This is a genomic window from Variovorax sp. SPNA7, assembly GCF_033807855.1.
GTDB classification, from domain to species: Bacteria; Pseudomonadota; Gammaproteobacteria; order Burkholderiales; family Burkholderiaceae_C; genus Variovorax; species Variovorax beijingensis.
Genome location: NZ_CP138513.1, coordinates 5532160 through 5587764, shown reverse-complemented (window position 1 = coordinate 5587764; position 55605 = coordinate 5532160). Strand labels below are relative to the sequence as shown.

Sequence of the window (55605 nt, the reverse complement as noted above, 5' to 3'; positions counted from 1 at the left end):
GCATCGGCGTCTGCGTGCCCGGCGCGGTGGATGACTGCACCGGCATGGTCCGCTTTGCGCCCAACCTCGGCTGGCGCAACGTGAGCCTGCTGCCCGCGCTGGAAGAAGCCTTTGCCGGGGCCGGGTTGCCGGGCGTCACCGTGCAGCTGCAGAACGACGCCGATGCCGCTGCGCTCGGCGAGTACGAGTTCTCCGGCGGCGAGAGCGCGGACCCGCTGATCTTCGTGAGCTGCGACGTGGGCGTGGGCGCCGGCGTGGTGCTGAACGACCGCCTCTTCACGGGCGCGCAAGGCATGGCGGGCGAGATCGGCCACACCATCCTGCAGCTCGACGGGCCGCTGTGCTCGTGCGGACGCCGCGGCTGCGCCGAGGCCTTCTTCGGCTCGCGCGCGCTCGAGCGCGAAGCGCCCGGCATGGCGCATGCGGCGGCGTTCTTCGGCGTGCTGCTGCAGAACCTGTGGGTCACCTTCGATCCGCGCGCCATCGTGCTCGGCGGCAAGTCCTGCACCGGCCATCTCGGGCTGGCGCAGGCGGCCTTCGAATGGGTTGGGCGCCATGCCGATGCGGCCGGCATGCCCGCACCCGACCTGCGCATCGCGCGCTATCGTGCGCTTGCACCCGCCGTGGGCGCCGCCGCGCTGGCGCTGCACGAATACCTCCGGCCGCTGCAGCCCGATGCGCGCACGCGCCGGGCCCGCGCCGCGCGCAACGACGAAGACCGAATACCTTCTGTTTAAAAAGACTGGCGGCAAGCGGCCGCGATTGCGGTGATGCACGGCGACATGCGCAAACCGCCTACGCGCATCGCCGCGGCCTTGGCCTAGGTTCGAGAAAAAACCTGGAGCCCATGCCATGCCCGATGCCGCTGCGCGCGTTCGTGCGCCTTCTTCCGCGCTGCTCAACATCACCGCTGTCGTCATCGGCCTTGCGGGCCTGGGGCTGGCGGCGGCAGGCGCATGGCTCGTCGTGCTCGGCGGCTCGTGGTACTACCTCGTGGCGGGGCTCGGGCTGATCGCCTGCGCGGCGCTGCTGCCGCGCGGCAGCGGCGCGGGCCTCTGGGTCTATGCGGCCGTGGTGGCGTTCACGCTGGTGTGGGCCTTGTGGGAAGTGGGCTTCGACTGGTGGCCGCTGGCGGCGCGCGGCGACGTGTTCTTCGTGCTTGGCGTGTTCCTGCTCACGCCCTGGGTGGCGCGTGCGCTCGGGCGCCGCAGCGCCGCGGGCGTGGCACCCGCGCGCGGCTTCCTCGGCGTGGTGCTGCTGGCCTTCCTGGCCGCCGCGGTGTTCTCGTGGACGCGCGATGCAACGCGCATCGAAGGCACCATGCCGGCGCCGACGGCAGCCGCCGCGACATCGTCGAATGCCGCACCGGCCCCGCCGAAGGACGACTGGACGGCCTACGGCGGCAACGGCATGGGCCAGCGCTATTCGGCGCTCGACCAGATCACGCCGGCCAATGTGGGCGAGCTGCAGGAGGCGTGGCACTTTCGCACCGGCGACGTGCGCGGCCAGAGCGGCGACCCCGAGGAGACGACCTTCGAGGTCACGCCGCTGAAGATCGGCGAGCGGCTCTTTCTTTGCACGCCGCACCAGTCGGTGGTGGCGCTGAACGCGACCACCGGCGAGCAGCTCTGGCGCTACACGCCCGAGATCCACCGTCCGCTGGCCCTGCAGCACCTGACCTGCCGCGGCCTGTCCTACGACCCGGGCAGCGCGGTGCGGCCCGCACCGGCGGCGGCTGCTTCGCCTGCGCCTTCCCCTTCATCGCCACCCACCGCGGGCGGCGATTGCGACGCCAAGCTCTTCATGCCCACGGCCGACGGCCGCGTCATCGCGCTCGACCCCGGGAGCGGCAAGCCCTGCATGCGCTTCGGCGGCGGCACCGGCCAGATCGACCTGTGGAAGAACATGCCCAACGTGAAGCCCGGCGCCTACTACTCGACCTCGCCCGTGGTGGTGACGCGCTCGCTCATCATCGTGGGCGGCACGGTGCTGGACAACGTCTCGACCAAGGAGACCTCGGGCGTGATCCGGGCCTTCGACATCGACACCGGCGCATTGGTGTGGAACTGGGACTCTGGCAACCCGGACGACACCGCACCCCTCGCGGCCGACCGCATGTACACGGCCAACTCGCCGAACAGCTGGTCGATCTCCAGCGTGGACGAGGCGCTCGGGCTGGTCTACGTGCCCACCGGCAACCAGCCGCCCGACCAGTGGGGCGGCAAGCGCACCGAAGGGGCCGAGCGCTATTCGTCCTCGGTGGTGGCGCTCGACCTGGCCACCGGCCGCGTGCGCTGGAGCTTCCAGACCGTGCACCACGACCTCTGGGATTACGACGTGCCCTCGCAGCCCAGCCTGGTCGACCTGCGCATCGGCAGCGAGACGGTGCCCGCGCTCGTGCAGCCGACCAAGCAGGGCGAGCTGTTCGTGCTCGACCGCCGCGACGGCAAGCCCGTGACCAAGGTCCATGAACGGCCCGCGCCGCAGGGACCGGCCGCGGGCGACCACACCTCGCTCACGCAGCCGGTGTCGGAGCTGTCCTTCGATCCGCCCGCGCTCACGCCGGCCGACATGTGGGGCGGCACCGTGTTCGACCAGCTGGCCTGCCGCATCGCCTTTCACCGGCTGCGCTACGAAGGCCGCTACACGCCGCCGTCGACCGAGGGCTCGCTGATCTACCCCGGCAACTTCGGCGTCTTCAACTGGGGCGGCGTGGCGGTCGACCCGGTGCGGCAGATGGCGTTCACCACGCCGGCCTCGCTGGCCTTCGTGTCCAGGCTCATTCCACGCGCCGACGACACCTCGCTCTACGTGCAGGGCAAGAACCGGCCCAACGACAGCTTGCCCGCGCTCAACGAGAACTTCGGCGCGCCGTTCGCGGTGCAGTTGCGCGCCTTCACCTCGGTGTTCGGCCTGCCGTGCCAGGCGCCGCCCTGGGGCCATGTGGCCGGGGCCGACCTGCGCACCGGCCGCGTGGTGTGGAAGCACAAGAACGGCACCGTGCGCGACAGCTCGCCGCTGCCGCTGCCCTTTGCGATGGGCGTGCCCAGCCTCGGCGGACCGATGATGACGGCCGGCGGCGTGGCCTTTCTCTCGGGCACGCTCGACTACTACCTGCGCGCCTACGACGTGGCCAATGGCAAGGAGCTCTGGCGCAGCCGCCTGCCTGCGGGCGGGCAGGCCACGCCGATGAGCTACCGCGGCAGCGACGGGCGCCAGTACGTGGTGGTGGCCGCGGGAGGCCACGGCTCGCTGGGTACGCGCACCGGCGACCATGTGATCGCCTACGCACTGCCGAAGCGCTGAAGGCTCAGCGCAGCCCGGCCGCTGCGCCCTTGTCCTCTTCGCGCCAGCCGCGCAGCCGCCGGTACAGCGTGCCGCGCGATACGCCCAGCTGCCGCGCCGCCTGCGACACGTTGCCGTCCTGCGCCGCCAGCGTGTCCTCGATCAGCTTGCGGCTGTGCTCGCGCAGGGTCTCGCCCGGCAGCGGTTCCGCCGGCACGTGGTGGGAGGCCATCGCTTCCGTGTGCTCATGCGCCACCAACGGCTCGGCTGCCGCCGCGGGCTCGGCGGACAACATCGCGCCGGCTTCGGCGGGCACCGCCACCGCATGCCTGAAGTCCACGCCATCGGCAGCCTTCAGGCGCGCCTGCACCCACACGCCCAGACCGCTCGCCAGGCGCAGCGGCTGCGCGGCTTCGCGCCTTTCGAGCCGCAGCAGGCTCGCGAGGTCGTGGCCCAGCATCGATTCGACATCGCGCTCGCAGGCCTCTTCGGGCAGGCGCCCGATCAGCCGCGCGCCGGCACTGTTGAGCCAGGCGATGGTGCCGTCGGGTGCCACGCCGGCCAGTGCTTCCATGGGCGTGCCCAGCAGCGTGGGGCTGGCCTGGAAGCGCAGGATCAGGTGGTCGCGCGACTGCGCCTGCAGCAGGCGGTTCTCGATGGTCGTGGCGTAGAGCGCCACCATCGAGGCCGCGTCGAAGCCGAAGCGCCGCGCCTCCATCGTGATGTCGAGCACGCCCGCGAGCCGGCCCGCCACGTCGCGGATCGGCGCCGCGGCGCACTGCATCTGCGACAGCACGTCGAAGTAGTGTTCCGCGCCGTCGACCGTGCAGGCCTGCCCGGTGGTCGCCACGATGCCCGGCGCGGTGGTGCCGACGATGCGCTCGGAAATGTTCACGCCCACGCGCGCGGTCTTGCGCAGCACGGGCTGGTGTGCCGCGGCCGGCTGGTGCGTGACGTGCACCACCACGCCTTCGCCGTCCGTCAGGATCACGCGGCAGTCGGTGCCTGCGAGCGCACTTTCCATGCTCGCGAGTTCCTGCCGCGCCACCTCGAGCAGCTCGCGGTTGCGCGCCAGCGTGGCGTGCAGGCGGCTCGGCGTGACCGCATCGAAAGGCACGATGCGCTGCCGGTCGCTGTGGTTGCGGGCGCAGCGCAGCCATGACTGGATCACCGCCTCGCCGACCAGGCCCGAAGGCCGCACACCCTCCTCGAAGAACTGCTGCCGCGCGAGCGCCACGCGCTGCGCCGGCGTGCTGGAAAAAAGTTGGCGCGGCGCGGTTGCCGTGCCCAGCCGTTCGAAAGCCATGCTGTTCGCCGCTCCTCGCAAATCGGGGGAACCAGGAAAGGGAGATCGCTGCCCCTGTCGAATGTGTTCCGCAATGGAACAGCGCCGGACTGGGGAAATCCCGAAGGTGAACGCGAGTGCGGCAAAAACGATCCTTGCGGCACAAAGGAGACCCACGATGAAAAAGATCCACTCCGGTTTGCTTGCGCTCGCCGGTGCATTGCTGTGCCTGGGCAGCTCGCCCGCCGCGGCGCAGGCCTCGGCCGCCAAGCAGGTGAACGGCGACTTCATCCGCGCCAATGCGGCCCAGAAGAAGACCCCCGACTGGCCGAGCTACGGCCTGGACTACGCCGAGTCGCGCTTCAGCAAGCTCGACCAGGTGAACGCCGGCAACGTGAAGCAGCTGGGCCTGGCCTGGTCCTACAACCTCGAGTCCACGCGCGGCGTCGAGGCCACGCCGCTGGTGGTGGACGGCATCATGTACGTCACCGCGTCGTGGAGCGTGGTGCATGCCATCGACACGCGCACCGGGCAGAAGCTCTGGAGCTTCGATCCGCAGGTCGACAAGTCCAAGGGCTTCAGGGGCTGCTGCGACGTGGTGAACCGCGGCGTGGCGCTGCACGAGGGCAAGGTCTACGTCGGCGCCTACGATGGCCGCCTCATCGCGCTCGACGCGGCCACGGGGCAGAAGGCCTGGGAGAAGAACACCATCGAGGGGCAGAAGGGCTCCTACACCATCACCGGTGCGCCGCGCGTCTTCAAGGGCAAGGTCATCATCGGCAATGGCGGCGCCGAGTACGGCGTGCGCGGCTACGTCACGGCCTACGACGCGAAGACCGGCGAGCAGAAGTGGCGCTGGTTCGTGGTGCCGGGCGATCCGGCCAAGCCCTTCGAGGACGAATCGATGGCGCGCGCCGCCAAGACCTGGGACCCTAGCGGCAAGTACTGGGAAGCCGGCGGCGGCGGCACCGCATGGGACAGCTTCGCCTTCGACCCCGAGCTCAACCTGATGTACGTGGGCACCGGCAACGGCTCGCCCTGGGCGCACAGGAAGCGCAGCCCCAAGGGCGGCGACAACCTGTACCTGGGCTCGGTGGTGGCCCTGAACCCCGACACCGGCAAGTACGTGTGGCACTACCAGGAGACGCCCGGCGACAACTGGGACTACACCTCCACCCAGTCGATGATCCTGGCCAACGTCACGCTCGGCGGCAAGGCGCGCAAGGTGCTGCTGCATGCGCCGAAGAACGGCTTCTTCTTCGTCATCGACCGCACCAACGGCAAGTTCATCTCGGCGAAGAATTTCGTCGACGTGAACTGGGCCACCGGCTACGACAAGAACGGCCGTCCCATCGAGATCGCGGCCGCGCGCCAGAACGACAAGCCCGGCGACAGCATTCCCGGTCCCTTCGGTGCGCACAACTGGCACCCGATGTCGTTCAACCCGCAGACCGGCCTGGCCTACCTGCCGGCGCAGAACATCCCGGTCAACCTGATGGACGACAAGGACTGGAAGTTCGACCAGAACTCGCCCGGCCGCCCGCATGCCGCGCTGGGCTGGAACACCGCGATGTCGATCAACGCCGAGGCGCCCAAGAGCAAGCCCTTCGGCCGCCTCGTCGCCTGGGACCCGGTGGCGCAGAAGGAGGCCTGGGGCGTGGACTACGTCTCGCCCTGGAACGGCGGCACGCTCACCACCGCCGGCAACCTCGTGTTCCAGGGCACGGCCGACGGCCGCCTGGTGGCCTACAACGCGAAGACCGGCGAGAAGCTCTGGGAAACCGCCACCGGCACCGGCGTGGTGGCCGCGCCCACCACCTACATGGTCGACGGCAAGCAGTACGTGTCGGTCGCGGTGGGCTGGGGCGGCGTGTACGGCCTCGCGCAGCGCGCCACCGAGCGGCAGGGCCCGGGCACGGTCTACACCTTTGCAGTGGGCGGCACCGCCAAGATGCCCGACTTCGTGCAGTACCGCATGGACAAGCTGGTGCAGGGCGTGAAGTACGACCCCGCCAAGGTCCAGGCCGGCACCATGCTCTATGTGAGCAACTGCGTGTTCTGCCACGGCGTGCCGGGCGTGGACCGCGGCGGCAACATCCCGAACCTCGGCTACATGGATGCGGCCTACATCGAGAACCTCGACAAGTTCATCCTCAAGGGCCCGGCCATGGCGCGCGGCATGCCCGACTTCACCGGCAAGCTCTCGGGCGACGACATCGAGAGCATCAAGGCCTTCATCCAGGGCACGGCCGACGCGATCCGGCCGAAGTGAGGCAGCGGGGCCGCAACCGGCGCGGGCCGGTCAGCCCGCGAGCCGCAGCTCCTGGATCAGGCCTGCCACGTTGCCCACCTGCAGCTTGTCGTAGATCGACTGGATGTGGTTGCGCACGGTGGCGGGCGAGCGGTTCAGGATGGCCGCGATGTCCTTGTGGGTGTCGCCCCGGGCCAGCAATTCGGCAACGGTGTGCTCGCGTGGCGTGAGGCCGTCGGAGCGGCAGCGCTTGCGCACGCTCAGGAACAGCAGGCGCTGCTCGAGCCGGCACGACACCGCGATCCGCCGGCCCAGCCAGGTGGACTGCTCGATCATGAAATGCTCCAGCAGCGACTGCGGCAGCGCCTGGCGTGGCCAGCTCGGAAACTCTTCCTGCATCAGCGCGACGAAGCTCACGTCGCAGTGGTAGATCGCGCCTTTCAGGTCCGCGATGGCCGAGCCGCGCGGCTGCGTGCCCGAGGCCGGCGAGAGCGTGCGGTCCAGGTGCACCAGGCGGTTGAGCGCCAGCGCCTGCATCATGTGCGGCGACAGGCTGGCCAGCAGGCTCACTTCCTCGGGCTTGCAGTGCGCGTCCGGGTCGATGCGGAACAGCGAGAACCAGTGCATGAAATTGGTCCGCGGATCGCTGTCCATCGTGATGAAGATGTTGTTCTGGTCGTAGCGCTGCACGTAGTCCAGGAAGGGCGCGTACTTGGGGCCGCTCCACCAGTTCGCCGAGTTGAAGCCCCGCGTGCCGTGTCCCTTGCCGAAGAAGCTCGCGGCCGCGGAGTCGAGGTGCTTGAAGTTGTCGTACTCCATCATCATCTCGGGCGTCTTGCGATGCAGGTGCAGCGTGTGCACGTCGATTCCCTCGCTGGCCGTGGTGGCCGTGCCCCACATCGATGCGTCGAAGGGCAGCACCGGCTTGATCAGTTCGAGCGCGGCATCCTGGAAGGCATCGATCGGCAGTTCGTGCGAGAGCCGGTAGAGCTGCAGCAGCAGCGTGCTGAAGTCGTGCAGTGGCTGGCGGGTCATCGACGGAGTTTTCCCGCAGCGGTGGGGTACCGCATCCCATGTTCCGGTGATGCTCCGGCGCGTTTCAAGAATGGTGCATTTGCATCATTTTTTTTCGAAAAGTGAAAGCTATTGTTTGCGGGAACCCGGATCGACCGGGCCCAGCAACACTTTTCGAAGAGCCTCCGATGCCATCACCCATGCCTTCCCTCGCCCACAGGATTCCCCACGCCCTGTCCGTCGTCACCCTGGCGCTTCTTGCCGCATGCGGCGGTGGTGGCGGTGGCGGTGGCGGCGGCGGTTTCGGTTTTCTTCCGCCTTCGTCCGGCGGCGGCGGCGAGCCGCCCGCGGCGGCGGCCACCACCTTGAGCGGCACCGTCGCCACCGGCGCGGCCTTTGCCGGCGCGGTGCTCACGGTGTTCGACCAGACCGGCGCCAAGGTCTGCGAAGTGACCACTACGCCAGAAGGCAGCTACAGCTGCTCGCTGCCCGCCGGCACCAAGGCGCCGCTGGTGATCCAGGCCGTGCGCGACGACCTGACCCTCTACAGCACCACCGCCAGCACCGCCACCGGCACCACCAACGTGACGCCGCTGACCACCATCATCGTGGCGCAGCTCGCGCCCAACGGCGACCCGGCCAAGCTGGCCGCCGCGATCCAGGCCGATGCCGGCGCCGTCACGGCCGGATCGATCGGCGAGCAGGTGGCCAGGCTGGTGGCCGCGCTGCAGCCGCTGCTGACCGCGCTCGATGCGAGCATCGACCCGATGAGCGGCGAGTTCCAGGCCAACGGCACCGGCCAGGACCGCGTGCTCGATGCCCTCAACGTGTCGGTGCGCCCCGACGGCACGGCATCCAACATCGAGATCACGGTGAAGGCGCTGCCCGCCGGCGACGACAGCCCGCCGGTGTCCATCGTCTTTCGCAGCGGCGACGCCACCATTGCCGCGCTGCCCGCCATCGACGCCGCAACGCTGGTGCAGCCGCCCACGCCGGCCATGGTGCAGGCGCTGCTCGAGCGCATCAACGCCTGCTATGCGCTGCCGCTCGCACAGCGCGTCGACAGCCCGATCGAGGCCGACGGCAATGCCTACGGCAGCGCCGCCAACGTGGTGGCGCCGGCCTGCCGCACGCTGTTCGTGGGCGACGATCCGGCCAGCTTCGTGGCGGCCGGCGTGCCCATCGGCCGCGTGAGCGGCGGTGCGCGCCGCTCGTTCGAAAGCCTGTTCCGCTTCGGCCCCACCAACCTGAAGCACGACCGCGGCAATTTCGAGTATTTCCATGCGAACGGCGACATCGCGCTCACCTACCGCTGGACCGACGTCCTGGGCAACACCGACAACGACGTCTTCAACGCGAAGATCGTGGATGGCGCCCTGAAGCTCACCGGCAACGGCAACACCTACCGCGCCTTCGTGCGTCCCCAGCTCGACAAGAAGGACTACCTGAAGCACCAGAACCTGGTCTTCCATTCGGTCGGCTACGCGATCTCCATCGACAACGTGCGCGACGGCAACGGCGACCCGGTTCTTTCGAAGGTGGTGGCAAGCACCGCATCGCTGCCGGGCAAGGAACTGGTCCTGGTGCCCAAGGCCGGCCTGAACTCGCTGGTGCTCACCCCGGACGGCACCCCCGGTTCGGCCCTGAACTCGGCGGTGTGGCGCATGTCCGCACGCTACCTGGACCCGGCGCAGACCGGCAGCCCGAGCGATTTCGACAGCGCCAATCTCTTCGCTACCCCGCCGTACACCGACGAGGAACTCGGCAAGATCGGTGACCAGTCGGTGTGGAAGCTGGAGTTCTTCCGCGCCGACGGCGCCACGCCGAACGTCGTGCAGTACGTGCGCACCTTCTCCCGCGTGCCCACCATCGCGGAAGCCGTGCAGACGCCCCTGGTGGAGCTCACGCCCGCCCTGCGTGCCGAGGTGCTCGCGGAAAGCCTGGGCAGCCCGCGCGGGATCGTCTTCGGCGCCGTGGACCCGACCGGCGCCGAGGCGAACAACGTCGACTTCAGCGCCGACGGCAACCTCGATGGCTGGGTGGTTCCGAGCGGCGCGCTCGCACCCACCGCGTTCAGCGTCTTCGGCAGGGCGCCCGGCGGCGGCGCGCGCTTCAGCGAGTCCGTCACCGTGCGCAGCACCACCCGCAAGGCGATCGTCTACTGCCAGCCCGTCGATCCTTCGGATGCGCACTGCGTGCCGGCCAACAACAACAGCTGGCAGTACGCCCCGGATTCCTCGATCAGCACCTTCGCCTTCACCGCACGCACCGCGCGCCAGGTGGACGTGCGCAAGAGCTTCGAGGCGTGGACCGTCACGCTGCCCTGATCTGTTTTGCTGTCACCATGAAAAAAGCCGCCGGTCCCGAGGGCCGGCGGCTTTTTTTCAAAAGAGCGGGGAAATCAGTCGGCGTACACGCCGGCGGCCTTGATGATCGGGCCCCACTTGGCGATCTCGGCCGAGACGAACTTCTTGTGCTCGGCCGGCTCGGTGCGCTTGTCGGTGGTGATCACGGCGCCAAGGCCTTCCTGGCGCTTGATGAAGCCCGGGTCCTTCATGGCGGCCTTGATGGCTTCGTTGAGCTTCTTCAGCACCGGTGCCGGCGTGCCCTTGGGCGCGTACATGCCGTGCCAAATGGTGACCTCGAAGTCCTTCAGGCCCGATTCGGCGAGCGTCGGCAGGTCCTTGAGAGCCGGCGTGCTGAGGCGCTTGGTCGTGGTCACGGCATAGGCCTTGACCTTCTTGGCCTCGATCTGCGAGGTGGTGTTGGTGGTCTGGTCGCACAAGAGGTCGATCTGGCCGCCCAGCAGGTCGGCGATGGCCGGCGCGGTGCCCTTGTAGGGAACCGGCGTCATCTCGACCTTGAGCGCGCTCTGGAACAGCAGGCCGCACAGGTGCGAGGCGGCGCCCAGGCCGGCATTGCCGAGGTTGATCTTGCCCTTGTTGGCCGCGATCCAGGCCGTCAGTTCCTTGTAGTTGTTGGCGGGCAGCGTCGGCTTGCCGATGAGCGTCATCGGCACTTCATTGACCATGCCGAGGTATTCGAAGTCGTTCTCGACGTTGAACGGCAGCTTGCGGTAGAGCGCCGGCATCGTCGACATGCCGATGTGGTTGAGCAGCAGCGTGTGGCCGTCCGGCGCCGCGCGGGCCACCTTGGCGGTGCCGATGGAGCTGCCGGCGCCCGCGGTGTTGTCCACCACGATCGTCGTGCCCAGGGTCTTTTGCAGGGCTTCGGCCAGATCGCGGGCCACCCGGTCGGTCGGGCCGCCGGCGGAGAAAGGCACCACCAGCGTGACGGTCTTGCCTGCGGGGAAATCCTGGGCATGGGCGCCGGCGGCAGCAGCGGCGAACGCCGTGAGTGCAAGCAGTTTCTTCATGAGTGTCTCTCGGTTGGTGAAATGCAAAAACGGCCGCGATCATAAAGGCTGACCATGACCTGACGAATAGCGAATAGCCCTTAGGCACGGGCCGAAATCCGCCCCTTCCTGGGGCATGATGCGCGCTCGCAAGTCGCGCCTGGGGAGGCGCGAAGAAAAACCACAACACTGCAGGCCCTCGGGCCGCATCGAGGAGGAAATTCCAATGGATCCATGGGTCTATCCGCGCGAGCGCTGGCTCGGCAACATCACGCTCGGGCTCGGCCTGCTGGTCTGGGTGCTGCTGGTCCTGGGCACCCTGGGCATCGCGCTCGTCTACGTGCTGCTCGGCTTCATCGCCTACGTGTTCGCACAGTCGGCCGTCATCGCGTGGATCAAGGGCACGGCCGTGAAGCTCTCGCCCACCCAGCTGCCGGAACTGCATGCGCGGTTCCAGGCCTGCTGCGGCCATCTGGGCATCCAGAACCCGCCCGAGGCCTACCTGCTGCACGGCGACGGCATCTTCAATGCCTTTGCCACGCGCTTCTTCGGCCGCAACTTCGTGGTGCTGCTGTCCGACGTGGTCGACGCCATGGAAACCCAGCCCGACGGCATCAACTTCTACATCGGCCATGAACTGGGCCACATCCGGCGCGGCCACCTCACAGGCCACATCTGGCGCGCCCCGGTGCTGTGGCTGCCGCTGCTCGGCGCCGCCTATTCGCGGGCCCAGGAATACACCTGCGACCTGCACGGCGCCGCCTGCTGCAAGCAGACCGACTCCGCGCCGCGCGCGCTGGTGGCGCTGGCCGCCGGCGCGCAGCAGTGGCGCCATGTCGACCTGCAGCGCTACGCCGACCAGTCGGTGGGCAACAGCGGCTTCTGGGCCTCGTTCCATGAACTGATCGCCGGCTATCCCTGGCTCACCAAGCGCGTTGCGCGCGCCATCGATCCGGGCGCGAAGCTGCCGAGCCGCAATCCGGTGGCCTACCTGCTCGCGGTCTTCGTGCCGTACACCGGCCGTGCCGGCGGCGGCGCGCTGGCGCTGCTGGTGGTGGTGGCCATCATCGGCGTGCTGGCCGCGGTGGCGCTGCCGGCCTATCAGCAATACGAATCGCGCGCGGCCGTTTCGCAGGCCTGGTCCGAAGCCGCACCGGTGCGCGAAGCGCTCGGCAACTACTACAAGCAGAAGGAAGAGATCCCCGATTCCCTGGCCACGGCCGGCGCGCCCGAGACCCTGCCCGGCGGCTCGGAGCTGACGCTCGACCCCGACACCATGGTGGTCGAAGCGGTGCTTCCCAAGGCCAAGGGCACGCTGCGCATGGAGCCCTCGGCCACCGAGGACGGCATTGCCTGGAACTGCGTGGCCGGCGACGACCTGTCCGAAAAGGCGCTGCCGGCCAGCTGCCGCAAATAGCGGCAGTCAGGCATGTCGTAAGAGAAGGTTGCCGCCCGTCGAACCGTCCGACAGACGGACCCGGCGGGCGCCGATGCGCGCCGCGGGCGTGGGCCCTAGGGTGAAGTGTCATTGCCATCAAAAGAACCACCTTCAAGGAGTGACCCACCCATGCCCACCATCTCTTCTTCATTGGACGGAATGAAGGTTGCCATCCTCGTGGCGGACGGCTTCGAGCAGGCCGAGATGACCGAGCCGCGCAAGGCGCTCGACCATGCCGGCGCGCAGACGCAGATCGTCTCGCCGCTCGACGGCAGCGTGCGCGCCTGGAAGCAGCTCGAGCCCGCCGACACCTTCGAGGTCGACGTGCCGCTCAAGATCGCCGATGCCGACGGTTTCGACGCGCTGCTGCTGCCCGGTGGCGTCGCCAACCCCGACGCGCTGCGCATCAACCAGAAGGCCGTGGCTTTCGTGCGCGCCTTCGTCGAGTCGGGCAAGCCCATCGCGGCCATCTGCCACGGGCCATGGACGCTCATCGATGCCGGCGGCGCGAAGGGCCGCAAGATGACCTCGTGGCCTTCGCTGCGCGCCGACCTGCACAACGCCGGCGCGACGTGGATCGACAAGGAGGTGGTGGTCGACAGCGGCCTGGTGACGAGCCGAAGGCCCGGCGACCTGCCCGCGTTCATCCGCGAGATGACGACGATGTTCGAGCTCGCGCACGAGGCGGCGATTCACTGAGCCTGCGGCGGCCGCAGCGCGCACGCGGAGGGGGCCGCGGGTTCCGGTACGCTCCCATCCCATGGCGGCACCCCCTTCATTCGAGCGCGCGCAGCGCCTGCCCGGAAATTTCGCATGGATCGCGGTGGCGGTCGATGCGGCCCTGTTCATGGCGGGCATGGCGGCGCAGCTGCTGCCTCTCTCGCCGCACGGCGAGCAGATGCGCGGCGTGTATGCGCAACCCGGCGTCTGGGTGCCGCTGCTGTCGCGCGTCGTCACGGTATGGCTGCTGGCGGCCACGCTGGCGTGGTGCCATGCGCGCAAGGCGCTCGACGAACGCGGCGCGGCCCGCATCGCGCAGCTTCGCGGGGCCGGCAGCCGCTTCGCTGCCGTGTTCCTTGCGGTGATGGTCGTCAACATGCTTGCATTGACGCCGCTGTTCTACCAGGCGCAACTGCTTTTCATGCCCGGTGGACCGCTGCACGAACGCGTCGGCATGTACGGCCTGCGCCCGTTCATGGCCGTGTCGATGTTCGTCCAGTCGGCCATCCAGATGCTCGTGCTCGTCGCGGGCGTGTGGCTGGCCGCCCGCTTCGCGCTGCGCGAGCGCGGCATCGCGCCCGTGGATGTGTCGCGCGGCGCCGCGGACGATGGCGGTGCGGGCATGGCACCGTCGCGTCGCGCGGTGGCACTCGTGGCCGCTGCCACCTTCGTCTCGCTGCAGGTGTGGATCGGCCATGTGGCAAGCGGCTGGGTCGACACCTCGAGGGACTCGGACCTGGTGCCGCTTCTGCTCGGCTGGTTCGCGGTGCCGTTGCTGGTCTGGGCGCTGGCGTTCTGGGGCGGCTGGCTCGGCGCCGCGCCAGGGCCTGTGCAGACGCGTCCGTTCCGCGCCGTGGCGGCCGCGGTGTCGGCCTTCGTGCTGCTGCAGGTGGTCTGCGCCGCCCTCGCGCTCGGCGGGCTGTGGTGGATCGCGAGCGCGAGCTTCTCGGGTGTGAGCAGCGGCGTCCGCCTCGCGGCGCTCGCCGTCGCGCTGGCGGCGATCTACCTGGTGCTGCTGGTGCTGGCGATGCGCGCGCTCACGCGCCGGTTCTACCGCCGCTACTTGTAGCTGCGCGCGTCCTCGATCACCTTGCCGTCGTTCGGCAGCGTGCCCGGCGCCACCAGCTCGATGGTGCCGCGCAGCTTGGTCACTTCGCGCACCGCATCGGCAATGCGTGCCTCGAGCCCGGCCGGCGCACCGGCTGCGCATTCGAGCCTGAAGATCATCTGGTCGTCGCCCATCTCGCCCGAGACCACGAGGCGCGCGCGCTGCACTTCCGGAAAGCGGCGCGCGATCTCCGCCACCTGCGAGGGGTGCACGAACATGCCGCGCACCTTGGTGGTCTGGTCGGCGCGGCCGAGCCAGCCCTTGATGCGCTTGTTGGTGCGGCCGGTGGGGCAGGTGCCCGCGAGCACGGCGGAAAGATCGCCGGTGCCGAAGCGCACCAGCGGATAGTCGGGGTTGAAGGTGGTCACGACGATCTCGCCGACCTCGCCATCGGGCACCGGGTCGCCGGTGCCGGGGCGCACGATTTCGACCAGCACGCCTTCATCGAGCACCAGGCCTTCGCGCGCGCTGGTCTCGTAGGCAATCAGGCCCAGGTCGGCGGTGGCGTAGCACTGCGTGCCCTGCACGCCATGCGCGGCGATCCAGTCGTGCAGGCTCGGGGGAAAGGCCTCGCCCGACACCAGCGCCTTGGTGAGCGAGGGCAGCTCCAGGCCTTTCTCCTCGGCTTTTTCCAGGAGGATCTTGAGGAAGCTCGGCGTGCCCGCATAGCCCTCGGGCTTCAGGTCGGCCATGGCTTCGAGTTGCTGCTCGGTCTGGCCGGTGCCCCCCGCGAACACGGTGCAGCCGATGGCCCGCGCGCCGCTTTCCATGATGGAGCCGGCGGGCGTCATGTGATAGCTGAAGCTGTTGTGGATGAGCTCGCCGGGGCGAAAGCCCGCGGCATGCATCGCGCGCGCCGTGCGCCAGTAGTCGCGCGCCTCGCCTTCGGGTTCGTAGATGGTGCCGGGGCTCGCGAACACGCGCGGCATGCGGGTGCCACGGCCGATGGTGGAAAAGCCGCCGAAGGGGTCGTCGGTGCGGCGCTGTTTCTGCAGCTCGAGCAGTTCGGTCTTGCGTGTGACGGGCAGCTTGGCGAGTGCTTCGCGGGTCGTGATGTCGGCGGGTTTCACACCGTCGAGGATCTTTGCGAACGCAGGCGCGGCGGTCTGGGCCTGCGCGATGTGCTTGGGCAGTGCGGCCAGCAGGTCGCGCTCGCGTTCGGCGGGGTCGCGGATTTCGAGCTTGTCGTAGTGGTCGGTCATGTCCGCACCCTTTGTCTTTCTGTTCGGTCTTGCTCCCTCTCCCGGAGGGAGAGGGGACAACACGAAATGCATGCCATCAAGCCAGCCACCTTTTCCGGCGCTTGTAGCTCTTCACGTCGCGAAAGCTCTTGCGGTCCGCACCGCCGACGCCAAGGTAGAACTCCTTCACGTCCTCGTTCTCGCGCAGGCTCTTCGCTTCGCCGTCCATCACGATGCGGCCGTTCTCCAGGATGTAGCCGTAGTCGGCGTAGCGCAGCGCCATGTTGGTGTTCTGCTCGGCCAGCAGGAAGGTCACGCGCTCCTTGGTGTTGAGGTCCTTCACGATCTCGAACACCTCCTCCACGATCTGCGGCGCCAGGCCCATCGAGGGCTCGTCGAGCAGCACCATGGTCGGGTTGGCCATCAGCGCGCGGCCGATCGCGCACATCTGCTGCTCGCCGCCCGATGTGTAGGCGGCCTGCGAAGTGCGCCGCGTCTTCAGGCGCGGGAAATATGCATACACCTTCTCCAGCGTCTCGGCGATCGCCGCCTTGCCGTCGGTGCGCGTGTAGGCGCCGGTCATCAGGTTGTCCTCGATGGTCAGGTGGGCAAAGCAGTGCCGGCCCTCCATCACCTGGATCAGGCCGCGCTTGACCAGCTCGGAGGGCGACAGCGCCTCGATGCGCTCGCCGCGCAGCTCGATGCTGCCCTTGGTCACCGCACCGCGCTCGCCGGCCAGCAGGTTGGACACCGCGCGCAGCGTGGTTGTCTTGCCGGCACCGTTGCCACCCAGCAGCGCCACGATGCCGCCCTCGGGCACCACGAGCGAGACGCCCTTGAGCACCAGGATCACGTGGTTGTAGATGACCTCGATGCCGTTGACGTTGAGGACGATGCTGGGTGAACTCATGGTGCTTCCGGGGACTGGCGAAGACGGTGGACGGGCTTAGCTCTGGCAGTCGGCGGGCGTGCGCGCCGTGAGCTTCTTCTCGGCTGCGTACTTGGCCGCGGTCGACTTCACGAGCGGCTTGATGATCTGCTCGTCGGCCTGCAGCCAGTCGGACGTGAACTTCCATGCCTTGCCGTCCCAGGTGTGGATGCGCGCCCAGGCCGCACCCATGTGGTCGGTGCACGAGGTGCTGATCGGGCGCATCACGCCGGCAAAGCCCAGGCCGTCGAGCTTGGCCTGCGTGAGGTTGAGGTTCTCCAGGCCCCAGCGCACCTGTTCGCCCGTCATGACCTTGCCTTTGCCGAAGCGTTCCTGTGCAGAGCGGATGCCCTCCACGCCGAGCATCGCGCTCATGGCTCCGCGCATGTAGAGCACCTGCCCCACTTCTTCCTTCGGACCGGTGCCCTGGTTCTTGTCGTGCAGCATCGAGACCACGTCCTTCACGAGCTTGGACTGCGGCTCGGCGCCGTGCTGCATGGTCACGGCGTTGTAGCCCTTGGCGCCGTCGCCCACGTCCTTCACGTCGGGTTCGGCGCCGGCCCACCACACGCCGTACATCTTCTCGCGCGCGAAGCCGGTGGCCTGCGCTTCCTTGAGCGCGGTGGAATTCATCACGCCCCAGCCCCACAGCAGGACGTAGTCGGGCCGTGCCTGGCGCACCTGCAGCCAGGTGGCCTTCTGCTCCACGCCCGGCGCCGTCACCGGCAGCAGCTGCAGGTCGAAGCCGTGCATCTTCGCGCGCTCCTGCAGCAGCGGGATCGGCTCCTTGCCGTAGGGGCTGTCGTGATAGATCAGCGCGATCTTCTTGCCCTTGAGCTTGTCGAGCCCGCCTTCCTTCTTGGCGATGGCCTGGATGATCGCGTCGGCCGCCACCCAGTAGGTGCCGGCGATCGGGAAGTTCCACTTGAACACCGTGCCGTCGGCGCTTTCGCTGCGGCCGTAGCCCACGGTCACCACGGGGATCTTGTCGACGGGTGCCTTCTCGGTGATGGCAAAGGTGGCGCCGGTGGACAGCGGCTGCACCAGCGAGGCGCCGCCGTTCTTGCCCTTCAGGCGCTCGTAGCACTCCACGCTGCGCGCCGTGTCGTAGCCGGTCTCGCATTCCTCGAAGGAGATCTTCACGCCGTTGATGCCGCCGCGCGCGTTCACCAGCTTGAGGTAGTCGACATAGCCATTGGCCCAGGGCGTTCCGTTCGGCGCATAGGCGCCGGTGCGGTACGACAGCACGGGAATGAACTGCTCATTGGCCTGCGCGAAGGCAGGGGCCGCGCCTGCCAGCGCGGATGCGGCGGCCACGGCGAGTGCGAGTGATTTCAGCTTCATGGTTGTCTCCTGGTTTTGTATGGGAAAGTCACGCTCGAAAAAAGCATTGCTGTCATCAATGAGGGAAGGGCCACAGCCGCAGCTTCTGCTTGCCCGTGGACCACAGCTTGGCCAGCCCGTGCGGCTCGACGATCAGGAACCACACGATGAGTCCGCCGAAGATCATCAGCTCCGCATGCGCGATGCCGACGGTCGAGATCTGCGCGCCGAACCAGCCGGCAATGACCGGCAGCGCCTGGTTCAGCACGATCGGCAGCACGGTGATGAAGGCCGCGCCGAAGAAGGCCCCGGTGATTGAGCCGAGCCCGCCGATGATCACCATGAAGAGCAGCCGGAACGACTGGTCGACCGAGAACGCCGCCGGCTCCCAGGCGCCCAGGTAGACGAAGGCCCAGAGCGCGCCGGCCACGCCGATGATGAACGAGCTGACCGCGAAGGCGCTGAGCTTGGCGTACATCGGACGGATGCCGATCACCGCGGCCGCCACGTCCATGTCGCGGATCGCCATCCACTCGCGGCCGATGGCACCGCGCACCAGGTTCTTGGTCAGCACGGCGATCACCACCAGCATCGCGAGGCAGAACAGGTACTTGCTCGCAGCGCTCTCGATCGGCCAGCCGAAGACCTGCAGGTTCGACACCGACACCGAGCCCGAGGGCGTGTCGAGCGTGAACCACTTGATGCGCAGGAACATCCAGTCGCTGAAGAACTGCGCCGCCAGCGTGGCCACCGCGAGGTAGAGGCCCTTCACGCGCAGGCTGGGCAGCCCGAACAGGATGCCGAACAGCGTGGCGCACAGGCCGCCCAGGATCAGCGCGGGAATCAGCGGCAGCCCCGGGAAGCGCACGAAGAAGTTGTAGGCACCGTAGGCGCCCACCGCCATGAAGGCGCCCGAGCCCAGCGAGATCTGGCCGCAGTAGCCCACCAGCACGTTCACGCCCAGCGCCGCCAGCGAGATGATCACGAACGGGATCAGGATCGCGCGCATCAGGTAGTCGCTGGCCAGGAAGGGCACCACCGCGAACGCGAAGATCAGCAGCAGGCCGATCGCCACGCGGTCCTGCAGGATCGGGAAGACCTGCTGGTCGGCGCGGTAGCTGGTCTTGAACTGCCCGTTTTCTCTATAGAACATGTTCAAACCCGATCAATGATTTTTTGGTTACGGCCCGCTGCGCTTAACTTGCTTTGCAAGTTAGCCTGCACCGAAAAATTGTTGATCTCGTATTTCATACGCGATCAATAATTTTCTCGCCGAAGAGGCCTTGTGGCCGGAACAGCAGGAACACCAGCGCCAGCACGTAGGCGAACCAGATCTCGATGCCGCCGCCCACGTACGGGCCCAGGTACACCTCCGAGAGCTTCTCGCCCACGCCGATGATCAGCCCGCCGATGATGGCGCCCGGCACCGAGGTGAGGCCCCCGAGGATCACCACCGGCAGCGCGCGCAGCGCCACCGTGGTGAGCGAGAACTGCACGCCGAGCTTGCTGCCCCAGATCATTCCGGCCACCAGCGCCACCACGCCGGCCACGCACCACACGATGACCCAGATGCGCGTGAGCGGAATGCCGATCGACTGCGCGGCCTGGTGGTCGTCGGCCACCGCGCGCAGTGCGCGGCCGGTGCCGGTCTTCTGGAAGAACAGCGAGAGCAGCGCCACCAGCGCGGCCGCGATCGCGGCGGCGTACAAGTCTTCCTTGTTGATCAGGATGCCGCCCTCGAACACCTTGTCGAGCAGGAAGATCGGATCCTTCGGCATGCCGATGTCGATCTTGTAGATGTTGCTGCCGAACAGCGTCTGGCCCGCGCCGTCCAGGAAGTAGGCGATGCCGAGCGTGGCCATCAGCAGCGTCGCGCCTTCCTGGTTGACCAGGTGGCGCAGCACCAGCCGCTCGATCAGCCACGCCACCGCGAACATCACCAGCCCGGCCACGACGAAGGCCGCGCCGTTGGCGAACCAGCGGCTCTCGATGCCGGTCCACATCGGGATCCATTCGGCAAAGCGCGCCATCGCAAGCGCGGCGAACAGCACCATCGCGCCCTGCGCAAAATTGAACACGCCCGAGGCCTTGAAGATCAGCACGAAGCCGAGCGCCACCAGCGAATACAGCATGCCCACCATGAGGCCGCCGAAGAGGGTTTCGAGAAAGAAGGCCATCAGTGTTCAACCCCGAGGTAGGCGCGGATCACGTTCTCGTTGCTGCGCACTTCGTCCGGCGTGCCGTCGCCGATCTTCTTGCCGTAGTCGAGCACCACCACGCGGTCCGAAATGTCCATCACCACGCCCATGTCGTGCTCGATCAGCACGATGGTGCTGCCGAATTCGTCGTTCACGTCGAGGATGAAGCGGCTCATGTCCTGCTTCTCCTCCACGTTCATGCCGGCCATCGGCTCGTCGAGCAGCAGAACCTGCGGCTCCATGGCGAGCGCGCGGCCCAGGTCGACGCGCTTCTGCAGGCCGTAGGGAAGCTGGCCCACCGGTGTCTTGCGGTGCGCCTGAATCTCCAGGAAGTCGATGATCTGCTCGACGAACTCGCGGTGCTTCGTTTCCTCGCGCTCGGCCGCGCCCCAGCGGATCGCCTGCTGGAAGAGGTTGGACTTCATGCGCAGGTTGCGCCCCGTCATGATGTTGTCGAGCACGCTCATGCCCTTGAAGAGCGCCAGGTTCTGGAAGGTGCGCGCCACGCCCATCTCGGCCACCTGGCGCGAATTCATGTGCTTGAAGGTCTTGCCGCGGAAAGTGATGGAGCCCTGCTGCGGCCAGTAGACGCCGTTGATGCAGTTGAGCATCGAGCTCTTGCCCGCGCCGTTGGGGCCGATGATGGCCCGCACCTCGTGCTCGCGCACGTCGAAGCTGATGTCCGTGAGCGCCTTCACGCCGCCGAAGCTCAAGGAGATGTTCTGCACGTCGAGAATGACGTCGCCGACTTTTCTGTTGCTGTTGCTGCTCATGCGGCCGCCTTCACGATGGGGAAGGTCCTGGCCTCGACGATCTTCAGCGTGGCATTCACCACGCCCGTGCGTCCGTCCTCGAACTTGACCTGGGTCTCGATGTACTGCTCGGTCTTGCCGCCGTAGAGCGCGCTGACCAGCACCGCGTATTTCTCGGCGATGAAGCCGCGCCGCACCTTGCGCGTGCGCGTGAGCTCGTCGTCGTCGGGATCGAGCTCCTTGTGCAGCACCAGGAAGCGCGCGATCTGCGTCTCGCCCATGCCGTCCTCGCTCGCGAGGTCGGCATTCACCTTGGCAATGCATTCGGCGATGAGCGCCAGCACCTCGGGCTTGCCGGCCAGGTCGACGTAGCCGCCGTAGGCCAGGCCACGGCGCTCGGCCCAGTTGCCCACCGCCTCGAAGTCGATGTTGATGGCCGCGCAGACCTCGTCGCGTGCGTTGCCGAAGCACACGGCTTCCTTGATCTGCGGGAAGAACTTGAGCTTGTTCTCGATGTAGTTGGGCGCAAAGATCGCGCCGCTCGCGAGCTTGCCCACGTCCTTGGCGCGGTCGATGATGCGCAGGTGGCCTTCGCTGTCGAGCACGCCGGCATCGCCGGTGTGGAAGTAGCCTTCGGCATCGAGCACCTCGGCCGTGGCGTCGGGGCGCTTGTAGTACTCCTTGAGCACCGAGACGCCGCGCACCAGCACTTCGCCGTCTTCGGCGATCTTCAATTCGATGCCCGGCGCGGCCGTGCCCACCGTCTGCAGCTTGACCTTGCCGTCCTGCTGCAGGCACACATAAGCGCAGGTCTCGGTCTGGCCGTAGAACTGCTTGAGGTTGACGCCGATCGAGCGGTAGAAGCGGAACAGGTCGGGCCCGATGGCCGCGCCGGCCGTGTAGGCCACGCGGATGCGGCTCATGCCCAGCACGTTGCGCAGCGGCCCGTAGATCAGCAGGTTGCCAAGGCCATACATCAGCCGGTCGCCCGTGCTCACTGGCGCGCCGTTGAGGATGTCCGCGCCCACGCGCTGCGCAAGCGCCATGAACTTCGCATACAGCCAGCGCTTCGGGCGCGCCGCGTCTTCCATGCGGATCGACACGGCCGTGAGCAGTCCCTCGAAGGTGCGCGGCGGGCCGAAGTAGTAGCTCGGCCCGATCTCGCGCATGTCGTTCATCACGGTTTCGGACGACTCGGGGCAATTGAGCGTGAAGCCGCCCACCAGCCACTGCGCCACCGAGAACAGGTGGTCGCCCACCCACGCCATCGGCAGGTAGCTCATGATGTTGTCGCCGGGGCCGAGCCTGTCGGTCTCCACGCCGCCGCGGCCCGCCGCGATGAAGCTCGCATGCGTCTGGCACACGCCCTTGGGCCGGCCGGTGGTGCCCGAGGTGTAGAGGATCACGCCGACGTCGGTGGCCTCGCCGCTCGCCACCGCGCGGTCGTAGTAGCCGACATGGGCCTTGTCGAATTCGCGGCCGAGTTCGCGCAGCTGCTCGTAGCTCATGAGCCCGGGCTGGTCGTAGTGGCGCAGGCCCTTGGGGTCGTCGTAGATGATGTGGCGGATGCCGTGCTGCTGGTCCTTCTGCAGCTCGCGGCATTCGAGCAGCTTGTCGACCTGCTCCTGGTCCTCGACGATCACGAAGTCGATGGCCGCGTCCTGCAGCATGAAGACCATCTCGCTGGCCACCGCATCCTGGTAGAGCGGCACCGGCACGCCGCGCAGGCTCTGCGCCGCGAGCACCGCCATGTACAGGTGCGGGCGGTTGGCGCCCACGATGGACAGGTTGTCGAAGGGCTTGAAGCCCAGGCTCGCGAGGCCGCAGGCCATTTCGCGCACTTCCTGCGCCACGGCGCTCCAGCTCCATGTTTGCCAGATGCCGAGATCTTTCTCACGGACGGCGGGCGCCTGGGGCTGGGCTTGCGCATGCGCAAGCAGCAGACGGGGAAAGGTGGGGGCGGTGGTTTGCACAGTGGGCGGATCGTAGGCCCCACTTTGACGTCAGGTTGTCGTTCCAACGACAATCCTAGGGACACTACTCCCCGGAGTTTCCCGATGCCTCACGGCAATCTCAATCAACGCAACGTGCTGGGTGGTTCTATCAAGGACCGAGTTCGTCCCCCTAGCGCTGCCGAACTCCACGGCATTCCGTGGCTGCCCACGCTCACGCCGGCCGAGCGTCGCCGCGCCGAAGCCGCGCTGGTGGTGGGCGAGGCCGAGGTCGGCGACCTCGTCTGCCGCGTCGGCCGCTCGCCCACCTACTGGTTCGGCGTGGTCGAGGGCCTGCTCAAGATGAGCAACGACAACGCCGACGGCGGCTCCGTCACCTACACCGGCGTGCCGCCCGGCGGCTGGTTCGGCGAAGGCACGGTGATGAAGCGCGAGCCCTACCGCTACAACATCCAGGCGCTGCGGCGCAGCGTGGTGGCGGGCCTGCCGATCGAGAGCTTCCACTGGCTGCTCGACCATTCGATCGGCTTCAACCGCTTCGTGATGAACCAACTCAACGAGCGGCTCGGGCAGTTCATTGCGGCGCTGGAGATCGACCGCCTCAACAACCCCGATGCGCGCGTGGCGCGCAACCTGGTCTCGCTGTTCAACCCGGTGCTCTACCCGGGCGTGGGCGAGGTGCTGCGCATCACGCAGCAGGAGCTGGCCTACCTGGTCGGCCTGTCGCGCCAGCGCGTGAACGAGGCGCTCAACGGCCTGTCGGCAGAGGGGTTGATCCGGGTGGAGTACGGTGGGTTGCGCGTGCTCGACCTGCCGGGCCTGCGCGCGAGCGCGATGTCCAACAAGAAGAACAACAACAGCCGCTCACCCGAAACGGAAAACCCATGACCCTCAAAGACCAGCTGCAGATCGTGCCCGCGGATGCGCAGGCCGCCTTCGTTCCGCCGCCCGCGGCGCCCAAGGCCAAGGCCGAAAACGCCGGCCCGACGCTCGAGGAAGCCCTCGCGCGCAACGAGGCGCTCGCCGAGAAGATCGACGCGCTCGACGCGGTGCTTGCCAAGCCGCTCGCCGAGATCCTTGCCGAGCGCGAGAAGGCCGACGAGGCCGCGCTCGCCTGGGACCGCTTTGGCGCGATGTGGATGCTCTCGCAGCGCGCCATGCGCCGCGTGGCGCTCGACCTGGCGGCGCAGCTCGGCCTGAGCGAGGAAGAGGTCGTGGCGCGTGCGATGGGCCATGCCAACGCGGTGCTCAACGGGGCCGACGAGGTCGACCTCGGCGGCACCATCGCGCCGGCGCAGCTGCAGCACATCGCGCGGCACCGGGCCTTCCTGCGCAACCAGTTCCGCACCGGCTGAGCCCGGGCCTCCCGATACCGCTTAACCTCGCGCCTTCGTTCCAGAAAGACTTTCCTCCCGATGACCGCTTCTTCCCATCTCACCCTCATCACCGGCGCCTCGCGCGGCCTGGGCCGCGCCATGGCCGAACAGCTGCTGCAGGCCGGCCACATGGTGCTCGGCATTTCGCGCCGGCAGGAGCCGGAGCTTGCGCAGCTCGCGCAACAGGCCGGCGCCGAACTCATCCAGTGGGAGCAGGACCTGTCCGATCCGGTCGCCGCATCGGCGCGCCTCTCGGCCTGGCTCAAGACGCTCGACAGCCAGCGCTTCGACAGCGTCACGCTGATCAACAACGCCGGCACCGTCGGCAACCCCGCACCGCTCGCGAGCGCGGTCGGTGCCGAGCTGTCGCAGGCGCTGCGCATCGGCCTGGAGGCGCCGATGCTGCTGACGGCCGCCTTCCTGGGCGCCACGCGCGAATGGCGCAGTGCGCGCAAGGTGCTGAACATCTCCTCGGGCCTGGGGCGCAATGCCATGGGCAGCCAGGCGCCGTACTGCGCGGCCAAGGCCGGCATGGACCACTTCTCGCGCGCCGTGGCATTGGAGGAAGCGGGCGCACCGAACGGCGCGCGCATCGTCTCGCTCGCGCCCGGCATCATCGACACCGACATGCAGGTGCAGCTGCGCGGCGCATCGGCCGAGAAGTTTCCGGACCGCACGCGCTTCGTGAGCATGAAGGAGGAAGGCCGGCTCGACAGCCCGGCCACCGCCGCGGCCAAGGTGCTCAAGTACCTGGCGCGCGAGGACTTCGGCCGCAACCCCGTGGCCGACGTGCGCGATCCGGCCTGAGCGCCAGCAAGGCAAGCACACCATGGCCACCGCAAAGTCGATCGACACCGGCGACTACAAGCTCTTTCCGTCGCCGAGGAACGTGCACCGCGTCATCTTCGAGCACCAGGTCTTCGTGCCGTATCCGTACGCGCTGATCGTGATGGACGAGTTCTACTTCAAGGGCCGCTACAGCCTGTTTTCCGCCTGCCGCCTGAGCGACGGCAAGATGGGGCAGGTGGCGACCTTCGAGCTGGCATCGGACGTCGACATCTTCAACAAGAAGTTCACGCCGGACTGACCCGGCGCTACAGCAGGAACCGGTCGCGCTGCGCCTGCGCACATCCGCCCATCACGGCCAGCGCGCGCTCCACCGCCGGGGTGCCCAGAACGAAGGGATTCGCGGCCGGCGCGGGCTGCTGCCGCAGGGCGGCGAGCTTGGCCTGCGAGCCGTCGATGTTCGAATGGTTCGACAGCATCACGTCGATGCGCTGGCTCTGCGCGATGGCACCCATGCGCTGCGTGGCGCCGATGTAGGCGTCCAGCCGCGGCACGTCCTTGCCGAAATTGAAGCCGGTGCCGCCCCAGAGCATTGCGCGGTGCTTGCGCCCGCCCGCGCTCACGTCGAACACCGGCGAGATCGTGCCCATGGTGTGGCCCGGCGTGAGGTACAGCGTGACGCTGGTGTCGCCGAGCGTGACGCGGTCGCCGTCCTTCGCCGAGATGTCGCGCTTGGGCGGCGCGCCCCAGATCGGCGTCGCGAATTCGAGCCTGGTCTCGGTCATGGTCCAGTCGGCCTCGCTCATCACCACGCGCGCGCGGTACTTCTGCGCGAGGTAGCCGGCACCGCCGTAGTGGTCGCCGTGGCCGTGCGTCACGATCACGTACTTGATCTGCGCCGGGTCGAGCCCGAGCTTGCGCATGCCGCCTTCGATCAGCGACGCGGCCTCGGCCTGGGTGTTGAGCGCATCGATCAGGATGATGCCCTGCGAGGTCTTGATCGCCCAGGCGCTGACCCAGTCGGCACCCACGAAATACAGGTTATCGAAGGCCTGGCCCGGCGGCGGCGCGGGCCGGTTGATGAAGCCGGTGAGGCTCTTGTCGAGCGCGTCCTGCGGCGGCCGGGCGGCAGGGGCGGGCTGGCACAAGGTCAGCAGGGCCTTGAGGTCGGTGCCGGCCGCGCGCGTGGCGGTGGCGACATGGGCCGCCACGCTGGCCTCCGACGGGGTGGCTGGCAGCGCTGCGGTGGTGCCGGCCGGCGTCAGCGCGCAGCCCTGCACCAGGGCGGCCACCGCGGCCAGGGCGGTGGCCTTCAGCAGAAGGACATTGTTCGAATTCTTGCGCTGTGCTGCCATCGGTGTCTCCATGCCGTCGCTGCGGCCTGTGGTGGAGACGCCATTCTGCGACGGCAGCGCTTATTCGATGGTCGCGCCCGAGGCTTGCACGATGCCCTTCCACTTCTCGTAGTCGGTCTTCAGCAGCGTCTCGAACTGTTCGGGCGTCATGCTCTGCGGCTCGGCGCCCTGCGCGATGATGGCGGCCTTCATCTCGGGCGTGGCCAGCAGCTTGTTGACTTCGGTATTCAGCGTGGCGATCACGTCCTTCGGCGTCCTGGCGGGCACGAAGAGGCCGTACCAGGTCGACACGTCGAAGCCCTTGTAGCCGAGCTCGGCCACCGTGGGCGTCTCGGGCAGCGAGGTGCTGCGCCTGGCCGAGGTCACGGCCAGCGGGCGCAGCTTGCCCGCCTTGATCTGCGCGAGCGCCGAGGGCACTGACGACACCATCAGGTCGACGTTGCCCGCGAGCACGTCCATCATGGCCGCGTTGGAGCCCTTGTAGGGCACGTGGCGCATCTTGATCTGGGCGGCGCCGTTGAAGATCTCGCCGGCCAGGTGGATGGTGGTGCCGTTGCCGGGCGAGCCGTAGGTGACGGTGTCGGGCGCGGCGCGCGCGGCTTTCACCACGTCGTCGAGCGTCTTGAACTTCGAACTGGCCTGCGTGACGATCACCACCGGCGTGTAGGCCACGTGCGCCACGGCCGTGAGGTCCTTCACCGGGTTGTAGCTCAGGTTCTTGTAGAGCCAGGGCGCGACGACCATGTTGTCCTTCTGGCCCATCACGATGTCGTAGCCCGTGGGCGCGGCGCGCGCGGCCTCCGCAATGCCGATGGTGCCGCCGGCGCCGCCGCGGTTGTCGGGCACCACGGTCCAGTGGTTGGCCTCGGTGAGCTTCTGCGCGACCAGCCGCGCGAGGATGTCGGTGCCGCCGCCGGGCGGAAAGGGCACGACCATGCGAATGGGCTTGGCGGGGTAGGACTGTGCCTGCGCGGGGGCGGTGAAGGCCAGGGGAAGTGCCAGCGCGAGGGCCAGCGAGCAGGTGAGTTTGCGGATCATGGGTGTTGTCTCTGTATCGGAGCGAATCGGGTTTGCAGACTTTAGTCCTCGTCGGACACTGCACCGAGGGTGCAGTGTGCCGGAAGCCGAATCGCAGGGTTTTCGTGGTTCGCGATGGCCCTCTTCTCAAGCTGCGGCGGCCGCGCGATGTGCATTCCTTCACGAATTGCACGTGCGCGTTCGCGATGACTACTTTGGGTTGCTTCCTAGCCTGCAACAGCGGCTTACATAATCCGCCCATAAAACGGCCCCCCAGCTTCTGAGGGCGGCCAGGGAGCTTTCATGTCAATGTTCGATCGCGCGAGCGCGCTCGCCCGCGCCCGTGGTTCGTCCGCGTCCATGAGAAGGCGCGTGATCCTGCACTCGCCCCTGGGCGAGGCACTGCAATTCCATCGGCTGGCGGGGCGCGAGGCGCTCAGCCAGGCCTGCGCCTTCGACCTGGACCTGCTGGGCAGCAGCAATGCGCTGGACCCCCAGGCCATCCTGGGCAAGCCCGCCACCGTCATGATGGAGACCGAGAGCGGCGCCCCGCGCTACCTGGCCGGCCTTGTCACCCGCTTCGGCCTGTCGCACGAAGACGACCGCCAGGCCTTCTACAAGATGCGGCTGCGCCCGTGGCTGTGGCTGGCCACGCGCCGCTCCGCCTTCCGCATCTTCCAGGACCAGACGGTGCCCGAGATCGTTGCGGCCGTGCTGGGCCGCTACGGCTATCCGATGGAGCAGAAGCTCCACCGCAGCTACCGCGCCTGGACCTACTGCGTGCAGTACCGCGAGGACGACTTTTCCTTCGTGTCCCGCCTGTGCGAGCACGAGGGCATCTATTACTACTTCCGCCACGAGGCCGAGCAGCATGTGCTGGTCTTCGCGGACGACATCGCCAGCTCGCACGCCCCGCTGCCCGGTGGCGAGACCGTGCGCTACCACCCGCACGAGCAGGCCGGCATGACCGGCGGGCTGGAGGCCAGCGAGCGCATCTACGAATGGGCGTCCTCGGAGGAAGTGCGCCCAGGCCATTACTTCAACGACGACTACGACTTCGAGAAACCAAGGGCCGAGCTGTCGCACCTGCGGCAAATGCCACCCGGGCACGACCACGACGACTTCGAGCGCTACCAATGGCCGGGCGGCTTCACCCAGCATGACGACGGCGAGACCTACGCGCGCATCCGCACCGAAGAACAGCTGAGCGAACGCAGCCGGGTCACAGGCCGCGCCAACCGGCGCGATCTCGCGCCGGGCTGCACCTTCACGCTCACCCATCACCCCCGTGAAGATCAGAACAGGGAGCACCTGCTGCTGGCCGTGGACTACGAGCTGCAGGAGAACCTGCAGGCCAGCGAAGGGGTGGCCGGGTCCGAGGGCTCGGTGCAGCGCTTCGCCTTCGAGGCCCAACCCACGAGCTATGCCTGGCGTCCTCCGCGCACCACGGCCAAGCCGTGGACCGAGGGCCCTCAGACCGCGTTGGTGGTCGGCCCGGCCGGCGAGGAGATCTGGACCGACAGGTACGGGCGCATCAAGGTCCAGTTCCACTGGGACCGCATCGGCCAGCGCAACGAGAACTCGAGCTGCTGGGTGCGTGTGTCCACGGCCTGGGCCGGCGCCACCTTCGGCGCGACCGCGCTGCCGCGCATCGGGCAGGAGGTGATCGTCGACTTTCTGAACGGCGACCCCGACCATCCGATCATCACCGGCCGGGTGCACAACGCCGACGAGATGCCGGCCTGGCAACTGCCCGGCCAGGCGCACCTTTCGGGCCTGCGCAGCCGCGAGCTCGGCGGCAGCCGCTCCAACCACCTTGTGCTCGACGATTTCGCAGGAAAGATTCAAAGCCAGCTCAAGAGCGACCACGACAGCTCGAGCCTGAGTCTCGGGCACATCGCGCGCATCGAGGACGTGGCGGGCCGCAAGGACGACCGCGGCCAGGGTTTCGAGCTGCGCACCGACGGTCATGGCGCGGTGCGGGCTGCCAAGGGCCTGCTGGTGAGCACCGAGGCGCGCGCCAACGCCCAGGGCCACATCACCGACATGCGCGAGACGGTGGCCCGGCTCACGCAGGGACGCGACCTGCACGAGAGCCTGGCGCAGGTGGCGCAGCAGGCCAAGGCGCACGAGGCGGGCGACCAGGACGAGGTGGCCCGGGCGCTGAAGGCGCAGAACGATGCGATCAAAGGCAGCGGCGGGGACAAGGCGCACGGCCTCTTCCCCGAATTCCAGGAACCGCACCTGACGCTGGCGAGCCCGGCGGGCATCCAGACAACGACGCAGGGTTCCACCCACCTCGTGAGCGTCGAGCACACCGCCATCAGCAGCGGTGCCCACACCAGCGTGGCCACGGGCAACAGCTTCCTGGTGAGCGCCAAGGATGCGGTGCGCATGGTCGCCTTCAACCAGGGCATCCGCATGGCGGCGGCCGCGGCCGACATCGACATCACAGCGCTCAAGGACAGCATCAACGCGCTGGCCAAGCTGGACATCAGGATGGAGGCCAACCGGATCACCATCACGGCGAAGGAAGAGGTGCTGATCAACGGCGGCTCCAGCTACACGCGCTGGACGGCCGGCGGCATCGAGAGCGGCACCAACGGGCTGTGGCGCGCGCATGCGGCTTCGCATTCGATGGTGGGGCCCAAGAGCGTGCCGGTGCCGTCGATCGAACTGAAGCTCCCCAATCTCGACCTGGGTCCGTACAAGGCCGACTACCAACTCTTCAAGACCGACAACCGCCCCTTCGAAGGCTACGCCTACGAAATCCATGACCGGCACCGCAAATTGCTGGAGAGCGGCGATACGTCCAGGGCCGGCCAGACCCGCCTGGTCAACAGCGAGATGGCCATCGGCCTGAAGGGCTACAAGTCGATCATGCGCGCGAGCGAGCGGGTGACCGAGAACTGGCCGTCCGCGCTGCAGGCCAAGGCCGGACAAGTTGAAGCCCGCAGCGCGCCGGCACCGGGCAGCGCTCCTGGAAGCGAGGCCGCGTAATGCCCGTACCCGCCATCGTCTGGGGCGTGCTCGAGCTGGTCGCCCTCGCCATCACGCTGCATGAACTGGGCGAGCTGGCTGAAGAACTCTACGAAGGGGTCGAAAAATACGGCAAGGACATCGGCAAGGCCAAGGAAGAGGTTCGCAAGGTCATCCAGAGCATCCAGGACGAGATCGCGCAGAAGATCGAGGAGAAGGAGGAAGTCGCAATCCTGCTGGCACTCGAGGCCGCCGACCCGCAGGGGCAGAACACGCGCAAGGCCGCGGGCCGGGGCGCCACGGATGCCACCATCAACGCGGCCATCGAGCAGAAGATTCCCTTCCGCGACGCCATCACCCAGGTGTGCAATGCGGCCGACCGCGTGCCAGTGTGGAGCCTTCGGAAGAAGAAGGGGGTGTCGATCGAGGACCTGCCCAAGGCCAGGCGCAAGGTCCTCGAGGAACTGCTGTCGAAGTCAGTCGAGCAATTGGCCGATGTGGAGTTCGAGGAATTCTTCGTGATCAGGCTGAAGCAGCTGGCGGCCAACCTGCTGTTCGAGTTCGTGGACGAGTGCCTGAGCTGGGCCAGTCCGTTGAAATGCGAGGTCAACTTCGGACCGCCGCCATCCTTCGACGATCATCCGGTGGAGGGCGCCACCAAGCTCCAGCGGCTGGGGAAAATCAATCCGTTCTATCCCAGCCCGTTCCAGTACCAAAAAGGGAGCATTTCGGCCGACCTCATGATCTCGGAATACCGGCATCAGCGGCCCGACAAGGGCAACATCTTTGCCATCGTGGAGATCAAGTTTCAGGGGGATCGGATTGAAGCTGCGCAGTTCGTCGCATACAACCAGATGCTCAGACGAGCCGCGCTCGTCAAGACAGAAAGAGCGGTGATTCGCTTTCAGAACAAGCCCGTGAACTCGGGCGGCCGGCTGTCACTGTTCCGCTACCCTGAGGACATTGCAGTTCATGGGAAAAATGAGCCCGACAAGTCATCGGAGCACGAGAAGAAGGAAGAGCCGAAGCAACAGAAATCGGAAAAGTCCAGCGGTAGGTCGCGGCACAGTAGAAAACGAGGAATTTGATGAGTACAGCGGAATTGTTCCTCAGTCCCGAGGAGATTGAGAAGTTCATCCTCGAGAGCAAGATCGCTCCGCAATGGTTCTATGGCTACCCAGGTCGGGAGTTGGGCATTTGTCCGTACGTGACCTTCTATGTGTACCACCGGCCCGAGGAATACATGGCGGTCGCGGACAAGTTCATCGACATCTGGGAGCGCTTCGGCCGAATCATCGACGAACCCCTCAAGAAGGTGTTCAAGTCACGCACTCAGGTTTGGCTCAACGCAGGAGACAAGCGGTTTCCGACCGATCTTCGGGCCGAAGCAAAGCATCACCAAGAAGAGTTTGAGAGCTTCTTTTTGATGGCCACTGACATGGAGTCGCCCGATTCCTCACCTCTGTGGTCATATTCTGCCCAGGTAACTCATAACCATTGGCAATGCTTCAGCACTCTCAAACTGGTCTTTTGCTACGACTGGTACGAGGACGGCAATCAGGCACGGTGGCACGATTTTGTGCTTGACTGCATCAAGTCGCTTCGGCCCGAGCAGGCGTACATGGGCTACGAGGTGGGAAACGGCGGTCTAGGTGTGAAGCGTCAAGAGGTTGTTTCTTGACGAGTTGAGTCTGGACATGGGCGCGATGCCGCCGATACCGCTGTGCGGGCGATGCCAGTTGTAGTGGTGTTGCCAGCTTGCCAGGGCATCGGTTCGATGGGCCGAGTTCTGGTAGGTCCAGCCGTAGGCCCACTCTCGCAACGCGGACTGGATGAACCTCTCTGCCTTGCCGTTGGTCTGCGGCCGGTAGGGCCGCGTGAAGCTGTGCTTGATGCCCAGTTCAATGCAGGTTGCCCGGAAGTCGCGCGAGCGGAAGGCTGAACCGTTGTCCGTCAGCAACCGCTTTACGATGATGCCCAGGCGGGCGTAGTAGGCCACCGCATTGCGCAGGAACAGGACCGCCTGCGCTTGCTTCTCGTCCGGGTGCATGGCGGTGAACGCCAGCCTGGCGTGGTCATCGATGGCCACGAACAGCGTCTCCCAGCCCGCGCCGTCGACCGAATCTCGCCGATTGCCGGTGACGCGGTGGCTGGGCCGCTCGATGCGCCCGAGCTTCTTGGTGTCGATATGCAGCAGATCGCCGGGTGCTTCGTGCTCGTAGCGCACGACGGGCTCCACAGGCTGCAGGTCGCTCAGCTTGGACATGCCGGCGCGTGCCAGGACGCGGCTGACCGTGGACTCCGAGACGCCCACGCTGCGCGCAATGCGAGCCTGCAGCATTCGACGTTTGCGCAGTTCGACGATCAGCAGGGCCTTGCCCGCATCGATGGCCCTGGGAGAGCGCATGGGCCTGGAGGACGCATCGGCCAAGGCGGCCTCACCGCCCGCAAGGTAACGGCCAAGCCACTTCCTGGCCGTTGGCGCAGTGACGCCGTGTGCAGCCGCGGCTCGCACGGCATCCAAGCCTTCACGAGTCATCTGTTTGACCATCTCAAGTCGGCGGGCAAAGGTAAGTCGGGCATGCTTATGGGTGTTCATCCGGTTGGGCGTCCTGAGTGGATTGGGTGTTTGGCGACTTCCAGTCTCTCAAACCCAATCCGGATGAACACCGGATACAACCTATTGGAGCTTCACATCTAGGCGTGATGGGGGCGTACGAGTCAGACGTGTTGGAGCGCATCTGTGCCGACTATTTCTACGGCATAGACATTGATCATCCGTTCAAGATGGGATTTCATGCCAATGTTCCCGACGAGACTGGCATCGTGCTTCCTTCCGATCTCGGCGCAGGCCTACGCCCGCCCACCTGGTGTTTCATGCTCTCGCCCATATGGCAGCGCAAGCTGGGCAAGCCCGAGCACCAGATTCGCGTCGAGTTGGCCGACCCGCGCATCAAGATCACCGCCATTCCTTACCCTCGGGACAAACTCAACCCTGACGGGGCCAACGGGCTCTGGATCGAATTGGGCGACCTTGATCTCTATCCCGTGGAAGACGGCGTGCCCGATGTGCTGGTCAAGGCCAACAGCCTGATCCGTCCGATCCGCTGCGACGAGTTGAACCTCAACACGCTCGATCCCTGGGACGGTGACCCGAATCCCCGATTCGGCTACGAGAGCTCATTGCGCTGGATGCGCCGCTTCGACGATGACAGCGATTGGCCCAGTGCGGAACAGCGTCGCAAGCCCTCGCCCGATGAAGGCCGTGCCACCGCCTCGAAGAGGAAGCCTCTCGTCCCCGGCGGCGAGCCCTGCCCGCAGGCCGGCTGGTGGTTCACCCCGGCCCAGTTGGACAGCCGGCGCTACTTCGACAAGGGCGAGATCATGCCGATCATCAAAGGCAGTTCCTTCGGCGACACGAACTGGCAGCAGACAAGCGATCCCAAGGACGACAAGTGATGGACCGGCCAGTGGATGGGGCGCCGTTCGCGTTGACGGTGAGGCAACCGGGGCATAAGGCCGCGTCGAGTCCACGCACTCGCGCCACAGCGGGATATCGGCTCGTGCAGCAGCGATACCGCATAGCACTGCTCGTCGTCAGCAGCGTACTTTGGCTCGCCGCCGCACCGGCATGGGCGGACGGCACGGTGAGCTTCCGCGCACACATCTTGCCAATGATCAAAACAAAACCGGAGCTCGAGAAATTCCTGTTTGAAACGTTCAAGATTTCAGACGACGGACTGGGTACACGCATCTCTGACCAAGCGATGCCACACCTCGGTGGGGCTCGAACGGGGCCATACGCGTTTCAGGCGACGTGGCAAGGCACCGAGGGCGACACCCCGGTCACACTCATCATTGATACCGATATCAAATTTTTCGATAGAGCAGGGCGAGAAATCAAGAACGGACGCTTGAAACAAGCAGTCAGCTTTCAGGAAAGTTTCAGCTCTTTGGAAATTGAACCACCGCGCTGAAAGAAGTGAAATGACTTTGAAGTAGTGCGCTTATTCCGTGGATGTTCGGCCGCCCCACGGGCGTCATGAAGCGAGCAGGTAGCGCAGTATTGACATCGGCCGTCGCGAGGCAAATACTCCACCAAATGGTTGAGTATTTTTGGCTCGCCCGCCGCGCGTCCGCCGCGCGATGGGCTTCACAGGAGACTCTCATGCTCGGAAACATCAACGCGGTGGCCAATCTCGCGGTGAAGGATCTCGCCGTGGCGCGCCGTTTCTATGAAGACACGCTGGGCCTGGCGCAGGTCGATGCCGAGGGCGACGAGGTGGTCGTCTACCGCAGCGGCAACTCGCGCATCAACGTGTACCGCTCGGCCTTTGCGGGCACCAACCAGGCCACGGCCGTGACCTGGTCGGTCGGTGGCGACATCGAGCGCCTCGTGGCCGCGCTCAAGGCCAAGGGCGTGCGCTTCGAGCACTACGACATGCCCGGCGCAAAGCTCGAAGGCGACATCCATGTCATGGGCGACATGAAGGTCGCATGGTTCAAGGACCCGGACGGCAACATCCTCAACCTCATCAACGAGTGATGAGGATGCCCGCCGGGCCGAACCCGGCTCTTCAGCCGAAGTTCTTGGCCGCGAAGTCCCAGTTCACCAGCTTGGCCAGGAAGGTCTCGACGAACTTCGGGCGCAGGTTGCGGTAGTCGATGTAGTAGGCGTGCTCCCAGACGTCCACCGTCAGCACCGGGGTGTCGCCGGTGGTCAGCGGCGTGCCCGCGGCGCCCATGTTCACGATGTCCAGCGAGCCGTCGGCCTTCTTCACCAGCCAGGTCCAGCCCGAGCCGAAGTTGCCCACGGCCGACTTCACGAACGCTTCCTTGAAGGCGTCGTAGCTGCCCCACTTGGCATCGATGGCCTTGGCCAGCGCGCCGCTCGGAGCGCCGCCGCCCTGGGGCTTCATGCAGCTCCAGAAGAAGGTGTGGTTCCAGATCTGGGCGGCGTTGTTGTAGATGCCGCCGCTGGACTTCTTGACGATGTCCTCCAGGGGCATCGACTCGAACTCGGTGCCCTTTTGCAGGTTGTTGAGGTTCACCACGTAGGCGTTGTGGTGCTTGCCGTAGTGGTACTCGAGGGTCTCCTTCGAGTACTCGGGTGCCAGCGCGTCGAGGGCGTAGGGCAGGGGCGGCAGGGCGTGTTCCACGGTGGGTTTTTCCTTTCGGGTTTAGAAGAAATCGAATCGGATCAAGGCGCGCTCTTCGGAGTCACCTGGTAGGCACAGCGCCGCGCGCCCGCGAGCACGTGCTCGACGCGGCTCACGCTCACGCCGGGGCCCAGCACCTCATCGAAGAGCTGGAGCTCGCTGCGGCAAAAGCCCGTGCAGGCGCGCGCCGCGGTGCAGATGGGGCAATGGTTCTCGATGAAGAGGAAGCCATCGCCCTCGGGCCGCAGTTCGGCCATGTAGCCCTCTCGGCTGCGGATCTCGGCCAGCCGCTCGAGCTTGTTCTTCAGGCTGCGCGCGCCGCGCATGGCCTCGCGGTAGTTGGTGCGCATGGCCTCCTCGCGCGCGCCGATGAGCCGGTCCATGCCTTTCTCGCCGAACACGCTGATGACGGCGCTGATCATCTGCACCGTCATCTCGGCATGCGTGTCGGGAAAGCGTGCGTGGCCGGCGCCGGTGAGCCGCCATATCTGCGTGGGCCTGCCGCGGCCCGCGGGGCGGCTCTCGGCATCGACCAGGCCCTCGGCCTGCAGCTTGGCCATCTGCTGGCGCACGGCCTCCACCGTGACGTCGAGCACCTTGGCGATCTCGGGAATGCCGAGCGCGCCGCGGGTCTTGAGCGTGGACAGGATGCGGTCCGCCGGCTGATGCGGCATCCAGCCGGGCTTGGCGTCGAGGGGGCGCGTGGTCATCCTTTTCTTTATTCAAAGAGCTTGCTTTGATTATCAAATGACAGCCGAGGTGTTGTCGAGCACTTTGAAAAGGAGGGACGCCTTTACGGTTTCTTTATGCGCCCCCGCCGACTCTGTTCCCCGTTTTTACGGGCGCCTGCCGAGACTCGAGTCCTTGTTTTCGCTTGAGGAGTGATGAATGGACTTCGTCTGGATGGGCGCCTTGCTGGCGCTGTGGGCCGTGGTGGCGGCCATGGCCGTGGGGCTGGACCGGCTCGGCGCGCCGAAGAACGCGGCGGCATCGGCGCAAGGGGACGCATCGTGATCGGCCTCGAAGCGCTCTATGGCTTCGGCGCGCTGGTGGCCGTGGTCCTGTTCGCGTACCTCGTGTTCGCGCTGATCTGTGCCGAGGAGTTCTGAGATGACTTCCTCCGCCTGGGGCCTGCTGGTCCTCTTCCTGGCCGCACTGCTGGTGCTGGCCTGGCCCGTCGGCAAGTTCCTTGCCGCGCTGTGCAACGAGCGCGTGCCGCGCTGGATGCAGCGCGTCGAAGCGCCGCTCTACAAGATCGCCGGCACCAGGCCAGAGCAGTCGATGCACTGGCTGCGCTATGCGATCGCGCTGCTGGCCTTCAATGCCGTGGGTGCGGTCTTCGTCTATGCGCTGCAGCGCCTGCAGGGCTGGCTGCCGCTGAATCCCGCGGGCATGGGCGCCGTATCGCCCGACTCGGCCTTCAACACCGCGGTGAGCTTCGTCTCCAACACCAACTGGCAGGGCTATGGCGGCGAATCGGCCATGAGCTATCTCACGCAGATGCTCGGGCTCGCGGTGCAGAACTTCTTCTCGGCCGCCACGGGCATTGCGGTGGCCTTCGCGCTGATACGCGGCTTTGCGCGGCGCGGCGACGGCAAGGCCAAGGGCCTGGTCGGCAACTTCTGGGCCGACCTCACGCGCATCACGCTCTGGGTGCTGGTGCCGCTGTCGTTCGTGCTCGCGGTGTTCTTCGTGAGCCAGGGCACGATCCAGAACTTCGATGCCTACAAGACCGTGCAGACGGTCGAGGCCACGGCGGCGGGCGGGCAGACGCTCGCCATGGGCCCGGTGGCTTCGCAGGAAGCCATCAAGATGCTCGGCACCAACGGCGGCGGCTTCTTCAACGCCAACTCGGCGCATCCCTACGAGAACCCGAGCGCGCTCACCAACCTGCTGCAGATGATCGCGATCTTCCTGATCCCGGCGGCGCTGTGCTTCGCGTTCGGGCGCGTGGCGGGCGACCCGCGCCAGGGCTGGGCGGTGCTCGCGGCGATGACGGTGATGTTCGTGGCCGCGGTGATGGTCGTCATTCCCGCCGAGCAGGCGGGCAACCCGCTCCTCGGCGCGCTGGGCGTCGACCCGCTGCATGGCGCGCTGCAAAGCGGCGGCAACATGGAAGGCAAGGAGGTGCGCTTCGGCATTGATGCCTCGGCGCTCTTCGCCGCCGTCACCACGGCCGCCTCGTGCGGCGCGGTGATCTCGATGCACGACTCCTTCACGCCGCTCGGCGGCATGGTGCCCATGGTGCTGATGCAGCTGGGCGAAGTGGTGTTCGGCGGCGTGGGCAGCGGCCTGTACGGCATGCTGATCTTCGCGATGCTCGCGGTGTTCATTGCGGGGCTGATGATCGGCCGCACGCCCGAGTACCTCGGCAAGAAGATCGAGGTGCGCGAGATGAAGCTGATCTCCATCGCCATCCTCGTCACGCCGGTGCTGGTGCTGGCCGGCACGGCGGTGGCGGTAATGGCCGGCGCGGGCAAGGCCGGCATCGCGAACCCCGGCGCGCACGGCTTCTCCGAAATCCTTTACGCGCTGAGTTCGGCTGCCAACAACAACGGCAGCGCCTTCGCGGGCCTCTCCGCCAACACGCCGTTCTACAACGGCCTGCTCGGGCTTGCGATGTGGCTCGGCCGCTTCGCGGTGATCGTGCCGGTGCTGGCCATTGCCGGTTCGCTCGCGGCCAAGCAGCGCCTGCCCGTCACCGGCGGCACGCTGCCCACGCATGGCCCGTTGTTCGTCTCTCTGCTGATCGGCACCGTGCTGCTGGTCGGCTTGCTCAACTACGTGCCGGCGCTGGCCCTGGGGCCGGTGGTCGAACACCTCGTGCTCTGGAAATGAAGGAGCGCACCATGACCAACTCAAAGACCTCTCTCTCGCTGCTCGACGCGGCGCTGGTGAAGCCCGCGCTGTGGGGCGCCTTCGCCAAGCTGGATCCGCGCACGCAGTGGCGCAATCCGGTGATGTTCATCGTCTACATCGGCAGCATCCTCACGACGCTGCTCTGGGTGCATTCGCTGAGCTTCCCCGGCGACACCGGCATGAAGCCCGCCTTCGTTCTGGCCATCACCGTCTGGCTGTGGTTCACCGTGCTGTTCGCGAACTTTGCCGAGGCCCTGGCCGAGGGCCGCAGCAAGGCGCAGGCTGCTTCGCTGCGCGGCCTGCGCAAGGACACCTGGGCCAAGAAGCTCAAGGAGCCCCACCACGGCGCGGCATTCCTGCCGGAGCAGGCGCCGAACCTGCGCAAGGGCGACGTGGTGCTGGTGGAAACGGGCGATGTGATCCCGCTCGACGGCGAAGTGATCGAAGGCGTGGCCTCGGTGGACGAAAGCGCCATCACCGGCGAATCGGCCCCCGTGGTGCGCGAATCGGGCGGCGACTTCTCGGCCGTGACCGGCGGCACGCGCGTGCTGTCCGACTGGCTGGTGGTGCGCATCTCGGTGAACCCGGGCGAGTCGTTTCTCGACCGCATGATCGGCATGGTGGAGGCGGCCAAGCGCCACAAGACGCCCAACGAGATCGCGCTCACCATCCTGCTGGTGGCGCTGACGCTGGTGTTCCTGATGGTCACCGTCACGCTGCTGCCGTTCTCGGTGTTCAGCGTGGAAGCCGCGGGCGCGGGCGCCGTGGTGTCGCTTACCGCGCTGGTGGCGCTCCTGGTGTGCCTGATCCCGACCACCATCGGCGGCCTGCTCTCGGCCGTGGGCGTGGCCGGCATGAGCCGCATGATGCAGGCCAACGTGATCGCCACCTCGGGCCGCGCGGTGGAGGCGGCCGGCGACGTCGACGTGCTGCTGCTCGACAAGACCGGCACCATCACGCACGGCAACCGCCAGGCCAGCGCTTTCCTGCCCGCGCCCGGCGTGCCGAAGGGCCGCCTCGCACGGGCCGCCATGCTCGCCTCGCTGGCCGATGAAACGCCCGAGGGCCGCAGCATCGTCGAACTCGCTCGCCGCGATGGCCTGGAGGCCGCATCTGTCGAAGGCGCGCGCTTCGTTTCTTTTACAGCCCAGACCCGCATGAGCGGCGTCGACTTGCCGGCCGCATCCAACAGCCTCGACACCGACGCGGTGCTGCTGCGCAAGGGCGCCGTCGATGCGATCCGCCGGCATGTCGAATCGCTGGGCGGCAGCGTGCCTGCCGAGGTGCTGCGCGCGTCCGAGGAAACGGCGCGCCGCGGCAGCACGCCGCTGGCCGTGGCCGAGGGCAACCGCGTGCTCGGCGTGGTCGAGCTCAAGGACATCGTCAAGACCGGCATCAAGGAGCGCTTTGCCGAGCTGCGCCGCATGGGCATCAAGACCGTGATGATCACCGGCGACAACAAGCTCACCGCCGCGGCCATTGCGGCCGAGGCCGGCGTCGACGATTTCCTGGCCGAAGCCACGCCCGAGGACAAGCTCGCGCTGATCCGCAAGTACCAGTCCGAAGGCCGCCTGGTCGCGATGACCGGCGACGGCACCAACGACGCGCCCGCCCTCGCGCAGGCCGACGTGGCGGTGGCCATGGGCAGCGGCACGCAGGCCGCGAAAGAGGCCGGCAACATGGTCGACCTGGACTCGAACCCGACCAAGCTGCTCGAGGTGGTGGAGACCGGCAAGGCGCTGCTCATGACGCGCGGCTCGCTCACCACCTTCTCGATCGCGAACGACGTGGCGAAATACTTCGCGATCATTCCGGCGATCTTCGTCTCGACCTATCCGCAGCTCGGCGCACTCAACGTGATGCGGCTCGCGAGCCCGTCGTCGGCCATTCTGTCGGCGGTGATCTTCAACGCGCTGGTCATCGTGTTCCTGATTCCGCTCGCGCTCAAGGGCGTGCGCTACCGGCCGGTGGGCGCGGCCGCGCTGCTGCGGCGCAACCTGGCCATCTACGGGCTGGGCGGCCTGCTCGTTCCCTTCATCGGCATCAAGCTGATCGACTGGCTGCTGGTCGCAGTCCATCTGGTCTGAGGAGTTCTTCACCATGAACAACGTCATTCGTCCCGCGCTTGTGCTCTTCGCGCTGTTGGGCGCGCTCACCGGCCTGGTCTATCCGCTGGCCGTCACCGGCGCCGCCAAGGCGCTGTTTCCGTCGCAGGCGGCGGGCAGCCTGGTCGTGCAGGGCGGCACCGCCGTGGGCTCCAGCCTCATCGGCCAGAACTTCAGCGATCCGAAGCACTTCTGGGGCCGGCCCTCGGCCACCGCGCCGCAGCCCTACAACGCGAGCGCTTCGGGCGGCTCGAACCTCGGGCCGCTCAACCCGGCGCTGGCCGATGCGGTCAAGGCGCGCATCGAGGCGCTGCGCGCCGCCGACCCGGGCAATGCCGCGCCGGTGCCGGTCGACCTCGTCACGGCCTCGGCCAGCGGGCTCGACCCCGACATCAGCCCCGCCGCCGCGCAGTACCAGGCGGCGCGCGTGGCGCGCGTGCGCGGCCTGCCGCCCGAGCAGGTGAATGCACTGGTCGCCAGCCACACGCAGGCGCCGCTCTGGGGCTTGCTGGGCGAGCCGCGCGTCAATGTGCTGGCATTGAATCTCGCGCTCGATGAAGGCGCGCCGATGCGCTAACCTGCGCAGCCACCGCCATGCCGCCTGACGCCCGCCCCGATCCCGATGCCCTGCTTGCGCAATTGCGCAGCGACGAGGCGCGTGCGCTGCGCGGCAAGCTGCGCATCTACTTCGGCGCCAGCGCCGGCGTCGGCAAGACCTGGGCCATGCTGAGTGCCGCACAGCGCGAGCGTGCCGCGGGGCGCGACGTGCTGGTCGGCGTGGCCGAAACCCATGGCCGCAGCGAAACCGCGGCGCTGCTCGCGGGGCTCGACGTGCTGCCGCCGCGCGAGGTGGACCACCGCGGCCGCACGCTGGCCGAGTTCGATCTCGACGCCGCGCTGGCGCGCAAGCCCGCCGTGCTGCTGGTCGATGAACTGGCCCACACCAATGCGCCCGGCTCGCGCCATGCCAAGCGCTGGCAGGACGTGCAGGAGCTGCTGGCTGCGGGCATCGAGGTGTGGTCGGCGCTCAACGTGCAGCACCTGGAAAGCCTCAACGGCACCGTCGGCGCCATCACCGGCGTGCGGGTGCACGAGACCGTGCCCGACACCGTGCTGGACGAAGCCGACGAGGTGGTGCTGGTCGACGTCACGCCCGACGAACTCGCGGCGCGGCTCGCGGCCGGCAAGGTCTATCTGCCGCAGCAAGCCGAGCGCGCTGCGCAGAACTTTTTCCGCAAGGGCAACCTGATCGCGCTGCGCGAGATTGCGCTGCGCCGCACCGCCGAGCATGTGGAAGACGACGTGCGCGGCTGGCGCGTCGAGCAGTCGGGCGCGGCCGGCCGCAACGGGGGCAATGGGCAGGGCGGCGAGCTGCAGGCCTGGAACACCTCGGGCGCGATCCTCGCGTGCGTCGGGCCGCACGAGGGCGCCGCGCAGACGGTGCGCACCGCGGCGCGGCTCGCGGGCCAGCTCAATGTGCGCTGGCATGCGGCGTACGTCGAGACGCCGCGGCTGCAGCGGCTCGCCGCCGAGGAGCGCGACCGCATCCTCGCGGTGCTCAAGCTCGCCGAAGAACTGGGTGCGGCCACCGCGGTGCTCACGGGTTCCGACGTGGCCGAGCAGCTGGCCGAGCAGGCGCGGCGGCTCAATTGCGCCACGCTGGTGCTGGGGCGCCCCGCGCCGGCCACCGGCTGGCGCCGCTGGTGGCCCGCCACGCCGGTGCCGATGCCGCGCGCGCTGGCCCGGCGCGCGCCCGCGCTCGACATCATGGAGGTCGGCCGCGCCGACAGTTCGCGCCGCCTGTCGCGCGCGCCCATCGCCGGCGAGCGCGCCGATGACGACGACCACGAGAAGGCGCCCGTCCATTGGCCGGGCTATGCCTGGGCCACGGCCGCGAGCGTCGCGCTCACGCTGCTGTGCACGCCGCTGGCCGCCGTGCTGGAACTGTCCAACATCGTGATGCTGTTCATGCTGGGCGTGGTCGGCGTGGCGATGCGCTTCGGCCGTGGGCCTTCGGCGCTCGCAGCCCTGCTCAACGTGGCGGCGTTTGACTATTTTTTCGTGCCGCCGCGCCTGTCGTTCGCGGTGAGCGACGTGCAGTACGTGCTGACCTTCGCGATCATGCTGGGCGTGGGCCTGCTCGTGGGCCAGCTGATGGCGGGGCTGCGCTTTGCGGCCGGCGTGTCGACCAGCCGCGAGCGGCGCGCGCGCTCGCTGTTCGAACTCACGCGCGAACTCTCCGCCGCGCTGGAGAGCACGCAGGTGGTGGCGCTGGGCGCCGCCGCGGTGCAGGGCCATTTCGGCGGCCATGCGCTGGTGCTGGTCACCGACGCGGCCGACCAGCTCGTGCTGCCGAAGAACCCGCCCGAAGGCTTCGATGCGCAGGTGGCCGACTGGGCCTTCCGCCATGGCCAGCCCGCCGGCCTGGCCACCGCCACGCTGGCGGCCCAGCCCTGGCATTACGTGCCGCTGCAGGCGCCGATGCGCGTGCGCGGCGTGCTCGCGCTGTCGCCGGCGCATCCGCGCTGGCTGCTGATTCCGGAGCAGGCGCAGCAGCTCGACACCCTGGCGCGGCAGATCGCGATTGCGCTGGAGCGCGTGCACTATGTGGAAGTGGCGCAGCAGGCGGTGGTCGAGATGGAATCGGAGCGCCTGCGCAATGCGCTGCTCGGCGCCATCTCGCACGACGTGCGCACGCCGCTCACCGCATTGATTGCGCTCGCCGAATCGCTGCAGACGCTGCCGCCCGAGGCGCATGCCGAGGCGGCGCGCGCCATCGTCGCGCAGGCGCATGAACTGCACGCGCTGGTCAACAACCTGCTCGACATGGCGCGGCTCGAAAGCGGCATTGCGGGCGGCGCGGTGAACCTGCGGCGCGACTGGCAGTCGGTGGAAGAAGTGGTCGGCTCGGCCATCCGCGCGGCGCGCCCCGCGCTCGGCAATACCGTGGTGCAGACCGCGCTCGAGCCCGGGCTTCCGCTGGTCGAGTTCGATGCCGTGCTGATCGAGCGCGTGCTGGTCAACCTGATCGAGAACGCCACCAAGTACGGCGCGCCGCCCATCATGGTCGGCGCGCGGGCCGAGCCCGGCACGCTGAGGCTCACGGTGCGCGACCACGGCCCGGGCCTGCCCACGGCGCTGCTGGGCCGCGAGCAGAAGCTGTTCGACAAGTTCACCCGCGGCGAAACCGAATCGGCCACGCCGGGCGTGGGCCTGGGCCTGGCGATCTGCCGCGCCGTGGTGAGCGCGCACGGCGGCGAGATTGCCGCGGCCAATGCGCAGGGCGGCGGTGCAGAATTCACGGTCACCCTGCCGCGCCGGGAGCCACCGGAACCGGCCGAAGAAGCCCAACTCTGAACCCATGCCATCGCCCACCGCCATCGTGATCGAGGACGAGCCGCAGATCCGCCGCTTCGTGCGCGGCGCGCTCGAGGCCGAAGGCTGGCTGGTGCACGAGGCCGGCACGCTGCGCGATGGCTTGGCCGCGGCCGGCACGCGCCAGCCCGACCTGCTGGTGCTCGACCTCGGCCTGCCCGACGGCGATGGCGTGTCGCTGATCCGCGATGTGCGCGGCTGGTCGGCCGTGCCGATCATCGTGCTGTCCGCGCGCAGCGACGAGGCCGACAAGATCGCCGCGCTCGATGCCGGCGCCGACGACTACCTGACCAAGCCCTTCGGCACCGGCGAACTGCTCGCGCGCGTGCGCGCCAACCTGCGCCGGCCGCGCGCGACGGGCGGCGACGAAGCGGCAGAAGCGGTGTTCCGTTTCGGCGAGGTCGAGCTGGACCGCGCCGCGCGCATCGTGCGCCGCGCCGGCGCCGAGGTGCATCTCACGCCGACCGAGTACCGGCTGCTTTCAGTGCTCGTTGCCAACGCCGGCCGCGTGCTCACGCAGCGCCAGCTGCTGCGCGAGGTGTGGGGGCCGTCGCACACGGACCAGAGCCACTATCTGCGCATCTACATGGGGCATCTGCGGCAGAAGCTGGAGGCGGATCCGGCGCAGCCGCGGCATTTGTTGACGGAGACTGCGGTGGGGTATCGGCTGGTGGTTTAGCTCGCTGACGCCGCGCTTTGTCGGGCGCACAGAGCCCTCACCCCAGCCCTCTCCCGGAGGGAGAGGGAGCAACAGCCGACACCGTCACTCCCCGTCTTGTCCCCTCTCCCTCTGGGAGAGGGTTAGGGTGAGGGCAGCAGCATTCAAGCCGCCACACCCTTGTTCGGATTCAACAAGAACTTCTCCCCCGTCGCCTGCTTCCCATACACGCCAATCGCATCGAGCTGCAGCGCCTCGAGCAACGAGACCTCCCGCGTGTAATGGCTCGCAAACGTGGTCTTCAACTCGGCCACCACGCGCGCCTTCAGCCGCTGCACACCTTCATCCCCGAGCTTCTGCAGGAACGGAAACAGCAGCCACCCGCCCATGCCCCATGCCATGCCGAAGTTGCGCACGAACTCCGTCGGCGAGCGGTCCAGGCCGCCATAGATGTAGACCTGCTTGTGCGTGGTCGAGCCATAGCGGCTGTATTCCTTGGCGCTGCGGTTCAGCGCCGCTTCCATGCAACCGAGGATCTGGCCCGCGAGCTTGCCGCCGCCCGTGGCGTCGAAGGCCAGCGTAGCGCCGGTCTCGACCAGAGCCTGCGTCAGGTCTTCGAGGAAGGTGGGCGAGCTCGCGTTGCACACGTACTTTGCGCCGATGCCGCGCAGCAGCGCTTCCTGCTCGGGCTTGCGCACGATGTTGACCAGCGCGATGCCGTCCTTCTGGCAGATCTTGTTGAGCATCTGGCCCAGGTTGGATGCGGCGGCCGTGTGCACCAGCGCCTTGTGGCCTTCGCGCCGCATCGTCTCGACCATGCCGAGCGACGTGAGCGGGTTCACGAAGCACGAGGCGCCTTCGGTCGGCGCCGTGCCTGCGGGCAGTTCCAGGCACTGGGCCGCGGCCACCACGCGGTACTGCGAATACATCGCGCCGCCGATCGCGGCCACCGTCTTGCCCAGCAGCGCCTGCGCCGCCGCGGACGAGCCGGCCTTGACCACCACGCCGGCGCCTTCGTTGCCGACCGGCATCGACTGGTCCAGCCGGCCGGCCATGGCCGGCATGGCGCGCTCGGGCACCGTGGCCGTCACGACGGGGCGCTCGGGCGTGCCGGAGATCTTGGCGGTGCCCATGTCGGCCGCGCCGAACAGCAGGCCCAGGTCCGACGGATTCATCGGCGAGGCCTCGATGCGGATCACGACTTCGTGCGCCTGGGGTTCAGGAATCGGCTCGTCGTGCAGCGAGAGTTCGAGTTCGCCGTTCGCGCGGATGAGGGAGCGCAGTTGCAGTGCCATGGATGAGCCCCTTGCGCCTCGTGAAAGAGGCAGGTTCGAAGGTGGCCCGGGGCCACGGGGCGGCCAGTATAGGAGCGGTGCGCGAAAGCTGCAGACGCCTTCAGGACACCGCCGGAATCGCCGGCGCATGGGCCAGCGCATGGCCCATCTTCCCTGCATCGAAGCGCTCGATGTAGCGCGGAATGTTGCGCCACAGCGTGTGGTAGCCGTAGCCGCCGCGGAACATCTCCTGCCGCGCGCTCTCCTTGTCCCAGCCCTGCACCGCCATGCGGTAGGCCGCCGCGACCACGCCGGTGCGGTCGGCGCCGTGCATGCAGTGGATCAGCACCGGCCCCTGCTTCTCGGCCTCGCGAATGGCCACCAGCGCGCGCAGCACCTTGGCGTCGTCGATCGACCAGGTGTTGATCGGCACGCGCACCAGGCGGATGCCGCTGCCCGCGAACACCTTCCGGTCGTCGTTGAAGGAGCGCAGGCTCACGATGGTGCGGATGCCCAGCGCCTTCAGCGCCGCCACGTTGGCGATGCGCGGCTGCGCGCTGCGGTACAGCGTGGGCGTGATGCGGTGCAGGTTCTCGACCCCGAGCGTGTCGAGCGGATCGGCCCAGTGCTCGGGGCGCGGCGCGGCGTGCGCCGCGGCGGCGTCGCTGCCGTTCCTTCGCTTGTGCTTCCTTGCGCTCATTTCGCGCGCCGCCAGTGCCGCGTCACCAGGATCAGCAGGGCCACCGCCAGGCCGCCCCAATAGTCGACCGGCGCGCCCCAGATCCAGTGCTTGTGCCAGAACGCATCCACCGCATTGAAGCGCGCCCAGCCGAAGGCCGGGTTGATCATGAACCAGAGAAAGTCCTCGCAGACCCAGAACACGATCAGGCCCGCCACGGCCAGCCCCACGTCGCGCCAGGTCCAGCGTCCGTTGAAGGCCAACGGCGCGAAGAACACCAGCACCATGAAGGTGAAGACCCAGGCGTGGTAGCCGGTCATCGCGCGCCCGCCCCAGAAGATGTCGAGCCAGATGCTGTTCTCGATGCGCCAGGTGGGCAGCGAGGTGGCCCAGCCGGCGCCGCCTTCGATCTGGATCTCGGCGTTGGCAAAGAAGAAGGCCATCACCACCACCCATGCCAGGTAGCCGAGCGTGCGGGCCACGCCCGTCTTTTCCACGGCGCCCGTCATGCGGCTTCGCCCAGCACGTGGCGCAGCACCGCGGCCGCCGCGCGCGGCTTGCCGAGCGCGCGGCTGCGCCCGGCCATGGCCGCCAGCTTGGCGGGGTCGGCCATGAGGCGCGCCACCTTGTAGTCCAGGCCGATGGCGTCGTAGGCGAGCCAGCCCGCGCCTTCTTCCATCAGGAAGCCGGCGTTGTGTTCTTCCTGGCCCGGAATCGGCGAGATCAGCAGCATCGGCTTGCCGAGTGCCAGGCATTCCGACACCGTGAGCCCGCCGGGCTTGGTCACCACCAGGTCGGCCGCGGCCATGAGCTTGTGCATCTCGTTGGTGAAGCCGATGGCCACCACGCGCCCCGGATGGCGGGCGGCCAGGGCCTGCAGCTTGCCGTGGGCCTCGGCGTTGCGGCCGGCCACGGCAATCACCTGCAGGCCGCTGTCGCCGTCGAGCGAGAGCACGCGCTCGACCATGCTCGCCAGGTCGCCGACGCCCGCGCCGCCCGAGGCCATCAGCAGCACCGGCCGCGCGGGGTCGAGGCCGAGCGCCGTGGCGCAGGCATTGCGCGCAAGCGCCGGCGCATCGGGTTCGGAGAAGGCCGGCATCACCGGAATGCCCGTCACGTGGATGCGCTCGGCGGGAATGCCGCGCGCTTGCAGCCTGAAGGCCACTTCCTCCGTCGCGGCCAGGTAGCCCGCCATGCCGGGCACCAGCCACATGTTGTGCAGGTCGTAGTCGGTGATCTGCAGCCACACCGGGTAGTCGATGCGGCCGCGGTTGCGCTCGCGCATCAGCAGCTCGGCGGGCAGGAAGTGGGTGCAGATCACGGCGTCGGGCCTTTCGCGGCGGATCTCGCGCAGCAGGGCGCCGGTGCTCAGCCGCTCGATGCCGCGGCGCAGGCGCTGCGAAGGCGCATGGTGCGGCGTGGCGTCGGTGCGCTGGTGCAGGTAGGACCACAGCTCGGGCGCGCGGTTCACGAGCTGGATGTACCAGTCGGTGTAGACCTTCCGGAAACCGCCGGCCACATGGGCCATGGCATCGATGTGGACCGCCGTGTGCGACGGGGTCGATTGCACCGCGGCTTCGAGGGCTTGCGCTGCGCGCACGTGGCCGTTGCCGGCGCTCACGCTGAGGATCAGGATTTTGGTCATGCGGGTCCGGGCCGTCGGCGGGCCATTGGCGCGCATTATCCCCATGCATTGCGACACATTCCGCGGGCCGCCGCCATCGGCGAAAATGCGGCTGCGCACCGCTTCACCGGGCGTGACCCGCCCCCAACCGACCGCGCCCCCCGCATGACCGACGCCCCCGCCCCGATCCGCCTCAACAAACGCATGGCCGAGCTCGGCCTCTGCTCGCGCCGCGAGGCCGACGAATGGATCGCCAACGGCTGGGTGAAGGTGAACGGCAAGCCGGCCGAAATGGGCGTGAAGGTCACGCCCTCCGACCGCATCGAGGTCGACAAGGCCGCCAAGGGCCAGCAGGCGAACCAGGTCACCATCCTGATCAACAAGCCCATCGGCTACGTGAGCGGCCAGGCCGAAGACGGCCATGAGCCCGCGGTGACGCTCTTCACGCCGCAGAACCGCTGGGCCGAGGACAACGCGCGCTTCTTCTTCAGCCCGCAGCAGCTGCGCGGCCTGGCGCCGTGCGGCCGGCTCGACATCGATTCCATCGGCCTGCTGGTGATGACGCAGGACGGGCGCATCGCGCGCCAGCTGATCGGCGAAGACTCGGTGATGGAGAAGGAGTACCTGGTGCGCGTGGCCTACCACGGCCTGGGCCAGCCCGCGCCCACCGGGCAGCTGGTGCGCATGGACGACGACGACCCCGTCACCACCAACGTGCAGGCGGTGTTTCCGCCCGCGATGCTCGCCAGGCTGCGCCACGGCCTGAGCCTCGACGGCCAGCCGCTCAAGCCGGCGCGCGTCGAATGGCAGAACCCCGAGCAATTGCGCTTCGTGCTCACCGAGGGCAAGAAGCGCCAGATCCGCCGCATGTGCGAGCTGGTCGGCCTGAAGGTGGTGGGCCTGAAGCGCGTGCGCATCGGCAAGGTGATGCTCGGCAACCTGCCCGTGGGGCAGTGGCGCTATCTCGGTCCGCACGAGAAGTTCTGAGCGGTTGCCGATGGCCGTGGTGCTGAGCCAGCGCGCACTGAACCGGGCCACGCTGGCGCGGCAGATGCTGCTGGAGCGGCGCAAGGCGGCGCCCGCGCAGGCCATCGAAAAGCTCGCGGGCCTGCAGGCGCAGGCGCCGAACCCGCCCTACATCGGCCTGTGGAGCCGGCTCGAAGGCTTTCGCCGCGAGCAGTTGACCGAGGCCCTGAAGCAGCGCCGCGTCGTGCGCATGTCGGCGATGCGCGCGACCCTGCACCTGATGGCCGCATCGGATGCACTGGCCTGGCGGCCGCTGCTCGAGCCCGTGCATCAGCGCGGATTGAAGGGCAGCAGCCATGCGCGGGCGCTCGAGGGCATCGACCGCGCGGCCGTGGTGGAGGCGGGCCTCGCGTTGCTGCGCGAAGGCCCGCTCACCAGCTCCGAGCTCGGCCAGGCCCTCGCGGCGCGCTGGAAAGACCGCGAGCCGGCCTCGCTGGCCGCACTCATCCGCAACAGCGTGCCGCTGGTGCACCTGCCGCCCGCGGGCAGCTGGAACGCGCACCAGGGCGCACGGCTGCAGCCCATCGCACAGTGGCTCGGCGAATCCGCCGCAAGTGCCGCACCCGCCACGCAGGACGAGCTGCTGCTGCGCTACCTCGCGGCCTTCGGCCCCGCCACGCTGGCCGATGCGGGCGCATGGTCGGGCCTCACGGGCTGGAAGGCCGTGGCCGAGCGCCTGCGGCCGCAGCTGCGCGTCTTCACCGGCGAGCAGGGCCAGGAACTGTTCGACCTGCCGCGCGCGCCGCGGCCCGACCCCGACACGCCCGCGCCGCCGCGGCTGGTCGCCGAGTGGGACAACCTGCTGCTCTCGCATGCCGACCGCAGCCGCGTGATGAGCGAGGCGCACCGCGCGCGCGTGTTCACCGTCAACGGCATCGTGCGCGGCACGGTGCTGCTCGACGGTTTCGTCGCGGGCGTCTGGAAGATCGAACGCGCGAAGAACAGCACGGCCGCGGTGGTGCTGGAGCCCTTCACGCGCTGGCCGAAGGCCGGCCGGCTTGGCGTCGAGGAAGAGGCCCTGCGCCTGCTGGCCTTCGCGGCGGATGGCGAGGGCGGGCGGCACGAGGTCCGCGTGCTAAGCCCCGCCTAAGACTCCGCCCCTACGCTGCGCCACGGCGCAGGGCACTACCGATCATCCCGATCGCGTGCTAACTTGCCGCCCAAGGAGTCGACACGATGCGTGTGCTGCTGGTGGAAGACGACGAGATGATCGGGCGCAGCCTGAAGCAGGCGCTCGAGGGCGCAGGCTGGTCGGCCGACTGGGTGCGCGACGGCGAGCTGGCGCAAAGCGCGCTCGGCGACGGCGGCTACACCTGCGTGCTGCTCGACCTGGGCCTGCCGCGGCAGGACGGCACCGAGGTGCTGCGCCGCGCGCGCGAACGCGGCGATGCCACGCCGGTGCTGGTGCTCACCGCGCGCGACGGCCTGGACGACCGCATCCACAGCCTCGACCTGGGCGCCGACGACTATTTGCTCAAGCCCTTCGAATTCCGCGAGTTGCTCGCGCGCATGCGGGCCGTGGTGCGCCGGCGCGACGGCGCCGCGCATTCGCTGATCGGCGGCAGCACGATGCAGCTCGACCTGACCACGCGCGAGGTGCTGGTCGACGGCGTGCGTGAGGCGCTCACCGCGCGCGAGTTCGCGCTGCTGCACGCCCTGCTCGAGCGGCCCGGCGCCATCCTCTCGCGCGAACAGCTCGAGAACCGCATCTACGGCTGGGGCGAGGAAGTGACGAGCAACGCCATCGACGTGCTGATCCACGGCATGCGCCGCAAGCTCGGCGCGGAATCGATCCGCAACGTGCGTGGGCTCGGCTGGCGCGTCACCGCATGACCTCAGCGGGCCGCTGGTGGCGCCCGCGCTCGCTGCGCACGCAGCTCCTGTTCTGGCTCGTCACGCTGCACCTCGCGGCGGCGGCGCTCACGGCGTGGTTCACCTTCGTGGCCTATGGCGACCTGGTGCACAACGCGCTCGACGAGCAGATGCGGCTGGTGGCCGATTCCTATGCGGGCAGCGACCCGCCGCGCAGCCCGCGTCCGCTCGACGGCAACGCCGCCCTCGTGCGCGGCGCCTTCGTGGTGCAGCTCTGGAGCGCCGACGGCCGCACGCTGCGCGCGAGTTCCTGGCCGCCGCTGGCCGTGGTGCCGCTGCAGCCGCAGCCAGGCTTCGGCAATGCGCGCGCCGATGCGCCCGCGCCCTCGCGCTGGCGCGTGTTCACGGCCGAGGCCGGGCCGCGCGCCGACCAGCCGCGCGTGCAGGTGCTGCAGAACGAGGACTACCGCCGGCGCCGTGCCCTGCGCCGCGCGCTGCTCGAAGGCCTGCCCATCGCGCTGCTGCTGCCGCTGGCCTTGCTGATCCTCTGGCTCATCGTGTCGGCGGCTTCGCGCTCGCTGCGCGCGGTGGCGCGCGACGTGGCCTCGCAGGACGAGCGCCGCCCCACCGAGCTGTCGCTGGCGCGCGTGCCGGACGAGATTGCGCCGCTGGTGCAGGCCTTCAACCAGCTGCTGTCGCGCGTGCGCAGCGCCTTCGCCACGCAGCGACGCTTCGTGCAGGACGCGGCCCACGAGCTGCGCACGCCGATGGCCGCGATCGGCCTGCAGATCGAGAACCTGCGCGCCCACGTGCCCGCGGGCGAAGCCACCGAGCGCTTCAACCAGCTGGAGGCCGGCGTCACGCGCGCGCAGCACCTCATCGAGCAGCTGCTGAGCCTCTCGCGGCAGGACGCGCCGGGGCGTCCCATGCCGGGCGAGCCGGTCGACATCGAGACCCTGCTGCGCGAGAGCGTGAGCCAGCTGATGGTGCTGGCCGACGCGCGCCGCGTGGACATCGGCTTCGAGGGCTCGATCGCGCCCGTGGTGCAGGCGCCGGCCGCCGAGCTGCGCAGCGTGTTCGACAACCTGATCGACAACGCGCTGCGCTATGCGCCCGAAGGCGGCGTGGTCGACGTGCGGCTGCACGAGGTCGATGGCCACGCGGTGGTCGATGTGCTCGACAACGGCCCGGGCATTCCGGCCTCGTCCATCGGCCGCGTGTTCGACCGCTTCTTCCGTGTGCCGGGCGCGCCGGCGGGCGGCAGCGGCCTCGGGCTGGCGATTGCGCGCACGGCCGCCGAGCGGCACGGCCTGCGCATCGAGCTGCGCAACCGTAATGAAGCAGAAGAGGGCGGCGGGCCGGGGCTGCTGGCGCGGGTGCACCTGCCTGCGGCACCGGTGCCGCTCACGCCGGGCTAATTTCCTGCTCACGCCCCGCTCAGCCGGGCTGCCTAGAGTGCGTGCAGGCCCTGCCACGCGCAGTTCGCGCGATGGCACGCGGCCGGAGACAGACCCTCAGGAGCACACACCATGCGCACTTCCTTCAAGCTTCTTGCCCTTGGTTCCTTCGCCGCGTTCGCGGCGCTCGGTGCCGTGAGTGCGTTGGCCGAGACAACCGACGGCTCGGACTACCACCCGCTGCAGATGAATTCGCCCGAGAACCCCGACGTGCAGGCCGGCGCGATGGCCGCCGCGCGGCCCGCCGACACCGAGTCCATCGGCCAGTCGACCAGCGCGCCGGCCATGAACTCGACGACGCCGGTGTCCGACGTGCAGGCCGGCGCCTATGCGGCCTCGCATGCGACGGGCACCGAGTCCATCGGGCAGTCGACCGCGCTGCCGCTCGTGCAGTCGGCCAGCGGCAGCTGATCAATCAGTCGTCGCTGTTCGCGAGCAGCGCGCGGTAGATCACCGCGCCGATGATCGCGCCGGCGATGGGCGCAACCCAGAACAGCCACAGCTCCGACACCGCGTACGACGGGCCGAACAGCGCCGGGCCCGTGCTGCGCGCGGGGTTCACCGAGGTGTTGGTGACCGGAATGGAGATCAGGTGGATCAGCGTGAGGCACAGGCCGATGGCCAGGCCCGCGAAGCCGCCGGCCGCGCGCTTGGCGGTGGCACCGAGGATCACGATCAGGAACACCGCGGTCATCACCACCTCGCACACCAGCGCGGCGGTCATGCCGTACTTGCCGGGCGAGTGCTCGCCGAAGCCGTTGGTGGCAAAGCCGCCGATGTCGGCGCCGGGCTTGCCGGTGGCAATCAGGTAGAGCACGCCGGCCGCGGCAATCGCACCCAGCACCTGCGACACGATGTAGCCCGCGAGCTGCGAGGCCTTGAAGCGCCCCGCGGCCGCGAGGCCGATCGACACGGCAGGATTGAAGTGGCCGCCCGAGATGGGACCGAGCGCATAGGCGCCGGTCACCACCGTCAGGCCGAACGCCAGCGAGACGCCCAGGAAGCCGATGCCCAAATTGTTGGGAAAGGCCGCCGCCAGCACCGCGCTTCCGCAGCCGCCCAGCGTGAGCCAGAAAGTACCAATGAACTCGGCTGACCACTTTTTGTAGGTGCTATGTTCCATCTGCTCCATCCATTCAGAAGTTGAAAAGTTGCGTGGCCCCGGGGCCATGCGCGGGCGGATTCTAGGAACGTAAACAGCATGCGTCACGCATGTTGTTGCACCTGGCGGAACCTGTTCACAGTTCAGCGGTCTTTTGTTTCTGACACGCGTTGCGCAAACCGCTAAAGGGCTTTGTCAGAGGGTGACGACGATCTTGCCGAAGGCGCCGCGCGCGAGGTGGTCGAGCGCATCGGGCAATTCGTCGAAGGCGTATTGCGCCGCGATCACGGGCTCGAGCGCATTGGCGTCGACGGCGCGCACCAGGTCCTCGAGCGCGCGCCGATGGCCCACGCCGATGCCCTGCACCGTGACGCGGCCGAGCACCATCGCGTAGTACGAAGCGCTGAGCGTCTCGCCGCCGAGCATGCCGATGATCGACACGCGCCCGCCCTGCGCCACCGCCTGCAGCGAACGGTCGAGGTTCGGACCGCTCGCGAGTTCGAGCACATGGTCGGCGCCGCGCCCTTGCGTGAGGCGGCGCACTTCGGCCGGCCAGTCGCCCTCGCGCATCAGTACCTCGGCGGCGCCCAGCGCCAGCGTCTGCGCGCGCTTCTCTTCGCTGCCCGTGACCACGATGGCACGCGCGCCATGCAGCCGCGCCAGCTGCACGCCGAACAGCGCCACGCCGCCGGTGCCGTGGACCAGCACGGTCTGGCCGGGCCGCAGCGCGCCGGTCTCGGCCAGCGCGAACCAGGCCGTGAGGCCGGCGCACGGCAGCGTGCTGGCCTGCGCGAAATCGAGCGTGGCCGGCGCAGCCACCGCCCAGGCCGCGTCGATCAGCACGTGCGAGGCCAGCATGCCCGGGCCGGGGCCGCCCATCGGCACCGCCTCGGCCGGCCAGTGGCTGTCGATCCAGCCGCCCCAGAAGGTGTTGAGCACGCGGTCGCCCACGGCCAGGCGCTGCACGCCGGGCCCGGTCGCCACCACCGTGCCGGCCATGTCGGAGCCGGGGGTGAAGGGCAGGTCGAACCTCATGCCCATGCCGTCGCGGATCATCAGCAGGTCGCGGTAGTTGAGCGACACCGCGCCCACCTCGACGAGGATATGGCCCGGGCCGGGCGTGGGCAGCGGCAGCTCCACCTGTTCGAGCTGCTCGCGGCCGAAGGAAGAAAGTTGCCAGCGCCTGAGCGTTCTGCTTGCCTGCATGAAAAAAGCCTCCACGAAAAAAGAAGCCCTCATGCTATTGGCGAGTCGATCTATCCAGTGGCGGATAATTTTCAACTCCATGGCGCCTGAAAGTATCCAATGAGTCCACGCCTGCAGGGCATCGAAGAGTTCGTGGCCGCAGTCGAGGCCGGCAGCTTTGCGCGTGCGGCGGAGCGGCTGCACGTCACGCGCTCCGCGGTGGCCAAGAGCATCGGGCGGCTCGAAGCGCGGCTGGGCACGCGGCTCTTCCTGCGCACCACGCGCAGCCAGAGCCTCACCGAAGAAGGCCACGGCTACTACGAGCGCTGCCGGCGCGTGCTGGCCGAGCTCGATGCCGCCGAGGCCATGGCCGATGCCGCGCGCAGCACCGCGGCCGGGCTGGTGCGCCTGAGCATGCCGGCCATGCTGGGGCGGCTGAAGGTCGGGCCGCTGCTGCTCGCGCTGGCGCGGCGGCATCCGGGGCTGTCGCTGGAGCTTTCCTTCAACGACCGGCGCGTGGACCTGGTCGAAGACGGGCTGGACCTGGCGATCCGCAGCGGCGAACTGGCCGACAGCGCCGAGCTGGTCGCTCGGCCGGTCGGCGTGCAATGGATGGCGCTGTGCGCCGCGCCCGCCTACCTGGCCGAACGCGGGCGCCCCGGCAGCGTGGCCGAGCTGGGCGCATCGCCGTCGCACGAGGCGGTGTTCTATGCGCGCGACGGGCAGATCTCGCCCTGGCGCTTCCACGACGCGGAAGGCCGGCTGGTCGAAGTGGTGCTGCCCTCGCGGCTGCGCTGCGACAGCGCCGAGGTGCTGCTCGAAGCGGCCATCGGCGGCATGGGGCTGGCGCGCCTGCCGGCCTGGCTCGCGGCCGATGCGCTGGCGGCCGGCACGCTGGTGCGCGTGTTCGAGGAGCCGCGGCCTTTCGGCTTCGAGCTCAACGTGATCCGCTCGCGCAGCCGCTACCTGCCCCACAAGACACGGGTG

At 68.2% G+C, this 55605-nt stretch carries 51 protein-coding genes (2 of these 51 cut by a window edge); 30 read left to right on the top strand and 21 right to left on the bottom strand.

The window, feature by feature from the left end; all coding sequences use genetic code 11:
• A protein-coding gene (locus tag RZE77_RS26200; protein WP_319439915.1) for an ROK family transcriptional regulator crosses the window boundary here: on the top strand, positions 1-737 show its 3' portion. Its footprint begins 430 nt before the window's first position; the window shows 737 of its 1167 coding nt (coding positions 431-1167); its start codon lies beyond the left edge, outside the window; its stop codon occupies positions 735-737.
• 115 nt (positions 738-852) lie between these two features.
• Positions 853-3306, top strand: coding sequence for a membrane-bound PQQ-dependent dehydrogenase, glucose/quinate/shikimate family (locus RZE77_RS26195; RefSeq protein ID WP_319439914.1), 2454 nt, complete (start codon positions 853-855; stop codon positions 3304-3306).
• A 4-nt stretch (positions 3307-3310) separates the two neighbouring features.
• Here the strand turns inward: RZE77_RS26195 and RZE77_RS26190 are convergent, their stop codons facing one another.
• Positions 3311-4591, bottom strand: a complete 1281-nt coding sequence (locus tag RZE77_RS26190) for a helix-turn-helix domain-containing protein (protein WP_319439913.1) — start codon at positions 4589-4591, stop codon at positions 3311-3313.
• A 157-nt stretch (positions 4592-4748) separates the two neighbouring features.
• On the opposite strand from RZE77_RS26190, the gene RZE77_RS26185 reads away from it, so the two are divergent.
• Complete coding sequence (locus tag RZE77_RS26185; protein WP_319439912.1) at positions 4749-6842, top strand: PQQ-dependent dehydrogenase, methanol/ethanol family; 2094 nt, start codon at positions 4749-4751, stop codon at positions 6840-6842.
• Positions 6843-6872: 30 nt separating this feature from the next.
• Here the strand turns inward: RZE77_RS26185 and RZE77_RS26180 are convergent, their stop codons facing one another.
• Positions 6873-7856, bottom strand: a complete 984-nt coding sequence (locus RZE77_RS26180; protein ID WP_319439911.1) for a helix-turn-helix domain-containing protein — start codon at positions 7854-7856, stop codon at positions 6873-6875.
• Between the two features lie 179 nt (positions 7857-8035).
• On the opposite strand from RZE77_RS26180, the gene RZE77_RS26175 reads away from it, so the two are divergent.
• Positions 8036-10162, top strand: a complete 2127-nt coding sequence (locus RZE77_RS26175) for a carboxypeptidase-like regulatory domain-containing protein (protein ID WP_319439910.1) — start codon at positions 8036-8038, stop codon at positions 10160-10162.
• Between the two features lie 74 nt (positions 10163-10236).
• Here RZE77_RS26175 and RZE77_RS26170 read toward each other — a convergent pair whose 3' ends face one another.
• Positions 10237-11211 carry a tripartite tricarboxylate transporter substrate-binding protein gene (locus RZE77_RS26170; protein ID WP_319439909.1) on the bottom strand — a complete coding sequence of 325 codons (975 nt, stop codon included), beginning with the start codon at positions 11209-11211 and terminating at the stop codon, positions 10237-10239.
• 205 nt (positions 11212-11416) lie between these two features.
• Between RZE77_RS26170 and RZE77_RS26165 the strand changes: the two genes are divergently transcribed.
• From RZE77_RS26165 to RZE77_RS26155, 3 genes are all read left to right on the top strand, one after another.
• Positions 11417-12607 (top strand): M48 family metalloprotease, encoded by a 1191-nt coding sequence (locus tag RZE77_RS26165; protein ID WP_319439908.1) that lies wholly within the window; start codon positions 11417-11419, stop codon positions 12605-12607.
• Positions 12608-12757: 150 nt separating this feature from the next.
• Positions 12758-13327: a type 1 glutamine amidotransferase domain-containing protein gene (locus RZE77_RS26160; protein WP_319439907.1), complete on the top strand. Its 570-nt coding sequence runs from the start codon at positions 12758-12760 to the stop codon at positions 13325-13327.
• Positions 13328-13388: 61 nt separating this feature from the next.
• The gene (locus RZE77_RS26155; protein WP_319439906.1) at positions 13389-14417 is read left to right on the top strand and encodes a hypothetical protein; all 1029 of its coding nucleotides are present in this window, start codon (positions 13389-13391) and stop codon (positions 14415-14417) included.
• Here RZE77_RS26155 and RZE77_RS26150 read toward each other — a convergent pair.
• The 7 genes from RZE77_RS26150 to RZE77_RS26120 form a co-directional block, all read right to left on the bottom strand.
• Positions 14408-15658 carry a phenylacetate--CoA ligase family protein gene (locus tag RZE77_RS26150; protein ID WP_319439905.1) on the bottom strand — a complete coding sequence of 417 codons (1251 nt, stop codon included), beginning with the start codon at positions 15656-15658 and terminating at the stop codon, positions 14408-14410. The genes RZE77_RS26155 and RZE77_RS26150 overlap by 10 nt on opposite strands.
• Positions 15659-15734: 76 nt before the next feature.
• Positions 15735-16547, bottom strand: a complete 813-nt coding sequence (locus tag RZE77_RS26145; RefSeq protein WP_319428084.1) for an ABC transporter ATP-binding protein — start codon at positions 16545-16547, stop codon at positions 15735-15737.
• A gap of 36 nt (positions 16548-16583) precedes the next feature.
• Entirely contained in the window at positions 16584-17909 is a 1326-nt protein-coding gene (locus RZE77_RS26140) for an ABC transporter substrate-binding protein (RefSeq protein ID WP_319428083.1), read from the bottom strand.
• Positions 17910-17964: 55 nt separating this feature from the next.
• Entirely contained in the window at positions 17965-19041 is a 1077-nt protein-coding gene (locus RZE77_RS26135) for a branched-chain amino acid ABC transporter permease (protein ID WP_319428082.1), read from the bottom strand.
• Positions 19042-19135: 94 nt separating this feature from the next.
• On the bottom strand, positions 19136-20065 hold the full coding sequence (locus RZE77_RS26130; protein ID WP_124958983.1) for a branched-chain amino acid ABC transporter permease: 930 nt from the start codon (positions 20063-20065) through the stop codon (positions 19136-19138).
• Positions 20065-20859: an ABC transporter ATP-binding protein gene (locus RZE77_RS26125; RefSeq protein WP_319439904.1), complete on the bottom strand. Its 795-nt coding sequence runs from the start codon at positions 20857-20859 to the stop codon at positions 20065-20067. Before RZE77_RS26125 ends, RZE77_RS26130 begins: the two co-directional genes overlap by 1 nt.
• The gene (locus tag RZE77_RS26120; RefSeq protein WP_319439903.1) at positions 20856-22811 is read right to left on the bottom strand and encodes an AMP-binding protein; all 1956 of its coding nucleotides are present in this window, start codon (positions 22809-22811) and stop codon (positions 20856-20858) included. Before RZE77_RS26120 ends, RZE77_RS26125 begins: the two co-directional genes overlap by 4 nt.
• Before the next feature lie 84 nt (positions 22812-22895).
• On the opposite strand from RZE77_RS26120, the gene RZE77_RS26115 reads away from it, so the two are divergent.
• The 4 genes from RZE77_RS26115 to RZE77_RS26100 are packed head-to-tail and all read left to right on the top strand — an operon-like array spanning position 22896 to position 25253.
• Positions 22896-23678, top strand: coding sequence for a Crp/Fnr family transcriptional regulator (locus tag RZE77_RS26115; protein WP_319439902.1), 783 nt, complete (start codon positions 22896-22898; stop codon positions 23676-23678).
• Complete coding sequence (locus tag RZE77_RS26110) at positions 23675-24145, top strand: hypothetical protein (RefSeq protein ID WP_319439901.1); 471 nt, start codon at positions 23675-23677, stop codon at positions 24143-24145. The genes RZE77_RS26115 and RZE77_RS26110 overlap by 4 nt, the downstream gene beginning before the upstream one ends.
• 60 nt (positions 24146-24205) lie before the next feature.
• Entirely contained in the window at positions 24206-24973 is a 768-nt protein-coding gene (locus RZE77_RS26105) for an SDR family NAD(P)-dependent oxidoreductase (protein ID WP_319439899.1), read from the top strand.
• A 22-nt stretch (positions 24974-24995) separates the two neighbouring features.
• The gene (locus RZE77_RS26100; RefSeq protein ID WP_015867751.1) at positions 24996-25253 is read left to right on the top strand and encodes a hypothetical protein; all 258 of its coding nucleotides are present in this window, start codon (positions 24996-24998) and stop codon (positions 25251-25253) included.
• A 7-nt stretch (positions 25254-25260) separates the two neighbouring features.
• On the opposite strand, the gene RZE77_RS26095 is transcribed toward RZE77_RS26100, so the two are convergent.
• Together RZE77_RS26095 and RZE77_RS26090 are read right to left on the bottom strand one after the other, a co-directional pair.
• Positions 25261-26307 carry an MBL fold metallo-hydrolase gene (locus RZE77_RS26095; protein ID WP_319439898.1) on the bottom strand — a complete coding sequence of 349 codons (1047 nt, stop codon included), beginning with the start codon at positions 26305-26307 and terminating at the stop codon, positions 25261-25263.
• A gap of 60 nt (positions 26308-26367) precedes the next feature.
• Positions 26368-27345: a Bug family tripartite tricarboxylate transporter substrate binding protein gene (locus RZE77_RS26090; RefSeq protein ID WP_319439897.1), complete on the bottom strand. Its 978-nt coding sequence runs from the start codon at positions 27343-27345 to the stop codon at positions 26368-26370.
• Positions 27346-27684: 339 nt separating this feature from the next.
• Between RZE77_RS26090 and RZE77_RS26085 the strand changes: the two genes are divergently transcribed.
• From RZE77_RS26085 to RZE77_RS26075, 3 genes are read left to right on the top strand one after another with little or no spacing between them, the layout of a single operon-like run.
• Positions 27685-30324 carry a type VI secretion system Vgr family protein gene (locus RZE77_RS26085; protein WP_319442418.1) on the top strand — a complete coding sequence of 880 codons (2640 nt, stop codon included), beginning with the start codon at positions 27685-27687 and terminating at the stop codon, positions 30322-30324.
• Positions 30324-31391: a lyase family protein gene (locus RZE77_RS26080; protein ID WP_319439896.1), complete on the top strand. Its 1068-nt coding sequence runs from the start codon at positions 30324-30326 to the stop codon at positions 31389-31391. The genes RZE77_RS26085 and RZE77_RS26080 overlap by 1 nt, the downstream gene beginning before the upstream one ends.
• On the top strand, positions 31391-31984 hold the full coding sequence (locus RZE77_RS26075; protein ID WP_319439895.1) for a hypothetical protein: 594 nt from the start codon (positions 31391-31393) through the stop codon (positions 31982-31984). The genes RZE77_RS26080 and RZE77_RS26075 overlap by 1 nt, the downstream gene beginning before the upstream one ends.
• On the opposite strand, the gene RZE77_RS26070 is transcribed toward RZE77_RS26075, so the two are convergent.
• Entirely contained in the window at positions 31952-32902 is a 951-nt protein-coding gene (locus RZE77_RS26070) for an IS481 family transposase (protein WP_319439894.1), read from the bottom strand. The two genes, RZE77_RS26075 and RZE77_RS26070, sit on opposite strands and share 33 nt — an antisense overlap.
• 128 nt (positions 32903-33030) lie before the next feature.
• Between RZE77_RS26070 and RZE77_RS26065 the strand changes: the two genes are divergently transcribed.
• The 3 genes from RZE77_RS26065 (at position 33031) to RZE77_RS26055 (ending at position 34849) form a co-directional block, all read left to right on the top strand.
• Positions 33031-33762, top strand: coding sequence for a hypothetical protein (locus RZE77_RS26065; protein ID WP_319439893.1), 732 nt, complete (start codon positions 33031-33033; stop codon positions 33760-33762).
• Between the two features lie 104 nt (positions 33763-33866).
• The gene (locus tag RZE77_RS26060) at positions 33867-34280 is read left to right on the top strand and encodes a hypothetical protein (protein ID WP_319439892.1); all 414 of its coding nucleotides are present in this window, start codon (positions 33867-33869) and stop codon (positions 34278-34280) included.
• Between the two features lie 191 nt (positions 34281-34471).
• Positions 34472-34849 carry a VOC family protein gene (locus tag RZE77_RS26055; RefSeq protein WP_124958974.1) on the top strand — a complete coding sequence of 126 codons (378 nt, stop codon included), beginning with the start codon at positions 34472-34474 and terminating at the stop codon, positions 34847-34849.
• Positions 34850-34880: 31 nt separating this feature from the next.
• Here the strand turns inward: RZE77_RS26055 and RZE77_RS26050 are convergent, their stop codons facing one another.
• Together RZE77_RS26050 and RZE77_RS26045 are read right to left on the bottom strand one after the other, a co-directional pair.
• Positions 34881-35462, bottom strand: a complete 582-nt coding sequence (locus tag RZE77_RS26050) for a superoxide dismutase (protein WP_319439891.1) — start codon at positions 35460-35462, stop codon at positions 34881-34883.
• 41 nt (positions 35463-35503) lie between these two features.
• Positions 35504-36172 carry a helix-turn-helix transcriptional regulator gene (locus RZE77_RS26045; protein WP_319439890.1) on the bottom strand — a complete coding sequence of 223 codons (669 nt, stop codon included), beginning with the start codon at positions 36170-36172 and terminating at the stop codon, positions 35504-35506.
• Positions 36173-36350: 178 nt separating this feature from the next.
• On the opposite strand from RZE77_RS26045, the gene RZE77_RS26040 reads away from it, so the two are divergent.
• From RZE77_RS26040 to kdpE, 7 genes are read left to right on the top strand one after another with little or no spacing between them, the layout of a single operon-like run.
• On the top strand, positions 36351-36476 hold the full coding sequence (locus tag RZE77_RS26040) for a hypothetical protein (RefSeq protein WP_268977785.1): 126 nt from the start codon (positions 36351-36353) through the stop codon (positions 36474-36476).
• Positions 36473-36571, top strand: a complete 99-nt coding sequence (kdpF, locus tag RZE77_RS26035) for a K(+)-transporting ATPase subunit F (RefSeq protein WP_018905139.1) — start codon at positions 36473-36475, stop codon at positions 36569-36571. The genes RZE77_RS26040 and kdpF overlap by 4 nt, the downstream gene beginning before the upstream one ends.
• Before the next feature lies 1 nt (position 36572).
• Positions 36573-38300 carry a potassium-transporting ATPase subunit KdpA gene (kdpA, locus tag RZE77_RS26030; RefSeq protein WP_319439889.1) on the top strand — a complete coding sequence of 576 codons (1728 nt, stop codon included), beginning with the start codon at positions 36573-36575 and terminating at the stop codon, positions 38298-38300.
• Between the two features lie 11 nt (positions 38301-38311).
• Positions 38312-40408, top strand: a complete 2097-nt coding sequence (gene kdpB / locus RZE77_RS26025; RefSeq protein ID WP_319439888.1) for a potassium-transporting ATPase subunit KdpB — start codon at positions 38312-38314, stop codon at positions 40406-40408.
• 13 nt (positions 40409-40421) lie between these two features.
• On the top strand, positions 40422-41003 hold the full coding sequence (gene kdpC, locus RZE77_RS26020; RefSeq protein WP_319439887.1) for a potassium-transporting ATPase subunit KdpC: 582 nt from the start codon (positions 40422-40424) through the stop codon (positions 41001-41003).
• Between the two features lie 17 nt (positions 41004-41020).
• Positions 41021-43783, top strand: a complete 2763-nt coding sequence (locus RZE77_RS26015; RefSeq protein ID WP_319439886.1) for a DUF4118 domain-containing protein — start codon at positions 41021-41023, stop codon at positions 43781-43783.
• A 4-nt stretch (positions 43784-43787) separates the two neighbouring features.
• Positions 43788-44480, top strand: a complete 693-nt coding sequence (gene kdpE / locus RZE77_RS26010; RefSeq protein WP_319439885.1) for a two-component system response regulator KdpE — start codon at positions 43788-43790, stop codon at positions 44478-44480.
• A gap of 143 nt (positions 44481-44623) precedes the next feature.
• Here the strand turns inward: kdpE and RZE77_RS26005 are convergent, their stop codons facing one another.
• The 4 genes from RZE77_RS26005 to RZE77_RS25990 form a co-directional block, all read right to left on the bottom strand.
• On the bottom strand, positions 44624-45754 hold the full coding sequence (locus RZE77_RS26005) for a zinc-binding dehydrogenase (RefSeq protein ID WP_319439884.1): 1131 nt from the start codon (positions 45752-45754) through the stop codon (positions 44624-44626).
• A 100-nt stretch (positions 45755-45854) separates the two neighbouring features.
• On the bottom strand, positions 45855-46433 hold the full coding sequence (locus RZE77_RS26000; RefSeq protein WP_319439883.1) for a dual specificity protein phosphatase family protein: 579 nt from the start codon (positions 46431-46433) through the stop codon (positions 45855-45857).
• Entirely contained in the window at positions 46430-46921 is a 492-nt protein-coding gene (locus tag RZE77_RS25995) for a hypothetical protein (protein ID WP_319439882.1), read from the bottom strand. Before RZE77_RS25995 ends, RZE77_RS26000 begins: the two co-directional genes overlap by 4 nt.
• Positions 46918-48057 (bottom strand): MGDG synthase family glycosyltransferase, encoded by a 1140-nt coding sequence (locus tag RZE77_RS25990; RefSeq protein ID WP_319439881.1) that lies wholly within the window; start codon positions 48055-48057, stop codon positions 46918-46920. The genes RZE77_RS25995 and RZE77_RS25990 overlap by 4 nt, the downstream gene beginning before the upstream one ends.
• A 144-nt stretch (positions 48058-48201) precedes the next feature.
• Here RZE77_RS25990 and RZE77_RS25985 point away from each other — a divergent pair, with 144 nt between their 5' ends.
• The 5 genes from RZE77_RS25985 to RZE77_RS25965 all read left to right on the top strand — a co-directional run bounded on the left by RZE77_RS25985 (position 48202) and on the right by RZE77_RS25965 (position 52742).
• The gene (locus RZE77_RS25985) at positions 48202-49023 is read left to right on the top strand and encodes a pseudouridine synthase (protein WP_015867735.1); all 822 of its coding nucleotides are present in this window, start codon (positions 48202-48204) and stop codon (positions 49021-49023) included.
• A gap of 10 nt (positions 49024-49033) precedes the next feature.
• Positions 49034-50152, top strand: a complete 1119-nt coding sequence (locus RZE77_RS25980; protein ID WP_319439880.1) for a winged helix DNA-binding domain-containing protein — start codon at positions 49034-49036, stop codon at positions 50150-50152.
• Positions 50153-50238: 86 nt separating this feature from the next.
• Positions 50239-50895, top strand: coding sequence for a response regulator transcription factor (locus tag RZE77_RS25975; RefSeq protein WP_319428058.1), 657 nt, complete (start codon positions 50239-50241; stop codon positions 50893-50895).
• Entirely contained in the window at positions 50892-52292 is a 1401-nt protein-coding gene (locus RZE77_RS25970; protein ID WP_319439879.1) for a sensor histidine kinase, read from the top strand. The genes RZE77_RS25975 and RZE77_RS25970 overlap by 4 nt, the downstream gene beginning before the upstream one ends.
• 111 nt (positions 52293-52403) lie before the next feature.
• On the top strand, positions 52404-52742 hold the full coding sequence (locus tag RZE77_RS25965; protein ID WP_319439878.1) for a hypothetical protein: 339 nt from the start codon (positions 52404-52406) through the stop codon (positions 52740-52742).
• A 4-nt stretch (positions 52743-52746) separates the two neighbouring features.
• On the opposite strand, the gene aqpZ is transcribed toward RZE77_RS25965, so the two are convergent.
• The gene (gene aqpZ, locus RZE77_RS25960) at positions 52747-53454 is read right to left on the bottom strand and encodes an aquaporin Z (RefSeq protein WP_124961149.1); all 708 of its coding nucleotides are present in this window, start codon (positions 53452-53454) and stop codon (positions 52747-52749) included.
• 174 nt (positions 53455-53628) lie between these two features.
• Complete coding sequence (locus RZE77_RS25955) at positions 53629-54639, bottom strand: zinc-dependent alcohol dehydrogenase family protein (protein WP_319439877.1); 1011 nt, start codon at positions 54637-54639, stop codon at positions 53629-53631.
• 99 nt (positions 54640-54738) lie between these two features.
• Here RZE77_RS25955 and RZE77_RS25950 point away from each other — a divergent pair, with 99 nt between their 5' ends.
• A protein-coding gene (locus RZE77_RS25950) for a LysR family transcriptional regulator (RefSeq protein WP_319439876.1) crosses the window boundary here: on the top strand, positions 54739-55605 show its 5' portion. 51 nt of this gene lie beyond the right edge of the window; only the first 867 of its 918 coding nucleotides appear in the window; the start codon lies at positions 54739-54741; the stop codon falls past the right edge of the window.

Bases quoted from the DNA above. Each gene is read 5' to 3' on its own strand.
- RZE77_RS26195 (WP_319439914.1), top strand. From the start codon at position 853: ATGCCCGATGCCGCTGCGCGCGTTCGTGCGCCTTCTTCCGCGCTGCTC.
- RZE77_RS26190 (WP_319439913.1), bottom strand. From the start codon at position 4,591: ATGGCTTTCGAACGGCTGGGCACGGCAACCGCGCCGCGCCAACTTTTT.
- RZE77_RS26185 (WP_319439912.1), top strand. From the start codon at position 4,749: ATGAAAAAGATCCACTCCGGTTTGCTTGCGCTCGCCGGTGCATTGCTG.
- RZE77_RS26180 (WP_319439911.1), bottom strand. From the start codon at position 7,856: ATGACCCGCCAGCCACTGCACGACTTCAGCACGCTGCTGCTGCAGCTC.
- RZE77_RS26175 (WP_319439910.1), top strand. From the start codon at position 8,036: ATGCCTTCCCTCGCCCACAGGATTCCCCACGCCCTGTCCGTCGTCACC.
- RZE77_RS26170 (WP_319439909.1), bottom strand. From the start codon at position 11,211: ATGAAGAAACTGCTTGCACTCACGGCGTTCGCCGCTGCTGCCGCCGGC.
- RZE77_RS26165 (WP_319439908.1), top strand. From the start codon at position 11,417: ATGGATCCATGGGTCTATCCGCGCGAGCGCTGGCTCGGCAACATCACG.
- RZE77_RS26160 (WP_319439907.1), top strand. From the start codon at position 12,758: ATGCCCACCATCTCTTCTTCATTGGACGGAATGAAGGTTGCCATCCTC.
- RZE77_RS26155 (WP_319439906.1), top strand. From the start codon at position 13,389: ATGGCGGCACCCCCTTCATTCGAGCGCGCGCAGCGCCTGCCCGGAAAT.
- RZE77_RS26150 (WP_319439905.1), bottom strand. From the start codon at position 15,658: ATGACCGACCACTACGACAAGCTCGAAATCCGCGACCCCGCCGAACGC.
- RZE77_RS26145 (WP_319428084.1), bottom strand. From the start codon at position 16,547: ATGAGTTCACCCAGCATCGTCCTCAACGTCAACGGCATCGAGGTCATC.
- RZE77_RS26140 (WP_319428083.1), bottom strand. From the start codon at position 17,909: ATGAAGCTGAAATCACTCGCACTCGCCGTGGCCGCCGCATCCGCGCTG.
- RZE77_RS26135 (WP_319428082.1), bottom strand. From the start codon at position 19,041: ATGTTCTATAGAGAAAACGGGCAGTTCAAGACCAGCTACCGCGCCGAC.
- RZE77_RS26130 (WP_124958983.1), bottom strand. From the start codon at position 20,065: ATGGCCTTCTTTCTCGAAACCCTCTTCGGCGGCCTCATGGTGGGCATG.
- RZE77_RS26125 (WP_319439904.1), bottom strand. From the start codon at position 20,859: ATGAGCAGCAACAGCAACAGAAAAGTCGGCGACGTCATTCTCGACGTG.
- RZE77_RS26115 (WP_319439902.1), top strand. From the start codon at position 22,896: ATGCCTCACGGCAATCTCAATCAACGCAACGTGCTGGGTGGTTCTATC.
- RZE77_RS26110 (WP_319439901.1), top strand. From the start codon at position 23,675: ATGACCCTCAAAGACCAGCTGCAGATCGTGCCCGCGGATGCGCAGGCC.
- RZE77_RS26105 (WP_319439899.1), top strand. From the start codon at position 24,206: ATGACCGCTTCTTCCCATCTCACCCTCATCACCGGCGCCTCGCGCGGC.
- RZE77_RS26100 (WP_015867751.1), top strand. From the start codon at position 24,996: ATGGCCACCGCAAAGTCGATCGACACCGGCGACTACAAGCTCTTTCCG.
- RZE77_RS26095 (WP_319439898.1), bottom strand. From the start codon at position 26,307: ATGGCAGCACAGCGCAAGAATTCGAACAATGTCCTTCTGCTGAAGGCC.
- RZE77_RS26090 (WP_319439897.1), bottom strand. From the start codon at position 27,345: ATGATCCGCAAACTCACCTGCTCGCTGGCCCTCGCGCTGGCACTTCCC.
- RZE77_RS26085 (WP_319442418.1), top strand. From the start codon at position 27,685: ATGAGAAGGCGCGTGATCCTGCACTCGCCCCTGGGCGAGGCACTGCAA.
- RZE77_RS26080 (WP_319439896.1), top strand. From the start codon at position 30,324: ATGCCCGTACCCGCCATCGTCTGGGGCGTGCTCGAGCTGGTCGCCCTC.
- RZE77_RS26075 (WP_319439895.1), top strand. From the start codon at position 31,391: ATGAGTACAGCGGAATTGTTCCTCAGTCCCGAGGAGATTGAGAAGTTC.
- RZE77_RS26070 (WP_319439894.1), bottom strand. From the start codon at position 32,902: ATGAACACCCATAAGCATGCCCGACTTACCTTTGCCCGCCGACTTGAG.
- RZE77_RS26055 (WP_124958974.1), top strand. From the start codon at position 34,472: ATGCTCGGAAACATCAACGCGGTGGCCAATCTCGCGGTGAAGGATCTC.
- RZE77_RS26045 (WP_319439890.1), bottom strand. From the start codon at position 36,172: ATGACCACGCGCCCCCTCGACGCCAAGCCCGGCTGGATGCCGCATCAG.
- RZE77_RS26040 (WP_268977785.1), top strand. From the start codon at position 36,351: ATGGACTTCGTCTGGATGGGCGCCTTGCTGGCGCTGTGGGCCGTGGTG.
- kdpA (WP_319439889.1), top strand. From the start codon at position 36,573: ATGACTTCCTCCGCCTGGGGCCTGCTGGTCCTCTTCCTGGCCGCACTG.
- kdpB (WP_319439888.1), top strand. From the start codon at position 38,312: ATGACCAACTCAAAGACCTCTCTCTCGCTGCTCGACGCGGCGCTGGTG.
- kdpC (WP_319439887.1), top strand. From the start codon at position 40,422: ATGAACAACGTCATTCGTCCCGCGCTTGTGCTCTTCGCGCTGTTGGGC.
- RZE77_RS26015 (WP_319439886.1), top strand. From the start codon at position 41,021: ATGCCGCCTGACGCCCGCCCCGATCCCGATGCCCTGCTTGCGCAATTG.
- kdpE (WP_319439885.1), top strand. From the start codon at position 43,788: ATGCCATCGCCCACCGCCATCGTGATCGAGGACGAGCCGCAGATCCGC.
- RZE77_RS26005 (WP_319439884.1), bottom strand. From the start codon at position 45,754: ATGGCACTGCAACTGCGCTCCCTCATCCGCGCGAACGGCGAACTCGAA.
- RZE77_RS26000 (WP_319439883.1), bottom strand. From the start codon at position 46,433: ATGAGCGCAAGGAAGCACAAGCGAAGGAACGGCAGCGACGCCGCCGCG.
- RZE77_RS25995 (WP_319439882.1), bottom strand. From the start codon at position 46,921: ATGACGGGCGCCGTGGAAAAGACGGGCGTGGCCCGCACGCTCGGCTAC.
- RZE77_RS25990 (WP_319439881.1), bottom strand. From the start codon at position 48,057: ATGACCAAAATCCTGATCCTCAGCGTGAGCGCCGGCAACGGCCACGTG.
- RZE77_RS25985 (WP_015867735.1), top strand. From the start codon at position 48,202: ATGACCGACGCCCCCGCCCCGATCCGCCTCAACAAACGCATGGCCGAG.
- RZE77_RS25980 (WP_319439880.1), top strand. From the start codon at position 49,034: ATGGCCGTGGTGCTGAGCCAGCGCGCACTGAACCGGGCCACGCTGGCG.
- RZE77_RS25975 (WP_319428058.1), top strand. From the start codon at position 50,239: ATGCGTGTGCTGCTGGTGGAAGACGACGAGATGATCGGGCGCAGCCTG.
- RZE77_RS25970 (WP_319439879.1), top strand. From the start codon at position 50,892: ATGACCTCAGCGGGCCGCTGGTGGCGCCCGCGCTCGCTGCGCACGCAG.
- RZE77_RS25965 (WP_319439878.1), top strand. From the start codon at position 52,404: ATGCGCACTTCCTTCAAGCTTCTTGCCCTTGGTTCCTTCGCCGCGTTC.
- aqpZ (WP_124961149.1), bottom strand. From the start codon at position 53,454: ATGGAACATAGCACCTACAAAAAGTGGTCAGCCGAGTTCATTGGTACT.
- RZE77_RS25955 (WP_319439877.1), bottom strand. From the start codon at position 54,639: ATGCAGGCAAGCAGAACGCTCAGGCGCTGGCAACTTTCTTCCTTCGGC.